General features: G+C 68.9%; 57 protein-coding genes (2 of these 57 only partly in view). 38 read left to right on the top strand and 19 right to left on the bottom strand.

The window, feature by feature from the left end; translation table 11 throughout:
• Positions 1-655: the 3' portion of a bifunctional 2-polyprenyl-6-hydroxyphenol methylase/3-demethylubiquinol 3-O-methyltransferase UbiG gene (locus NDR87_RS09615; protein WP_251910781.1), read on the top strand. The gene continues 8 nt to the left of window position 1, outside the view; 655 of the gene's 663 nt are visible here — the last part of the coding sequence; its start codon lies beyond the left edge, outside the window; it ends in the stop codon at positions 653-655.
• 7 nt (positions 656-662) lie between these two features.
• Here the strand turns inward: NDR87_RS09615 and NDR87_RS09610 are convergent, their stop codons facing one another.
• Entirely contained in the window at positions 663-1,448 is a 786-nt protein-coding gene (locus tag NDR87_RS09610) for an IclR family transcriptional regulator (RefSeq protein ID WP_251910780.1), read from the bottom strand.
• A 132-nt stretch (positions 1,449-1,580) separates the two neighbouring features.
• Positions 1,581-3,260 carry a nitroreductase family deazaflavin-dependent oxidoreductase gene (locus NDR87_RS09605; RefSeq protein WP_251910779.1) on the bottom strand — a complete coding sequence of 560 codons (1,680 nt, stop codon included), beginning with the start codon at positions 3,258-3,260 and terminating at the stop codon, positions 1,581-1,583.
• 124 nt (positions 3,261-3,384) lie between these two features.
• Here NDR87_RS09605 and NDR87_RS09600 point away from each other — a divergent pair, with 124 nt between their 5' ends.
• Together NDR87_RS09600 and NDR87_RS09595 are read left to right on the top strand one after the other, a co-directional pair.
• The gene (locus tag NDR87_RS09600; protein WP_251910778.1) at positions 3,385-3,951 is read left to right on the top strand and encodes a TetR/AcrR family transcriptional regulator; all 567 of its coding nucleotides are present in this window, start codon (positions 3,385-3,387) and stop codon (positions 3,949-3,951) included.
• A 97-nt stretch (positions 3,952-4,048) separates the two neighbouring features.
• Positions 4,049-4,852, top strand: a complete 804-nt coding sequence (locus NDR87_RS09595) for an NAD(P)H-binding protein (RefSeq protein WP_251910777.1) — start codon at positions 4,049-4,051, stop codon at positions 4,850-4,852.
• 5 nt (positions 4,853-4,857) lie between these two features.
• Here the strand turns inward: NDR87_RS09595 and NDR87_RS09590 are convergent, their stop codons facing one another.
• Positions 4,858-5,718, bottom strand: coding sequence for a ribokinase (locus NDR87_RS09590; protein WP_251910776.1), 861 nt, complete (start codon positions 5,716-5,718; stop codon positions 4,858-4,860).
• 47 nt (positions 5,719-5,765) lie between these two features.
• Here NDR87_RS09590 and NDR87_RS09585 point away from each other — a divergent pair, with 47 nt between their 5' ends.
• Positions 5,766-6,635, top strand: coding sequence for a hypothetical protein (locus NDR87_RS09585; RefSeq protein WP_251910775.1), 870 nt, complete (start codon positions 5,766-5,768; stop codon positions 6,633-6,635).
• 151 nt (positions 6,636-6,786) lie between these two features.
• Positions 6,787-7,581, top strand: a complete 795-nt coding sequence (locus NDR87_RS09580; protein ID WP_251910774.1) for an SAM-dependent methyltransferase — start codon at positions 6,787-6,789, stop codon at positions 7,579-7,581.
• On the opposite strand, the gene NDR87_RS09575 is transcribed toward NDR87_RS09580, so the two are convergent.
• Both NDR87_RS09575 and NDR87_RS09570 read right to left on the bottom strand, forming a co-directional pair.
• Positions 7,578-8,657 (bottom strand): alpha/beta fold hydrolase, encoded by a 1,080-nt coding sequence (locus NDR87_RS09575; protein WP_251910773.1) that lies wholly within the window; start codon positions 8,655-8,657, stop codon positions 7,578-7,580. The two genes, NDR87_RS09580 and NDR87_RS09575, sit on opposite strands and share 4 nt — an antisense overlap.
• 39 nt (positions 8,658-8,696) lie before the next feature.
• Positions 8,697-9,761 (bottom strand): hypothetical protein, encoded by a 1,065-nt coding sequence (locus NDR87_RS09570; RefSeq protein WP_251910772.1) that lies wholly within the window; start codon positions 9,759-9,761, stop codon positions 8,697-8,699.
• A gap of 394 nt (positions 9,762-10,155) precedes the next feature.
• Here NDR87_RS09570 and NDR87_RS09565 point away from each other — a divergent pair, with 394 nt between their 5' ends.
• The 9 genes from NDR87_RS09565 (at position 10,156) to NDR87_RS09525 (ending at position 18,141) form a co-directional block, all read left to right on the top strand.
• Positions 10,156-11,424, top strand: a complete 1,269-nt coding sequence (locus NDR87_RS09565; RefSeq protein WP_251910771.1) for a glutamate-5-semialdehyde dehydrogenase — start codon at positions 10,156-10,158, stop codon at positions 11,422-11,424.
• Positions 11,425-11,614: 190 nt separating this feature from the next.
• Positions 11,615-12,541, top strand: coding sequence for a MoxR family ATPase (locus tag NDR87_RS09560; protein ID WP_286013249.1), 927 nt, complete (start codon positions 11,615-11,617; stop codon positions 12,539-12,541).
• A 1-nt stretch (position 12,542) separates the two neighbouring features.
• A complete protein-coding gene (locus NDR87_RS09555; RefSeq protein ID WP_251910769.1) occupies positions 12,543-14,012 on the top strand; it encodes a VWA domain-containing protein in 1,470 nt (489 codons plus the stop codon).
• A gap of 9 nt (positions 14,013-14,021) precedes the next feature.
• Positions 14,022-14,354, top strand: coding sequence for an MmcQ/YjbR family DNA-binding protein (locus NDR87_RS09550; RefSeq protein ID WP_251910768.1), 333 nt, complete (start codon positions 14,022-14,024; stop codon positions 14,352-14,354).
• A gap of 32 nt (positions 14,355-14,386) precedes the next feature.
• Positions 14,387-15,028, top strand: coding sequence for a nicotinate-nucleotide adenylyltransferase (nadD, locus tag NDR87_RS09545; RefSeq protein WP_308212067.1), 642 nt, complete (start codon positions 14,387-14,389; stop codon positions 15,026-15,028).
• Positions 15,025-15,420, top strand: a complete 396-nt coding sequence (gene rsfS, locus NDR87_RS09540) for a ribosome silencing factor (protein WP_251910767.1) — start codon at positions 15,025-15,027, stop codon at positions 15,418-15,420. The genes nadD and rsfS overlap by 4 nt, the downstream gene beginning before the upstream one ends.
• Positions 15,417-16,076: a histidine phosphatase family protein gene (locus NDR87_RS09535; protein WP_251910766.1), complete on the top strand. Its 660-nt coding sequence runs from the start codon at positions 15,417-15,419 to the stop codon at positions 16,074-16,076. The genes rsfS and NDR87_RS09535 overlap by 4 nt, the downstream gene beginning before the upstream one ends.
• 454 nt (positions 16,077-16,530) lie before the next feature.
• On the top strand, positions 16,531-17,292 hold the full coding sequence (gene octT, locus NDR87_RS37690) for a diglucosylglycerate octanoyltransferase (protein WP_308212071.1): 762 nt from the start codon (positions 16,531-16,533) through the stop codon (positions 17,290-17,292).
• A 3-nt stretch (positions 17,293-17,295) separates the two neighbouring features.
• Entirely contained in the window at positions 17,296-18,141 is an 846-nt protein-coding gene (locus NDR87_RS09525) for a DegV family protein (RefSeq protein WP_251910764.1), read from the top strand.
• Between the two features lie 67 nt (positions 18,142-18,208).
• On the opposite strand, the gene NDR87_RS09520 is transcribed toward NDR87_RS09525, so the two are convergent.
• Together NDR87_RS09520 and NDR87_RS09515 are read right to left on the bottom strand one after the other, a co-directional pair.
• Complete coding sequence (locus NDR87_RS09520) at positions 18,209-18,334, bottom strand: hypothetical protein (RefSeq protein ID WP_251910763.1); 126 nt, start codon at positions 18,332-18,334, stop codon at positions 18,209-18,211.
• Between the two features lie 75 nt (positions 18,335-18,409).
• Positions 18,410-19,621, bottom strand: coding sequence for a pyridoxal phosphate-dependent aminotransferase (locus tag NDR87_RS09515; protein ID WP_251910762.1), 1,212 nt, complete (start codon positions 19,619-19,621; stop codon positions 18,410-18,412).
• 92 nt (positions 19,622-19,713) lie between these two features.
• On the opposite strand from NDR87_RS09515, the gene NDR87_RS09510 reads away from it, so the two are divergent.
• The 4 genes from NDR87_RS09510 (at position 19,714) to NDR87_RS09495 (ending at position 23,115) form a co-directional block, all read left to right on the top strand.
• Entirely contained in the window at positions 19,714-20,325 is a 612-nt protein-coding gene (locus NDR87_RS09510) for a helix-turn-helix domain-containing protein (RefSeq protein WP_251910761.1), read from the top strand.
• A gap of 94 nt (positions 20,326-20,419) precedes the next feature.
• Entirely contained in the window at positions 20,420-20,905 is a 486-nt protein-coding gene (locus tag NDR87_RS09505) for a hypothetical protein (RefSeq protein ID WP_251910760.1), read from the top strand.
• A gap of 48 nt (positions 20,906-20,953) precedes the next feature.
• On the top strand, positions 20,954-21,337 hold the full coding sequence (locus NDR87_RS09500; protein WP_251910759.1) for a helix-hairpin-helix domain-containing protein: 384 nt from the start codon (positions 20,954-20,956) through the stop codon (positions 21,335-21,337).
• Positions 21,338-21,408: 71 nt separating this feature from the next.
• Complete coding sequence (locus tag NDR87_RS09495; RefSeq protein WP_251910758.1) at positions 21,409-23,115, top strand: ComEC/Rec2 family competence protein; 1,707 nt, start codon at positions 21,409-21,411, stop codon at positions 23,113-23,115.
• Here NDR87_RS09495 and NDR87_RS09490 read toward each other — a convergent pair.
• Positions 23,061-23,501 carry an LLM class flavin-dependent oxidoreductase gene (locus NDR87_RS09490; RefSeq protein ID WP_251910757.1) on the bottom strand — a complete coding sequence of 147 codons (441 nt, stop codon included), beginning with the start codon at positions 23,499-23,501 and terminating at the stop codon, positions 23,061-23,063. The genes NDR87_RS09495 and NDR87_RS09490 overlap by 55 nt on opposite strands.
• Before the next feature lie 163 nt (positions 23,502-23,664).
• Here NDR87_RS09490 and NDR87_RS09485 point away from each other — a divergent pair, with 163 nt between their 5' ends.
• Positions 23,665-24,210: a TetR/AcrR family transcriptional regulator gene (locus tag NDR87_RS09485; protein ID WP_251910756.1), complete on the top strand. Its 546-nt coding sequence runs from the start codon at positions 23,665-23,667 to the stop codon at positions 24,208-24,210.
• A 5-nt stretch (positions 24,211-24,215) separates the two neighbouring features.
• Here NDR87_RS09485 and NDR87_RS09480 read toward each other — a convergent pair whose 3' ends face one another.
• Positions 24,216-25,562: a hypothetical protein gene (locus NDR87_RS09480; protein WP_251910755.1), complete on the bottom strand. Its 1,347-nt coding sequence runs from the start codon at positions 25,560-25,562 to the stop codon at positions 24,216-24,218.
• A gap of 265 nt (positions 25,563-25,827) precedes the next feature.
• On the opposite strand from NDR87_RS09480, the gene NDR87_RS09475 reads away from it, so the two are divergent.
• The gene (locus NDR87_RS09475; RefSeq protein ID WP_251910754.1) at positions 25,828-27,297 is read left to right on the top strand and encodes an ABC transporter substrate-binding protein; all 1,470 of its coding nucleotides are present in this window, start codon (positions 25,828-25,830) and stop codon (positions 27,295-27,297) included.
• Between the two features lie 8 nt (positions 27,298-27,305).
• Here the strand turns inward: NDR87_RS09475 and NDR87_RS09470 are convergent, their stop codons facing one another.
• The 4 genes from NDR87_RS09470 to NDR87_RS09455 form a co-directional block, all read right to left on the bottom strand.
• Positions 27,306-27,551 carry a hypothetical protein gene (locus NDR87_RS09470; protein ID WP_251910753.1) on the bottom strand — a complete coding sequence of 82 codons (246 nt, stop codon included), beginning with the start codon at positions 27,549-27,551 and terminating at the stop codon, positions 27,306-27,308.
• Complete coding sequence (locus tag NDR87_RS09465) at positions 27,552-28,220, bottom strand: TNT domain-containing protein (protein WP_251910752.1); 669 nt, start codon at positions 28,218-28,220, stop codon at positions 27,552-27,554.
• 522 nt (positions 28,221-28,742) lie between these two features.
• On the bottom strand, positions 28,743-29,735 hold the full coding sequence (locus NDR87_RS09460; RefSeq protein WP_251910751.1) for an NAD-dependent epimerase/dehydratase family protein: 993 nt from the start codon (positions 29,733-29,735) through the stop codon (positions 28,743-28,745).
• A 135-nt stretch (positions 29,736-29,870) separates the two neighbouring features.
• Positions 29,871-30,104 carry a hypothetical protein gene (locus NDR87_RS09455; RefSeq protein ID WP_251910750.1) on the bottom strand — a complete coding sequence of 78 codons (234 nt, stop codon included), beginning with the start codon at positions 30,102-30,104 and terminating at the stop codon, positions 29,871-29,873.
• A 385-nt stretch (positions 30,105-30,489) separates the two neighbouring features.
• Between NDR87_RS09455 and holA the strand changes: the two genes are divergently transcribed.
• Both holA and NDR87_RS09445 read left to right on the top strand, forming a co-directional pair.
• Complete coding sequence (gene holA / locus NDR87_RS09450; RefSeq protein WP_251910749.1) at positions 30,490-31,464, top strand: DNA polymerase III subunit delta; 975 nt, start codon at positions 30,490-30,492, stop codon at positions 31,462-31,464.
• A gap of 327 nt (positions 31,465-31,791) precedes the next feature.
• Positions 31,792-32,253 (top strand): AAA family ATPase, encoded by a 462-nt coding sequence (locus tag NDR87_RS09445; RefSeq protein ID WP_251910748.1) that lies wholly within the window; start codon positions 31,792-31,794, stop codon positions 32,251-32,253.
• Positions 32,254-32,482: 229 nt separating this feature from the next.
• Here NDR87_RS09445 and rpsT read toward each other — a convergent pair whose 3' ends face one another.
• The 3 genes from rpsT to NDR87_RS09430 form a co-directional block, all read right to left on the bottom strand.
• Positions 32,483-32,746, bottom strand: a complete 264-nt coding sequence (gene rpsT / locus NDR87_RS09440; RefSeq protein ID WP_251910747.1) for a 30S ribosomal protein S20 — start codon at positions 32,744-32,746, stop codon at positions 32,483-32,485.
• Positions 32,747-32,977: 231 nt separating this feature from the next.
• Positions 32,978-33,382: a DUF5360 family protein gene (locus NDR87_RS09435; RefSeq protein WP_251910746.1), complete on the bottom strand. Its 405-nt coding sequence runs from the start codon at positions 33,380-33,382 to the stop codon at positions 32,978-32,980.
• A 2-nt stretch (positions 33,383-33,384) separates the two neighbouring features.
• On the bottom strand, positions 33,385-33,924 hold the full coding sequence (locus NDR87_RS09430; protein WP_251910745.1) for a type II toxin-antitoxin system PemK/MazF family toxin: 540 nt from the start codon (positions 33,922-33,924) through the stop codon (positions 33,385-33,387).
• A gap of 214 nt (positions 33,925-34,138) precedes the next feature.
• Here NDR87_RS09430 and lepA point away from each other — a divergent pair, with 214 nt between their 5' ends.
• The 4 genes from lepA to NDR87_RS09410 all read left to right on the top strand — a co-directional run bounded on the left by lepA (position 34,139) and on the right by NDR87_RS09410 (position 40,617).
• Positions 34,139-35,977, top strand: a complete 1,839-nt coding sequence (gene lepA, locus NDR87_RS09425; protein WP_251910744.1) for a translation elongation factor 4 — start codon at positions 34,139-34,141, stop codon at positions 35,975-35,977.
• A 213-nt stretch (positions 35,978-36,190) separates the two neighbouring features.
• A complete protein-coding gene (locus NDR87_RS09420) occupies positions 36,191-38,488 on the top strand; it encodes a hypothetical protein (RefSeq protein ID WP_251910743.1) in 2,298 nt (765 codons plus the stop codon).
• Positions 38,485-40,278 (top strand): hypothetical protein, encoded by a 1,794-nt coding sequence (locus tag NDR87_RS09415; protein WP_251910742.1) that lies wholly within the window; start codon positions 38,485-38,487, stop codon positions 40,276-40,278. The genes NDR87_RS09420 and NDR87_RS09415 overlap by 4 nt, the downstream gene beginning before the upstream one ends.
• Before the next feature lie 66 nt (positions 40,279-40,344).
• Positions 40,345-40,617 (top strand): hypothetical protein, encoded by a 273-nt coding sequence (locus NDR87_RS09410; protein ID WP_251910741.1) that lies wholly within the window; start codon positions 40,345-40,347, stop codon positions 40,615-40,617.
• 3 nt (positions 40,618-40,620) lie between these two features.
• Here NDR87_RS09410 and NDR87_RS09405 read toward each other — a convergent pair whose 3' ends face one another.
• Entirely contained in the window at positions 40,621-42,660 is a 2,040-nt protein-coding gene (locus NDR87_RS09405) for a glycoside hydrolase family 15 protein (protein WP_251910740.1), read from the bottom strand.
• 96 nt (positions 42,661-42,756) lie between these two features.
• On the opposite strand from NDR87_RS09405, the gene NDR87_RS09400 reads away from it, so the two are divergent.
• The 11 genes from NDR87_RS09400 to NDR87_RS09355 all read left to right on the top strand — a co-directional run bounded on the left by NDR87_RS09400 (position 42,757) and on the right by NDR87_RS09355 (position 54,182).
• Entirely contained in the window at positions 42,757-42,993 is a 237-nt protein-coding gene (locus NDR87_RS09400; RefSeq protein WP_251910739.1) for a hypothetical protein, read from the top strand.
• A gap of 141 nt (positions 42,994-43,134) precedes the next feature.
• A complete protein-coding gene (locus NDR87_RS09395; RefSeq protein ID WP_251910738.1) occupies positions 43,135-43,398 on the top strand; it encodes a hypothetical protein in 264 nt (87 codons plus the stop codon).
• A gap of 111 nt (positions 43,399-43,509) precedes the next feature.
• Entirely contained in the window at positions 43,510-43,599 is a 90-nt protein-coding gene (locus NDR87_RS37860) for an Ms4533A family Cys-rich leader peptide (RefSeq protein ID WP_342773471.1), read from the top strand.
• A gap of 192 nt (positions 43,600-43,791) precedes the next feature.
• A complete protein-coding gene (locus NDR87_RS09390) occupies positions 43,792-44,838 on the top strand; it encodes a sulfate ABC transporter substrate-binding protein (RefSeq protein ID WP_251910737.1) in 1,047 nt (348 codons plus the stop codon).
• A gap of 67 nt (positions 44,839-44,905) precedes the next feature.
• The gene (cysT, locus tag NDR87_RS09385) at positions 44,906-45,700 is read left to right on the top strand and encodes a sulfate ABC transporter permease subunit CysT (protein ID WP_251910866.1); all 795 of its coding nucleotides are present in this window, start codon (positions 44,906-44,908) and stop codon (positions 45,698-45,700) included.
• A complete protein-coding gene (gene cysW, locus NDR87_RS09380) occupies positions 45,697-46,506 on the top strand; it encodes a sulfate ABC transporter permease subunit CysW (protein ID WP_251910736.1) in 810 nt (269 codons plus the stop codon). Before cysT ends, cysW begins: the two co-directional genes overlap by 4 nt.
• Positions 46,503-47,498, top strand: a complete 996-nt coding sequence (locus tag NDR87_RS09375; RefSeq protein WP_251910735.1) for a sulfate/molybdate ABC transporter ATP-binding protein — start codon at positions 46,503-46,505, stop codon at positions 47,496-47,498. Before cysW ends, NDR87_RS09375 begins: the two co-directional genes overlap by 4 nt.
• A 164-nt stretch (positions 47,499-47,662) precedes the next feature.
• Complete coding sequence (locus NDR87_RS09370; protein ID WP_251910734.1) at positions 47,663-48,796, top strand: Hsp70 family protein; 1,134 nt, start codon at positions 47,663-47,665, stop codon at positions 48,794-48,796.
• Between the two features lie 183 nt (positions 48,797-48,979).
• Complete coding sequence (locus NDR87_RS09365; protein WP_251910865.1) at positions 48,980-49,984, top strand: diiron oxygenase; 1,005 nt, start codon at positions 48,980-48,982, stop codon at positions 49,982-49,984.
• Between the two features lie 16 nt (positions 49,985-50,000).
• Positions 50,001-51,584, top strand: coding sequence for an FAD-dependent oxidoreductase (locus tag NDR87_RS09360; protein ID WP_251910733.1), 1,584 nt, complete (start codon positions 50,001-50,003; stop codon positions 51,582-51,584).
• A gap of 543 nt (positions 51,585-52,127) precedes the next feature.
• A complete protein-coding gene (locus NDR87_RS09355; RefSeq protein WP_251910732.1) occupies positions 52,128-54,182 on the top strand; it encodes a hypothetical protein in 2,055 nt (684 codons plus the stop codon).
• Positions 54,183-54,286: 104 nt separating this feature from the next.
• Here NDR87_RS09355 and NDR87_RS09350 read toward each other — a convergent pair whose 3' ends face one another.
• Together NDR87_RS09350 and NDR87_RS09345 are read right to left on the bottom strand one after the other, a co-directional pair.
• Positions 54,287-54,886, bottom strand: coding sequence for a pentapeptide repeat-containing protein (locus NDR87_RS09350; RefSeq protein ID WP_251910731.1), 600 nt, complete (start codon positions 54,884-54,886; stop codon positions 54,287-54,289).
• A gap of 6 nt (positions 54,887-54,892) precedes the next feature.
• Positions 54,893-55,972, bottom strand: a complete 1,080-nt coding sequence (locus NDR87_RS09345; protein ID WP_251941103.1) for a hypothetical protein — start codon at positions 55,970-55,972, stop codon at positions 54,893-54,895.
• Positions 55,973-56,339: 367 nt separating this feature from the next.
• Between NDR87_RS09345 and NDR87_RS09340 the strand changes: the two genes are divergently transcribed.
• Positions 56,340-56,444, top strand: the beginning of a protein-coding gene (locus NDR87_RS09340; RefSeq protein ID WP_251910729.1) for a RidA family protein. The gene runs 303 nt beyond the window's last position; only the first 105 of its 408 coding nucleotides appear in the window; its start codon is at positions 56,340-56,342; its stop codon lies off the right edge, out of view.

Genomic DNA, 56,444 nt, shown 5'->3' with positions numbered 1-56,444 from the left:
GACCGCAGAGTTCTGGAACACCGTGTACGACAACGACACCGCGCCGTGGGTGATCGGCGCGCCGCAACCCGCGATCATGGCCGTGGCGGACCAGGGTCTGATCCGGGGGCGGGTGCTGGATCCCGGGTGCGGGGCGGGGGAGCACACGATCGCGCTGACCAGGCTCGGCTACGACGTGCTGGGAGTGGATCTGGCGCCGAGCGCGATCGCCTATGCCCGGCGCAATGCCGAGGCGAAGGGCGTGCCCGGCGCGCGCTTCGAGGTGGCCGACGCGGTCCGCATCGGCGCCGATCCGGAGTACGCCGCGCGCTTCGGGCTGTTCGACACCGTCGTCGACAGCGCCCTGTTCCACATCTTCCTCGACGATCCCGGTACCCGCGCCGCCTACGTTCGCAGCCTGCACACGCTGCTGCGGCCGGGCGGGGTCCTGCATCTGCTGGCCCTGTCCGATGCCGAACCCGGCTTCGGACCGCGGATCAGCGACACCATGATCCGCGAATCCTTCACCGAGGGCTGGGATCTGGAGGAGCTGCGGCCGTCGCACTACACCGGCCGGATCACCGATACGGTGGCCGAGGATTCTCAGGGGCTCGACGTCGCCGCGGACGGTACGGTGCGGGTCAGCGCCTGGCTGGCGCGGATTCGCCGCCGGTAGCGCCGGGTCAGCGCCAGCGCGCGCGGCGCGGGAACAGCAGCCGCCCCGCCTCGTGCGACACCTCGAGCACCACGCGGGCCAGCCGGTCGAAGCTCATGCCGTCGGCCCGCCCGGACAGCGACAGTGCCGCCGGTGCCGTGCCGCGACCGCGCAACGGCGCCGCGACACAGGCGATTCCGGCGACCGCCTCCTCCCGGTCGATCGCCACGCCCTGGCGCAGGCGGATCTGGGCGAGCTCGCGCTGCAACGCCTCGGGTTCGCAGACGGTGCGCGGAGTCAGCCGCGCCAGCCGGGTGCGGAAGGCGGCCTCGGCGATATCCGGTTCCAGGACCGACAGCATGGCCTTGCCCAAAGCCGTTGCGTGCGCGGGCATCCGACCACCGAGGCGGGTGGGCAGGGCGGCGGCGAAGCGGCCGCCTGCCTTGTCCAGATAGACCACGTCGCGTCCGTCGAGCACCGCCAGATGGCCGACCATGCCGGTGCGCTGGGACAGTTCGTGCAGCAGCGGGCTCACCGCGTCGCGGATCTCGTTGTGGTCGGCGGTCAGCCCGCCCAGCTCCAGTGTGCGCATGCCCAGCCGGTAGCCGCCCGAGGTGTGCGCCAGCCAGCGCAGTCGGATCATCTGGTCGAGGATGCGATGCACGGTCGAGCGGGGCAACCCGGTGCGGTCGACCAGCTCCAGCAGCGTCAGGGTGGGAGTGGAGGCATCGAACGCGTCGAGGATCAGCGTCATCCGTTCGATCATCGACACCGGATTCGCGCGTTCCGCGGAACGCAGCACGGTGACGGTCATGGGTACCTCCGTAAGCTCATCGGCAGCCTAGAAGCCGGGCATCCAGGCATGAGCGTTTTCGATTTGTGTCACCAGTCACAGTGCTCGCCGCGCGGGCGCGGCGAATCGGTGGAATTACGTAGGTGTTACGGATCAGTTGTCGGTGAAGGTCACGCGCACGGAGATGGGCGTGGTCTGCAGGGCGGCGAAGCCCGCGGCGGTCAGCGGGGCCAGCCGCGGATGCGGTGCGAAGGCCTTGGCGCGCTCCACCACATCGTCGTCCGGGCGCAGCTCGGCCACGCCGATGCGCCACCGATCGCCTTGGCGCAGGCGCACCCGCGGGTTGGCGCGCACGTTGTTGCCCCAGCCCGAACGCAGGCCGTGCTGGCAGATGATCCACGCACCCGCCTCGTCGAACAGCACCGACACCGGCACCCGGCGGGGCTGTCCGGACTTGCGGCCGATGGTCTCCAGTTCGGTCGCGAAGCTCGACCGCACCCCGACCCGGTCCAGCGCGCGGAACGCCGGATTCACCAGGTAGCGGCCGACGGCGCGCTCGACGGCGAATTTGCGGGCCAGCCGGTCGGTGCGAGCCGGACCGCGCTGCGGGCGGAAGGCGTCCCAGCCGTTGCGCCGCAGCATCGATACCGCCGTGCGCCACGGTGAGCGCGCCGGGTCCGGGTCCAGACCCGCGCCGAGCCGATGCAGCTGATCGGTGTGCCACTGCAGATCCAGCGCGCCGTCGAAGGCCTTGACGGTGCGCACATCCGACAAGCGTTGCGGCAGACCCAGCGAGATGGCCGGGGGCCGTAGGGCGTCGGTGCGGCCGGTGAGCAGATCGCCCGCGGCGGCGGTGATCACGGCCGACGGGCGGCCCACGCCGACCACGTCGCAGGCGCCCGACTCCACCGCCTCGGCCATCACCGCGCGGGTGCGGAAACCGCCGGTCACCGCCAGCGGGACCGTACGCGCCAGGGCACGCACGGTTTGGGCGTACTCCAGGAAGTAGGCCTCACGTGCCCGGGTGCTCGCCGAGCGGCCCATCATGGCCGGGGATTCGTAACTGCCGCCGCTGATCTCGATGAGATCCAGCTGTTCGGCCGCGAGGCGTTCGACCACCGCGCGCGATTCCTCCTCGCTGAATCCGCCGCGCTGGAAATCGGCGGAATTCAACTTGATGCCGACCGCGAAGCCGGGGCTCACCGCCGCGCGGATCGCCCGCGCCACCTCGATCACGAACCGGGCCCGCCGCTGCGGATCGCCGCCCCAGGCGTCGGTGCGCCGGTTGGCCAGCGGAGACAGGAATTGCGAGACCAGATAGCCGTGCGCGCCGTGGATCTGCACGCCGTCGAAGCCCGCGGTCTCCACGATCCGGGCGGCGGTGGCGAAGCGGTCGATGATGTCGTGGATCTCCGCCTCGGTCAGCGCCCGCGGCGTGGGCATGCCCGGAATGCCGAGCGCGACCGCCGACGGCGCGACCGGGCGGCGGCGCGACGCGATCGGATTCGACTGCCGCCCGGGGTGATTGAGCTGCACCCAGACCGGCGTACCGCCGTCCTTGCCCGCCTTGGCCCAGCGGGTCAGCTCCTCCAGATGTCGCTCGTCCTCGATGGCGACATTGCCCGGCTCGCCGAGCTGGGTGCGGTCGATCATCACATTGCCGGTGACGATGAGGCCGAAACCGCCCGTGCCCCAGCGCCGGAACAGCCGGGTCAGGCGGTCGTCGGGGCCGTGCTCGCCGTCGCCGAGGCCCTCGCTGAGCGCGGACTTCATAATGCGGTTGGGCAGTACCTGTCCGCAGGGAAGGGGCAGGGGATCGGGCAAGGCGGCCAAGGCGGTACTCCCTTCCGTGCGGTCCACCCCGTGGTAGACCGAATGGTTTACTGAAGGGTAGTACACCGATCGGTATACATCAAGGGTAGGCTGGGCGGACGGACCGTGCAGGAAGGGGTCGCAGATGGGAGCCCGCGATCGGCTCATCGATAGCGCCGTGGAGTTGATGCGCCGCAACGGCGTGGCCGGGACGGGTATCGCGCAGCTGCTCGAGCACAGCGGCATTTCGCGGCGTTCGGTGTATCTGAACTTTCCCGGCGGGAAATCGGAGCTCGTGGCCGAGGCGACCCGGTTCGCCGGGCAGGCCTACAGCGCGCTGCTGCGGACGGTCACCGCGGGCGCGGACCTGGCGACCACCCTGGCCACCTTCCCGGGCATGTGGCGCGAGGTGCTGGTGTCGAGCGATTTCACCGCCGGCTGCCCGATCGTGGCCGCCGCCCTCGGGCGTTCGGAGGCGCCCGAGGCCGCCGACGCGGCCGGGGCGGCCTTCGCCGATTGGGAGCAGATCCTGGCCCAGCGGCTGGAGGCGGAGAAGGTGGATCCCGACACCGCGCTGTCGCTGGCGACCACGATCGTCGCCGCGGTCGAGGGGGCGGTGGTGATGTCGCTGGCGACGCGGTCGGCCGCGCCGCTGGAACGGGTCGGCGCGCAGATGTCGGCGCTGGTGGCCCAATACACCCGGGCGGGCTGAGACGCGTTTCGCGCCAATAGGTCAAGTACGTTCCGCCGCAATAATTGCCGAAAATTTCCACGTGCGTGTGAGCGATTTTCCGGGGTAGCTTGACCGCATGAAGATTCTGGTTACCGGCGCCACCGGAAATATCGGTCGCATGACCGTGGACCATCTGATCGCTTTGGGGGCGGACGATATTCGCGCCCTGTCCAATCGGCCGGAGCGGGCCGGACTGCCACCGCAGGTGGAGGTCGTGCGCGGGTATCTGGGCCGGCTCGAGTCGCTGCCCGCGGCCTTCGAGGGGGTGGACCGGATGTATCTGGCGCCCAAGCTGGAAACCGTGACCGAGGTGGTGGAACTGGCCCGGCGCGCCGGAATTCGCCATATCGTCGATCTGTCCGGCGACGACACCACCGACTGGCAGCCGATCGCGCAGGCCGTCGAGAAGTCGGGAGTGGCCTGGACCCACCTGTACGCGGGGGAGTTCATGGACAACTTCGAGATGTGGGCCGAACAGATCCGCCGCACCGGTGCGGTCCGCGAGCCGTATCCGGAGTCGGCGAATGCCGCTGTGGCGATGGACGATATCGCCCGGGTGGCCGCGACCGTGCTGACCCAGGACGGGCACGCGGGGGCGACCTACACCCTGACCGGTCCGCAAACCCTCACCCGGGCCGAACGCGTGCGGCAGCTGGGTGCCGTATTGGGGCGCGAGCTGTCGTTCGTGACGGTCTCGCACGAGGAGGCCGTAGCGCTGCTCGAACCGATGCTGGGCGATTTCGCCCGCGATTACGTCGACGGCCTGGCGCTGGGCGTCGACCATCCCCACCGGGCCAACACCACGATCGCCGACGTCACGGGCCGCCCGGCCACCACCTTCGCCGAGTGGGCGGCCGCCCACGCCGACCAATTCCGCTGAACCGGCTAGCCTTGCCGGGCCAGTAGGTGCTCGATCTCGGCCCGGTGCGGAATGGACGCGCTCGCACCGAGTTTCGTCGTCGCGAGCGCGCCCGCCGCGCCCGCCCAGGCCAGGGCGGTGCGCGGACCCTCGTGCCAGTGCGCGGCCAGGGCGCCGGTGAAGGTGTCGCCCGCGCCCGTCGTATCGACGACGTCGACGGTGACCCCGGGGCTGGCGAATTCGCCGTCGGGACCGCGGTAACGCGCACCCGCGCCGCCGCGGGTGGTCACCACATGCGCGACCGGTTCGAGTGCCGACCCGAGCTGCTCGGCCTCGCCCTCGTTCACCACGGCGATGTCGACGCAGGCCCACAGTTCCGGCGAAAGCCACTGTACGGGTGAGGGATTCAACAGCACGGTGGTGTCGTGCGCGCGGGCGTGACGGGCCGCCGCCAGCACCGTCTCGATCGGAATCTCCAGCTGACACAGCAGCACATCGGCCGCGGCGATGGCCGCGAGGTCGGCGTCGGTGAGCTCGGTCAGCCGGGCGTTGGCGCCGGGCACCACGATGATGCTGTTCTCGCCCGAGGTGTCCACGATGATGGTGGCGATGCCGCTGGGCCCATCGGTCGTTCGCAGCCGGGTCGTATCGACCCCGGCCGCGTCCAGCACCTCGCGCAGCCGCCCGGCGAACAGGTCGTTCCCGACCGCGCCGACGAACCCGACCTCGGCGCCCGCGCGTGCCGCGGCGATCGCCTGATTCGCGCCCTTGCCGCCCGGCACCATCTCGAACCCGCGGCCCAGAACGGTCTCGCCGGGCTCCGGTCGCCGCTCGGTCACCGTCACCTGGTCCATACTGATACTGCCCACCACCACGATCCGTGCCATACCTGCACCGTAGTTGTCGGTGCGAGCGACGCGCGGGAGAGGCCGCCATGCCGTTTCTGGTCATCGAGGGAACGTTCCGCGCCAAGGGCGCCCAACCGGATGGTGATTCGGTGCGATTCCGGCCGGACAATCCGGCCGAGTGGGACCTGGTCGGCGGGGAGCATCCGGTGCGGCGCAATGCCGCGGGCGTCGCCCAGCTCCGACTGGACGGTATCGACGCGCTGGAGACCCACTACACACCGCCGCACGGCACCCGCATGCACCAGCCGCTGCCGCTCGCCCGCGCCGCCGCCGACGAACTGCTGACCTGGCTCGGATTCACGGGCGTCCGGCGCGATGAGGACGAGACGGTCACGGCATGCGATCAGGACGAGGTGCCGGGATTCATCCTCACCCGCGGCGCGGATCTCTACGGTCGCTGCATCGCCTTCGTCGGCCGCGGCGCCGCGCCCGCCGCCTCGGGCAGCTCGGTGTTCGTCGATCCCGCCCTGGTGCGCACCACCCTCAATCACCATCAGCTCGGCCGGGGCCTGGCCTATCCGACCTACTACCGCAACCTCTTCCACGATTTGCGCGACGAATTCACCGCCGCGGTGTCGGCGGCGGCCGCGGCCGAGCTCGGAATCTGGGCCGCGGATGTGACCCTCTCCGGTGCCGCCATCACCAGCGCGACCTCGCTCACCGACGACGTGCTCGTGCTGCCGAAGCTGTTCCGGCGGCTGGCCGACTATCTGCGACTCGGCGGCGGTGATCTGTCCCTCGCGGGCTTTCGGGAGTTCCTCGCCGAGGCGAAGGACAGGTTTTTCATCCTGTCCCTCGGCCATTCCACCGTCGGTCTCGACGCCATCGTGGAGGTCGACGGGGACGTCGTCCGAATGACCCATCCCGCAACGGATCTGGTCTTCGACGAGAAGTGAGCGGACCCGGCCGGCGCGGGCGCCAGGACGGACAAAACGCACCGAAGGGATAGTTGAGGACAACGGCAATTCCGACGGAAAATCATGTGTCACCGATTCTTTCGTCGTTTCCGGCACCATCGCCGGGTGACGAGCAGGTAACGTATCCGTCGTGAGCAGGCCACCGATGGGGTTCGATCCACATAACCCGACGTCGGCGCGGGTGCTCAACTATCTGCAGGGCGGCAAGGACGGCTTCACCGCGGACAAGGATCTGGGCGAGCAGATCCTGTCGGTGGCCCCCGACACCATGGCGATGGTCTGGTTCAGTCGGCAGTTTCTGATCGGCGCGGTCCGGATGGCGGCCGAGGCGGGTATCCGGCAGTTCGTCGACCTCGGCGCGGGCATGCCGATGGAGCCGACCGTGCACGAAACGGCCAGGTCGATCCACCCGGATGCCCGGGTGGTCTATGTCGACTACGACCCGGTGGTGTTCGCGCACTGCAACGCCCTGTACGCCGGTACACCGGGTGTCGGTGCCCTACTGGGCGATGTGCGCCGCCCCGGGGAGATCCTGGACGAGTTGCGCGATCAATCCCTGATCGATCCCCGCGAGCCGGTCGCGATGCTGCTCATCGGCGTACTCCCCTTCGTCCACGACGAGGACGACCCCACGGCGGCCGCCGCCCGCATCCGCGATTGGATGGCCCCGGGCAGTTACTTCGCGGTCACCCACAGCTCCAGCACCAGCGACCCGAAATTCGTCGAGCAGGTGCTGGCGGCCACCAAGCTGACCGCGGCCGAGATCACCTTTCGCTCGCCCGAGCAGATAAGTGCCTTCTTCGATGGCTTCGACCTGCTCAAGCCCGGCCTCGTGCCGATTCAGCAGTGGCTTGCGCCCGATCTGCCCGAGACCGGGCTGGTCACCTACGGTGCCATCGGGCGCAAGCCGGGCGCTGTCGACTAGCCGCATCCGCCGGTCCTCGGGGGTTGCCCGCCGGTGCCGAAGAACTTGTCGCTCCAGTGCGCACTGGCCTTTTCTTCGATCTCGTGATTCCGCGAGAGCGCTATGCTGTGGCCCGCATTGGGCACCTGCACCACCTGCAGGCACGCCTCGGGGGAGTAGTAGGGCGCCTCGCGAGCCTCGATCGCCTTCGCCGAGGAGCAGTCGGCACCGCCGGTTCCGCAGAGCAGGAAGTCCTTCTCCGCCTGGATGATCAAGACCGGGACGCGGATGGATCGGGTCAGATCGCTGGTGGCATAGGTGAAGGCGCCCGCGAATTCCACGGCCGAGCTGGCGTCTTTGTTGGCTTCGTCCCACGCCACGATGCCGGGGTCCACCTCGTGATGGAAGAGCTGACCACGGCTTCCCTCGGCCGTGGTCCAATAGCCCGGGTCGAGGTTCTCCCCCTGGAATTTGGGGTCGAGACGAGCGGGGCGGAAATTGGACCCGGCCGTGAGAATTCCGGCGTTGACCGGCACCACATGCAGCATGCCGGTGATGATCAGTCCCTGCACATCGCGATACTCGGCGGCTTCCTGCCAGGCGACGATGGATCCCACGGAGTGTCCGGCCAGGACGACCGGGCCGAACCGGGTGTTCCCGACCGTCCCGGCCTTCAGGGCCTGGACGATCTGATGCACCACGAAGGCATCGTCGCGCACGGTGATTTCGGCGCTCTGCGGACGGGTGCTGCGGCCCTGGCCGATTCGATCGATAGCGAAGGTGGGCACACCCCGTGCCGCCATGTTGCGCGCATAGGAATAGGAGCCGTCGCCATAGGACGAGTTCCAGTAGGCGTGGTTGTAGTAGGCGCCGTGCAGCAGAAGTTGCACCGCATGCCCGTCCACCAGGTCAGCGGGTCGCGCGCACAATTCGCCCCAGATATGCTGGGACTTCGGCGCGTCGGGCCGTAGCGATACGGGGATCGCCGGGTAGGGACGGCAATCGACGTCCGTCGGCGGCGCCGCGGCGACCGGGGCCGCCGTGACGCTCGCGATCAACGAAAAGGCTGCAGCGGCCGTCAGCAGAGTCCCGCTCACGGTTTTTCTCATACGCTCGAGCACGGGTTGTGATCCTTCTCAATGAGCACTATCGGTAAGATTTTGCTGCGACTTCTCCTCGGCCAGGGTCCGAAGGGCCCGAACCGCGGCCTGAAACTTCTCCTCGGAGCCGTACCTCCCCATCCCGCATTCGGTCGAAATTCCGAATGGATGATCGAGCACCCGCGCCGCGGTCTCGGCTCGCCGGCGCGCCCCGGCCGCGCCGTCCTGATAATGAACCAGACCGAGGTACAGATCCGTTCCGGGATCGAATTCGACCTCGGCCAGCGGGCGATAGTGGTCGACTGAATGCCACTCCATCGGAACCGACATGTGCACGAAATCGATCGTGCGGTGTAGGTTTTCCCGCAGGCCGCGCCATATTTCGGCCAGGCCGGTGGTGTCGGGCGCACTCGGGTGCTGGATCGTTTCGGAGTTGCCGTAGCAGAGGTGGTACCCCAATTCGACATCCTCGGGTATCCAGTTGCCGAGCCGCGCCATAGACGTGAGCAGGTTCTCCTTGGTCTCCAACGGATTCGGAATCATGCCGTCCCAGCTGACGACCTCGACGGGAACATCCCACTGGATCGCGAGTTCGGAATGGGGCAGCAACGCGAGGATTTCCGAGATCGACTCCTGTAGCCGTGCCTCGTACGCGGGTAACACCCGGCCCTGAGAATCCGGGGCCACGAATACGGCGACCGGGGTGAGCGGGCTGGGGATCGGGAACATGAACTTCGTCCCGGGGAAGAACAGCCCATCCCGTTTCGCTCGGTGGAATTCGGCGAACGAAGCCTTGGCGGCGTCGGCGTAGTGGAACCGCTCGAAGCGCACGTCCGCCGCTGTCACCCCATGCCGCAGACGTGCGCAGGTCAGCGGGATCAGCTGTCCGGGAACGGGTTCCGCCGCCTCGAAGGCCGGATTGTCGGTGAAGTGCGGTCGCTGCGTGAAGATGAATCCGGCGCGCACCCCGGTTTCGTCCGGCACCCGGCGCACCAGCGCCTCGAATTCGCTGTGGATCCAGTGGAACGCCTCCCGCGTTCGACCGAACGGGAGGCTGCCACACAGGTGCACGCCCGGAAATCCGCGTTGATCAGCGGTCACGACAATCGACCTTCGACATCGAGACACGCACCTCCATCGACCCCCATCCCCCGGACCAAGCGGATGCTGTCAACGTCCGACTCCGTTGTTGTGCGTGACCTGAACCTCTCCGGGCTGATGAAGATGCGGCTCAAATGATCGAGTTCAACCTAGCAGATATATGTTTCGGCGTAGGTGCACTTTCACCGACTGACCGAAATGTGGAAGGGGCACACGGGATTTTCACATCGATCGGGCGAGATTCGTCCCGTGCGAACGGATTCGGGCATTCGTCGATGGGAGCGTCGCCGCGCGCCCGCGTCCGATGGATGCGGCCGAATGTCGAGCCCCGATCGCGTGCCCGAGCCGCGGGACACCGGTTACGGTCGGATACGCCGGTCAGTAGGCTGTATGTATGACTGCTCCCACTGCCGCCGAACTGGACGATGTCCGCACGGCGGTGCACGATGCGGCGCGCCGGGCCCGGGTGGCGTCGCGCACGCTCGCCCAATTGACCACCGCTGGGAAGAATGCCGCGCTGCACGCCGCGGCCGATGCGCTGCTCGGCGCGAAGGATCGGGTGCTCGCGGCCAATGCCGAGGACATCGAGATCGCGCGGGCGGCGGGGACGGCCGACTCGCTGCTGGATCGGTTGCGGCTGAGCGAGGCTCGCATCGACGGCATCGCGTCGGGACTGCGCCAGGTCGCGGGGCTGCCGGATCCGGTGGGCGTGGTGGTGCGCGGTTCGACGCTGCCCAACGGGCTCGAGATCCGGCAGGTGCGGGTGCCGCTGGGGGTGGTCGGCATGGTCTACGAGGCGCGGCCCAATGTCACCGTCGACGCCTTCGGACTGGCGCTGAAGTCCGGTAACGCGGCCCTGCTGCGCGGCTCGTCCTCGGCGGCGCGCTCGAACGCCGCACTGGTCGAGGTGCTGCGCGAAGCGCTTGCCGCACAGCAACTTCCGCAGGACGCGGTGCAGCTGTTGCCCAGCGCGGACCGCTCCAGCGTCACCCATCTGATCCAGGCGCGCGGCCTGGTCGACGTGGTGATCCCGCGCGGCGGCGCGGGCCTGATCAATGCCGTCGTCCGCGACGCGCAGGTCCCGACCATCGAGACCGGCACCGGCAACTGCCACGTTTATGTGCACGCCGACGCCGACCTGGATATGGCCGAGTCGATCCTGATCAATGCCAAAACCCGCCGCCCGAGCGTCTGCAACGCCGCCGAGACGGTGCTGATCGACAAGGCCGTGGCCGATATCGCGGTGCCGCGTCTGACCGCCGCGCTGGAGCGGGCGGGGGTCACCATCCACGGCGATCTGCCGGGCCTGGTCCCGGCCACCGACGAGGACTGGGCCGACGAATACCTCACCCTCGACATCGCCCTGAAGGTGGTCGACGACCTCGACGCCGCCGTCGAGCACATCAACCACTGGGGCACCGGCCACACCGAGGCCATCGTCACCGCCGACCTGAAGGCCGCACGCGAATTCACCGCCCGGGTCGACGCCGCCGCCGTCATGGTCAACGCCTCCACCGCCTTCACCGACGGCGAGCAGTTCGGCTTCGGCGCCGAGATCGGCATCTCCACCCAGAAACTGCACGCCCGCGGCCCCATGGGCCTGCCGGAACTGACCTCGACCAAGTGGATCGTCTGGGGCGACGGGCAAATACGCGCTGTGTGAAGGGCGAGCTCATCTGCTGGCAGATCACGAGCGAGTCGTACGGGTGCCGTTCGCGGCCGTCTCGTCGTTCCGCGGTCGAAGCGCATGCGCGAAGCGCGAGTCTCGACCGCGGAACGACGAGACATGGAGGCCGCGAACCCGCCGGAGCGGAGCGGAGGCCATCAAACAGAGCGTGTACCTTCGATCACAGATGTTTTACGGTGCATACCCTCATGCATCGGGCCCGAGGAGGACCGCAACTGTGCAGACCGCAGTGCACGAGCCGATCTTCGCGTCGGTCGACGATGTGATCGCGCGGCTGGCGACGACCGGCTATCTGTCGGACAAGGCGACCGCTACCTCGGTGTTCCTGGCCGATCGGCTCGGTAAGCCGCTGCTGATCGAGGGTCCGGCGGGTGTCGGCAAGACCGAGCTGGCCCGGGCCGTCGCCCAGGTCGCGGGGGCGGAGCTGGTGCGGCTGCAGTGCTACGAGGGGATCGATGAGGCGCGGGCGCTCTACGAGTGGAACCACGCCAAGCAGATCCTGCGCATTCAGGCCTCCAGCGAGAACGGCTGGGAGGAGACCAAGGCCGACGTCTTCAGCGAGGAGTTCCTGCTGTCGCGTCCGCTGCTGACCGCGATCCGGCGCACCGACCCGACCGTGCTGCTGATCGACGAGGCCGACAAGGCCGACGTCGAGATCGAGGGCCTGATGCTCGAGGTGCTCAGCGATTTCGCCGTGACCGTGCCCGAGCTCGGCACCATCACCGCGGCGCGGCGCCCCTTCACGGTGCTCACCTCCAACGCCACCCGCGAACTGTCCGAGGCCCTCAAGCGCCGCTGCCTGTATCTGCACATCGACTTCCCGGACGAGGAACTCGAACGGCGCATCCTGGCCAGCCGGGTACCCGAGCTGAAGCCCGCGGTCGCCGCGCAGCTGGTCCGGGTGGTGCACGTGCTGCGCGGTATGCAGCTCAAGAAGCTGCCCTCGGTGGCCGAATCCATCGACTGGGGCCGCACGCTGCTGGCGCTGGGTCTGAAGGATCTCGACGACAAGACCGTGCGCGCCACCCTCGGCGTGGTGCTCAAACATCAGAGCGATCACCAGCGCGCGCTGGCCGAGCTGAAGCTGGCCTGAGATGACCAGGCGCAGCCCAGCCCGCGCACTGGTCTCCGCGGCGCTGCGCGGGCGCGCGAACGAGGAGCCGGAACCGCTTGCGCCGCACGGTCTATCGGGTCACCTCGTCGGCTTCGTGGAAGCCCTGCGCGCCCGCGGGATCGCGGTCGGCCCGTCCGAAACCGTCGATGCCGGACAGGTTCTCACTGTCCTGGACCTCATGGATCGCGAGATGCTGCGCGAGGGCCTGGCCTGCGCCCTGCTGCGCCGCACCACCCAGCGCACCACCTTCGACGGCCTGTTCGACCTGTGGTTTCCGGCGGCGCTGGGCGAACGGGCCGGCGCACGGCAGGTGGAGATCCCGCGCCGGTCCGACGGCGAGATCGACATCATCGAACTGCGAAAGATGCTGGCGCAGTTGCTCGCCGCCGACCCCTCGGGCGAGCGGACGCGTGAACTGCAGGAGCTGGCGGCGCAGATGGTCGAACAGATGGGTCAGTACCAGTCCGCCAACGGCCCGTCGTTCTCGGCGTATCAGACCCTGAAGGACCTGCAGCCGGAGCTGCTGGTCAGCAAGATCCTCGCCGGATTGGCCGCGGGAGGAGACACGACGGACTTCGACACCGAGGTCGCCCGGCGCGCGGCCCGCCAGCGCATCCGCGACTTCCGCGGCACCGTCGAGGCCGAGACCCGCCGCCGCGTCGCCGAGCGCATCGGCCGCGACCGCGTCGCGACCTACGGCGTGCAGCGCCAGGCCGAGGACGCCGACTTCCTGCGCATCTCGGAGAACGAACTGGCCGAGCTGCGCCGCGGCAGTCAGCGCCTGGCCCGGGTGCTGGCCGCCCGGTTGGCCGCGCGCCGCCGCCGCGCCCGCCGCGGCGAGATCGATCTGCGCAAGACGCTGCGCAAGTCGATGTCGACCGGCGGCGTGCCGATCAAGTTGGCCGCGCGCAAGCCGCGGCCCACCCGGCCGGATCTGGTGCTGCTGTGCGACATCTCGGGTTCGGTGGCCGGATTCTCCAGCTTCACCATGATGCTGGTGAACTCGCTGCGCGAACAGTTCTCGCGGGTGCGGATCTTCGCCTTCGTGGACCAGGTCGACGAGGTCACCCACCTCTTCGATCAGGTGACCCCGCTGGACCAGGTGACCCGCCGCATCTTCACCGAGACGAAGGTGGTCGGTTTCGAGGGCCACTCCGATTACGGCGCCGCGCTGCGCGGATTCGCCGCGGACTTCCCCGAGACGGTGACGAGCCGATCCTCGCTGCTGATCCTCGGCGACGCCCGCACCAACTACCGCGATCCGGCCCTGGACACCCTGCGCGAACTGGCCGGCGTGGCCAAGCATGCGTACTGGCTCAATCCGGAGGCCGAGAAGATGTGGGGCACCGGCGATTCCGCCGCACGCCGCTACGCCGAGATCGTCGAGATGCACGAATGCCGCTCGGCCCGGCAACTGACCGCCGTCGTGAGCCGACTGCTCCCCGTCTAGCCTGCGCATATGGACCTGATGCCGTACTGCCTGTCCAAGCCCGGGGCGCACGAGGACGAGCCGTGGGAGAGCGATGTGGTCGCCAAGGTCGGCGACAAGATCTTCGCATTCGTGGGCGCGGACTCGGTCACCCTCAAATGTGGGCGCGACCGCGAGGAGGCCGACGAACTCGTGCGGGTCTACCCCGACGATGTGACGCCGTCGGCCTATATCGGCCGCTACGGCTGGAACACCATCCGGCTCGGCGGCGCGGTCCCGCTCGACGAGCTGCGCGAGCTGATCGATATGTCCTACGACGCGATCGTGGCGAAACTGCCGAAATCCCGGCGGCCCGCCGGCTGAGCGCCGGTAACCGGTCGTTAAGCTCGGCGTTTGTGCAACAGACAGGTCGGCGCAAACTGGGCGTGATGGGTGGCACCTTCGATCCCATCCATCACGGGCATCTGGTTGCCGCCAGCGAGGTCGCCAATCGGTTCGAGCTCGACGAGGTGATCTTCGTGCCGACCGGGCAGCCGTGGCAGAAGTCGCGCAAGAAGGTCAGCGCCGCCGAGGACCGATATCTGATGACGGTCATCGCGACCGCGTCCAATCCGCGGTTCTCGGTGAGCCGGGTCGACATCGACCGCGACAAGGAGACCTACACCGTCGATACCCTGCGCGACCTGCAGGAACTGTATCCGGACGCGGATCTGTACTTCATCACCGGAGCGGACGCGCTGGCCAGCATCCTGACATGGCAGGATTGGGCGGAGCTGTTCGAGCTGGCGAAATTCGTCGGCGTGAGCCGTCCCGGATACGAATTGAACATCGACCATCTCGCGGAGCATCTGCGCGACAGCCCGGCCGATGCCGTGACCGTCATCGAGATACCGGCCCTGGCGATCTCGTCGAGCGAATGTCGCCGACGCGCCGCCGAGGGTCGGCCGGTGTGGTATCTCGTTCCGGACGGGGTCGTGCAGTACATATCGAAGCGGCATCTGTATGTGCCGAATGGGAACGGGAAGGTAGCTGGATGACTGCATCCGCCGAAGCGGTCGACATCGCACAGGTGGCCGCGCTCGCGGCCGACGAGAAGCTGGCATCCGACGTGGTGGTGCTCGACGTCTCCGAGCAGTTGGTGATCACCGACTGCTTCGTGATCGCCTCGGCTCCGAACGAGCGGCAGGTCAACGCGATCGTCGACAACGTGGAGGAGAAGCTGCGGCTGACCGGGCACAAGCCGGTGCGGCGCGAGGGCACCCGCGAGGGTCGCTGGGTGCTGCTCGACTACGTCGAGGTCGTGGTCCACATCCAGCACAGTGATGAGCGCAATTTCTATGCGCTGGAACGGCTTTGGAAGGACTGCCCGGAGATTCCGGTGCCCGGACTGGGCGACCCGCGCACCGACCGCGCCGGAGACACCGAGTGAGCAGACACGCCGGTGTGCGCCGCTTGATCCTGCTGCGGCACGGGCAGACCGAATGGAACGCCAGTGATCGCATGCAGGGCCAGATGGACACCGACCTGTCCGAACTCGGCCGCCGTCAGGCCAAGGACGCTGCGCGGGAACTGGTCTCGCGCGAGGCCATCGCCATCGTCTCCTCGGATCTGCGCCGCGCCTACGACACCGCGGTGGCGCTGGCCGATCACACCTCGCTCGAGGTGGTGCGCGATCCGCGGCTGCGCGAGACCAGTCTGGGGGAGTGGGAGGGCCTGACCCATCTCGAGGTGGATGCGCGGTATCCGGGCGCGCGGCAGGCGTGGCGGTTGGATCCGACCTTCACCCCACCCGGCGGGGAGAGCAAGATCGAGGTCGGCACCCGGGCGCTGCCGGTGGTGCGCGAGTTGTTCGCCGAGCGCACCGACTGGCCCGGTCGTACCATCATCCTGGTCGCGCACGGCGGGTTGATCGCGGCTCTGACCGCGGCTCTGCTGGAACTACCGGAGAAGAACTGGCCGGTGCTGGGTGGTTTGGCCAACACCAGCTGGGTGCAGCTGAGCAGCCACGGTCCGAGCATCGAGCAGCCCGGCTGGCGGCTGGATGTGTGGAACGCGGCGGCGAAGGTAGCACCTGATGTCCTCTGACAAACCCTCCTCCCGGAACGAGGAACCCCGGCAGGTTTCCGACGAATTGCTGCGCAAGGCCTCGGAGGGGCCGGTGCGGCAGCTGCCGGACGCGCTGTTCGGCGGGCCCGCGGACGATCGTGGCGGGGCGGTATCGGACGAACTGTTGCGCAAGGCCTCCGAGGGGCCGGTGCGGCAGCTGCCCGACGTGCTGTCCGGCGAGTCCGCGTCGGAACCGGCTGCGCCGCGGCCGGAAACGGGTGGGGGAGACGATGCGAGCGGTGACGGGGGGTCGACGGGACCGCCGGGGAGCGAGCCGGACTTCTCGCACATCGACGCGACCGTCGGTCGGGACACCGCGGGCAGCGACGAAACTCCGAGCACGGCCGAGGCGGAGCCGACACGTGCCGAGGGATCTGCTCACGACGACGGGGCATCCGTGGTGGTTCCCGCCGCCGCGGCTCCGGACGCGCAGGTGGATCCGGCGACGAGCGGTCCGGATTCGCGGCCGGTGCTGCTGGTCATCGCGGATTCGCTGGCCTACTTCGGGCCCAAGGGCGGGCTGCCCGCCGACGATCCGCGCATCTGGCCGAACCTCGTCGCGGCCGAATTGGATTGGGATGTGGAGCTGGTGGCGCGGATCGGATGGACCTGCCGCGACGCCTACTGGGCGCTGATCGGCGATCCGCGCGTATGGGCGGCGGTGCCCCGCGCGGGCGCGGTGGTATTCGCGACTGGCGGCATGGATTCGCTGCCGTCACCGCTGCCCACCGCGCTGCGGGAGTTGATCCGCTACCTCCGGCCACCGGCGGTGCGCCGCCGGGTGCGGGCAAGTTATGGGTGGTTGCAGCCGCGGCTGTCGAAACTGGGCCGTCCCGTCGCGCTGCCGCCGCGGGTGAGCGTCGACTATCTGGAGCAGTCCCGAAACGCCCTGGCACAGTTGCGTCCCGAGCTGCCGGTGGTCGCGGTGCTGCCGTCTGTGCACGACTGCGCGGCCTACGGCCGGGTGCACTCCGGCCGCGAACCGGCGGTGCGGGCGCTGCGCGCGTGGTCGGCGACGACCGGCGTACCGCTGGTGGATCTGGGTGATGCCGTGCGCGACAACATCTTTTCCGGCGAGGCCAATCCCGACGGCATCCACTGGGGCTGGGAGGGGCACACCGCGGTGGCGCGGGCCATGGTCAAGGTGCTCTCGGAGGTACGCGCCGGGGGCGATGCCACAACCGTGGTGCGGTAGCGCATGGCCGTTGTGGTCGTGACCGACTCCGCGGCGAGCCTGCCGCCCGAACCGGTCGCCGAGCTGGGCATCGAGGTGGTGCCCCTGCACGTGCTGGTGGACGATCGCGCGCTGCGCGAGGGCGTCGACACCGGCGATATCGACTACACCTCGTCGGCGGTGACGACCTCGGCGCCCTCTCCGGGCGAACTGCGCGCGGCCTACGAGCGGGCGCTGGAGCGCAGCAATGGCGACGGCGTGGTGGCCGTGCACATCTCCCGCCAGCTCTCGGCCACCTGGGCGGCCGGTCGGCAGGCGATCCGCGATATGGACGCGGGCGAGCGGGTGCGCCTGGTGGATTCGCTCAGCGCCGGACTCGGAACCGGCCTGCCCGCCCTGGCCGCCGCCCGCCGGGCCGCGACCGGTGCCGCCCTCGACATCGTCTACGACACCGCCGTCGCGGCCGCCGGTCGCGGGCGCGCCTTCATCGTCGTCAACCGCACCGAACAGTTGCGCCGTGGCGGCCGCCTGAGCACCGCCGCCGCCTTCTTCGGTACCGAACTGGTCACCAAGCCCATCCTGCAGATCATCGACGGCCGTTTGGAATTGCGCGAGAAGGCACGCACCCGCTCCAAGGCGTTCACCAAACTGATCGCCGCCGCCGTCGACGCCGCGGGCGAGGACGGCGCCGCGGTCGCCGTCCAACACCTGGGCGCCGCCGAGGCCGCCGAAACCCTCACCGCCCAGCTCACCGAGCTCATCCCGGGCATCCACGAGCTGATCACCACGGAATTCGGCCCCGCCCTCGCCGTGCATCTGGGCCCGGGCGCGGTGGGGGTGCTGGTGGTGCCGGGCGGGTGCGGGCGTTAGCCCATTCGGGTTTCGTCGATCGCCGGTCTGGACCGCCCTTCGAAGAATCGGCACCTGCCGACCGCGATCAGCCGCCGGCCGCGAGCCGGAGTATTCGCGCGCACAGCTCGGGGAAGCTCCAGCCGACGGCGCTCGCCGCCAGCGGCAGCAGGCTCGCGGCGGTCAGGCCGGGCAGCGAATCGACCTCCAGCACACGCGGTCCCCGCCGCGTCGAGCATCAGGTCGACCCGGCCGCTCGCGCCGCCGCCGAACACGGTGATGCGCATGCTCACTGCTTGTAGGTCGCGAGGAAGCGGCCGATGCGCTCGATGATGGCCTCGAGGTCGTCGGCATGCGGGAGGGTCAGAATGCGGAAGTGGTCGGGGCGCGGCCAATTGAAGCCGGTGCCCTGCACGATGTGCAGCTTCTCCTGCAGCAGCAGATCCAGGACGAACTGTTCGTCGTCGTGGATCGGATACATGTCCAGATCGATCCGGGGGAAGGCATAGAGGGCGCCCTTGGGCTTCACGCAGGACACGCCGGGAATGGCGTTGAGCGCTTCCCAGGCGCGTTCGCTCTGTTCGCGCAGCCTGCCGCCGGGCAGGACGAGGTCGTTGATGCTCTGATGCCCGCCGAGTGCGGCCTGAATCGCCTGCTGCGCGGGCACATTCGCGCACAGCCGCAGTCCGGCCAGCATGGTCAGGCCCTCCAGATAGTTCTCCGCGTGCTGGGTCGGGCCCGAGACCACCAGCCAGCCGGACCGAAAGCCCGCGCAGCGGTAGGACTTCGACAGACCGGAGAAGGTCAAACAGAGCAGGTCGGGGGCCAGCGCGGCGGTCGCGGTATGGGTGGAGCCGTCGTAGCGGACCTTGTCGTAGATCTCGTCGGAGAACACCACGAGGTGGTGGCGGCGCGCGATTTCGAGGATCTGGCGCAGCACCTCCGGCGGATACACCGCGCCGGTGGGGTTGTTCGGGTTGATGATGACGATCGCGCGGGTGCGGTCGGTGATCTTCGCCTCGATATCGGCCAGGTCCGGATACCAGTCCGACGCCTCGTCGCACAGATAATGCACGGGACGGCCGCCGTTGAGCGTGGTCGAGGCGGTCCACAGCGGGAAATCCGGTGCGGGGACGAGGACTTCGTCGCCGTTCTCCAGCAGCGCCGTCATCGCCATCATGATCAGTTCGGAGACGCCGTTGCCCAGGAACACCTCCTCGACGTCGACGTCGGACAGGCCCAGCGTCTGGTAGTACTGCACCACCGCGCGCCGCGCCGACAACAGGCCCTTCGAGGTGCAGTAGCCGCTCGAATTCGGCAGATTGCGGACGATGTCCTGCAGGATCTCCGCGGGCGCCTCGAAACCGAACAGTGCCGGGCTGCCGGTGTTGAGCTTGACCACGTGATGACCCTCGGCCTCCAGCCGTGCCGCGTGCTCGGCCACCGGCCCGCGAATCTCGTATGACACTCCCGCCAGCTTGCTCGACTGCTTGACCTGCATGAACGTCCCTTCTCGGTGAGCCTGCCGGACACTCTACTTGGAATCTCCAAGTATGCACTTGGAATTTCCAAGCATCACGCTACAGTGGGGGCGTGCCACGCCGAAGCTACGACCACTACTGCGCCGCCAGCCGCGCCCTCGACATCGTCGGCGACCGCTGGAGCCTGCTGGTGGTGCGCGAATTGTGTTCGGGTCCACGCCGTTACAGCGATCTGTTCGCCGATCTGCCCGGCATCAGCACCGATATGCTCGCCGCCCGGCTCCGGGATCTCGAACGCGACGGCATCCTGACCCGCCAGCGCCTCGGCCCGCGCGCCTCGACCACGGTCTACGAGCTCACCGCGGCCGGAATGGCCTTGCGGCCCGTCCTCGAGGCGCTGTCGACCTGGGGGACAAGGGTGCTCGGGGAGCGCCGTGCGACCGATGCCGTGCGCGCGCACTGGTTCGCGCTGCCGCTCGGGCGGGCGATTGCGGAGCAGCTCGGCCGGGGTACCGCGACCGTGCGCATCGGGGACACCGTATTCCACGTGGTCGTCGAGGACGAGATCACCCATCACGACGGTCCCGCGGCCGATCCCGATATCGAATTGCATCTCGACCTCGACACCGCCACCGCCGTGGCCGCCGGGGCATCCGCCCTGGTCGACGCCGTCCCGGATGTCCAGTGGCCGAATCGGATCGGGGCCGATCCGCTCGCCCGCTGAGCGAGTTGTCCACAGCGAAGGTTTTATCCACAGACTTTCTGAAAGCCCAGGTCGAGAGCGGGGGAGGGGTGCGGGCCGGGCCTAGCGTGTCGGCATGGCGCGAGATGACGAGCGGGTGCGAGAGCGGCTGGGAGCGCTGGACGGCGGCCGGGCGGCTCACGGCGGGCGATGGGATCTCGAGGAATCGGTCGGTCGGGACGACGATCGCTACGACGAGGGGCCTCGAACGCCCCAGTGGCTGAGCGAACCGGCCGACGGCGGATCTGTCTGGCATGAGCGATTCGTGCCCCAGCGATTGCGCGGGACCCGCTGGGATCCGGGGCGGCGCGGGCTGATCGTGATCGCCGCCGTGGGGCTGGTGGCGGTGGTGCTGGCCGCGGCCGCGGCGCAACGGGAGAGACCGGCGATGCACGCGGTTCCGCCGCTGCCCACCGTGGGATCGGTCGTGGCCTCGGCCGGGCCGCTGCCGAGCGAGACGGTGGCGGCGCCCAGCGCGACCCCACCCGGCGCGAAACCCGTTGAGCGCACGCCGGTGGAACGTCCCGGCGAGCTGGTGGTCAGCGTTGTCGGCCTGGTCTAGCACCCCGGCCTGCTGCATCTGCCACCCGGCTCCCGCGTCGCCGACGCGGTGGGCCTCGCGATCGCCAAGGACGGCGCGGATATCGCCGGACTCAACCTCGCGCAGCGCCTGGGCGACGGCGATCAGATCGTCGTCGGCGCCCACGGCCCCGTGTCGGGTCCGCCGCAACTCGGCAGCGCGGTCATCCCCGCGGGCCAGCCGTCGACGCCCGGGGCCCGATCGGCCACCTCCGCCCCGCACGCCAAGATAAACCTCAACACCGCAACCGAATCCGACCTCGACACGCTCCCCGGCATCGGCCCCACCATGGCCCGCGCCATCATCGCTTGGCGCGCCGAACACGGCCGCTTCACCGACCTCGATCAACTGTCCGACGTCCCGGGCATCGGCCCGACGCGAGCGGCCCGCCTGCAACCGCTGGTGACGCTGTGAACGGGTCGGTGCGAGCACAGGGACGACACCTCCGGGCGGCGAAGGGCCGAGATTCGCTTGTGCTACCGCAGGTGTGTGGCACGGGTGAGCGGTGCCACGGTCGATACGTCAGCGGGGCGTCGTCGGCGGAGGAGGGTCGAGATCCGATCGCTCAGCCGCAGGCGTGGGATCTGCGCCTGGTGCCGGCGGCCGTGCTGTGCTGGGGCGCAACGATTGCCGCGATCGTCGGCGGCTGGCGGATCGGGTTGGCCGTGGCCGGTCTGCTCGTCGCCGCGGGGATCGGCTTGGGGTGCTGGGTGATTCGCCGGGGATGGTCGAGTCATGGCAGGTCGGAGCGGCTGGGATTCTCGCGAGCGATCGCCATGGCGCTTCTGGCGGCATTGTTGGCCGGTGCCGGGTTCGCGGTCGCCGCGGCGTGGCGGCAATATCTAGTCGATACTCATCCGCTGCGAACTCTCGCCGAGGGCTCCTCCACGACCTTCCTCGCGGTGCCCACCGATGACCCGAAACCCCTGCGGGCCAAGTCGTTCGGCGGGCGGCAGTGGCTGCTGCGGGCGGAACTGCGCGAATACCGGCGCGGCGCGGCGACGTTGCGGGCGGGCGGGGCGGTCCTGGTGATCGTGCCGGAGGAGGGCTGGTCGACGCTGCTGCCCGGACAGACCGTACGCTTCCGGGCCCGCGTGGATCGGCCGTGGCGGCAGGATCTCACGGTCGCGGTGTTGCGGGCGCAGGGCCCGCCGCTGGCAGTCGGCGACGCGCCGTGGTGGCAGCGGGCGGCCGGATCGCTGCGCGCAGATCTCGCGGAAGCCGCCGACCGCGCATTGCCGCCGGACGCGGCCGGACTGCTGCCCGGCATGGTCGTCGGCGACGTCTCGAGGCTGCCCGACCACGTGCGGGAGGACTTCGTCGAGATCGACCTGGCACACCTGGTCGCCGTCTCGGGCACCAATGTCTCGATAGTGCTTGCCGCCGTGCTGATCTCGACCCGAGCCTGCACCGTCGACCTTCGTGTCGGGGCGGCGCTGGCCGCGCTCGCCCTGTTGGCATTCGTGATCATCGCGCGGCCCTCGCCGAGCGTCCTGCGGGCGGCCGTCATGGGTGCGGTCGCGATCGGTGCCCTGGTCACCGGCCGTCGAAAACAGGCGCTGTCCGCCCTGTGCGCCGCGGTGATCGGATTGCTCGCCTACTCACCGCGCCTGGCACTCGATCCGGGCTTCGCCCTGTCGGTCTCGGCCACGGCCGGACTAGTCCTGCTGGCCCCCGACTGGTCGCGGCGACTGCGGGCGCGCGGCTGGCCCCGCCCACTGGCGGAGGCGTCGGCCGTGGCCAGCGCCGCCTTCCTGCTCACCGCCCCGATGATCGTCGGCCTCACCGGTCATCTCGCCCCGGTCGCGATCCTCGCCAACATCCTCGTGGAACCGGTGATCGCTCCCATCACCATCGTCGGAGCCGTCGCCGCCGTCGTCTCCTGCCTCTGGATGCCCGCCGCGGTCCTGCTCCTGCACCTGACCGGCCCACCCCTGGCCTGGCTGTTGACGGTCGCCGAACGCGGTGCCGCGCTGAATGTTTCGCTCTCGCTGCCCACCGGCCTCACCGGCGGCCTGCTCGTCGCCGCGATCATCTCGGCACTCCTCGCTGTCGACCGCGCCGTGCGCCGCCCCGAACGGCACGACGACGCGGCCGAATCGTCACCAACGAACCCGACCGAAGGAGATATCGGATGTCATCGACCGTGCAGAAGTTCGACCACCGGCGCGAACTGTTCGAGGAAGAGGTGATTCACCGTGACGTAGGAGTGGCCGAATTCGTCTCGGCGGCGCTGTATGTCATCGGCCATCTGCTGCGGCGTGCCGCGCAGCACGAACAGCGAGTCGGCCGCCGTCAGCGCGTGCAGGTCGTCGCCGACGAGCGGAACCACCTGCCGCGGAATGAGATCACCGACGACGATCACGTTGAGGTGGTACTCGACCCCCGCCGAACGATCCCCGGCCGCCTCGGCGATCTCGGTGATCATCCGCGCGATGTCCGCATGAGCGGCCAGCGGGTTGTGGGCAAGGGTGACGATATCGGCGAGGCGACCAGCCAGCCGCCGAGATCGCGGCCCGCCCGCGGCGATCATCACCGGCGCCGGGGTTGCCGTCTCCACCGCCCGCAGCTCTCGCACGGTCTGCTCTACCAGATCCAGCCGCTGCGCGGGTGTGGTTGGCGGCCTGCCGATCGTCGACCGCCGAACGATTCATCCAGTGATTTCCGGTACCGATCCCGAGCTCGAACCGGTGATCGGTCAGTATCGAAGCACTGTCAGTCGATGGCGTGGAGAGGCGAGCGTGGCCGAGCGGGTGGACAGGCGGAGCGAGATCGTGTGGATGGCATTCGATCAGTTGGCGCGCAGGGGATTCGAGGGTTTGCGACTGCGGCAGATCGCGGGGGATGTCGGGATCGATCACTCGACGTTGCATCATCATTTCCCCGGCAAGCAGGACATTGTCGCCGAGATCGCCCGGTATGCCATCGGACGGTTCGGGGTGGCGCCGCCCGAGGGCGCCGGGGCCGCGGAGTGCCTGCGGGGCTATCTCAATCATCTGCGGGAGTTGCTGGCGAGCTCACCCGAGGTGTTCGTGGTCACCGCCGAACTCGATCTGCGTGCTCGGCGGGATCCGGCGGTGCGGGAGATCATGGCCCGACACGAGGAAAACCGGCGGGACCGGCTGCGCGAGGTGCTGGCCGCCGGTGTGGCCGAGGGTGCCTGGTCGGCACGGGTCGATCCGGTCGACGCGGCGGAGTTGGTCATCGCGACGGTCAAAGGTCTGCAGCTGGCACCGGATACCGCGGCGGCGGCCCTCGCTCAGCTGGAGGCGCTGTTGGCGCGGTGATGGCCTCAGAGCGTGAGTTTGATGATGTCGATACCTCGTTTGTTGTCGGCTACGTAGACCAGGCCCCGGTGCCAGTAGGGCGCCCAGGCGCGGGTGCCGGTGGGGCGGTAGTAGGCGACCTGCTTGGGATTGGTGGGGTCGGAGATGTCGAGGAAGCGGGTGCCCTGGCCGTAGAAGGATTGGACGAGGATCTTGTCGCGCACCTCGAAGTAGTGGGCGGAGCAGTCGCCGGAGGCGGGGTCGCTGCCCTCCTGGCCTGCGACGCTCCAGGTGCCGATCGTCCTCAGCCGGAACGGTTTCTGCGGGGTGGAGCGCCAGCCCTCACCGCCGTAGGAGCCCTCCAGGGAGGCGATCACCAGAACGCCGTCGCCCGCGCAGCCGTCGACGAAGCTTTCCTCGGTGGTGTAGATGAGGTTGCCGTGGCCCCAGCGGTCGGTGCCGCCGTCGTGGGAGCGGGTGCCGATCGGGCGGAAGCTGTTGTGCATGAATTTCGAGGGCGCGGCCGTTTCCTGAATCCCGCCGCCCGCGTGGGGAACCGGCTCGGTCGGCGAGGCCATCCGCATCTTGCCGGTGACCGGGTCGGTGTGCATGCCCGCGGTCCAGTACCCGCGCACGCCGCCCCGGCCGGAGACCCAGGCGACGCCGGTCTGATCCACCTGGACGTCGTGGACGTAGTCGGTCTTGCCGTCATTGCGAGCCAGTTCGATCGGTTCCGGAAAAACCTTGGGGCTGCGCGGATTCCTGATGTCGGTGACCCAGATCGGGCGGCCGCCCCATTCGGCGGGCATGCTGTTCGCCTTGGCCGGTCCGCCGGTCCACAGGTACTGGCAGTCGTTGATGCAGGTGGTGGTGTGACCGGCGGGGACCTTGACGTAGCTCATCACCGTCGGCTTCTCGGGTCTGGCCAGATCCACCACGTAGATGCCGGATTCGCCGGTGCCGGTGTTGCCGCCGAACGCACGCGGGTCGCGGGCGAGGAACACGCGCTTGCGCACCGGGTCCACCTCGGTGTCCTCGGTTTCCCACATGCCGGGCATATTGAGCTGGCCGATCAGCTTGGGCGCTGCCGGATTCGCGGTGAGATCGTAGGTCTTGAGTCCGAAGGAGCCGGAGACGACCAGGACGTCCCGAGGACCGTACTGCAGGAACTGCAGTGCGATCGCGCCTTGGGCGTCGGGGAGATTGCCGACCGCCTTGACGTTCTTCTCGGCGGCGGGTGCGTCCGAAATCTGTTGCGCCGAAGCGGAATTCGGCCCGTCCTCCTCGCATGCCGCGGCGGGTAGCGCGGTCGCGGTGAGGGTCGCCGTGGCGGTGATCAACAGCAGTGACGAGCGGAGCAACCAGCGGCGCACAACAACCTCCCGGCGGGGATGTGATCGCCTCTCGGCCAGGGATTCCTGGCGGAAAGCGCTGTCTCACTGTAGGACGCGGAGCTGGGCTGGTGCGATACCCGTATTCGCATACCCCTACTCCGCGAACGGGTTTCGGCCGAATATGTGAGGGACACGGTGCAGACCACTCCGATCGGCGTGGCGAGGAGTGAATGATATTGACATGCACGGTGTTACAGGTAGGCACGCCTCATTCCGCTCACCCGTGCCGCGACGGCGCCTCGCGATGCCGCTCGCCGTGCTCGTGACGCTCCTACTCGCCCTCACCGGCTGCACCGCGGCGCCGGAACCGGCTCGGCCGGGCGTGCTCAGGGTCGGTATCGGCGAACCGGCGGGCCTGCTCCCCGCCGATATCCGCGACCAGGCGGGCCGGACGCTGGTCGGTGCGCTGTGGACGCCGCTGGTCGACTACGACGCGGCGACCGGAAAGATCACCCCGCGCGCCGCGGAATCGATCTCCAGCACGGATCAGACGATCTGGGAGGTCAAGCTGCGCCCCGGGGGCCGCTTCCACGACGGCACGCCGGTCACCGCGAAATCCTATGTCGACACCTGGCGCACGGTGGCCGCCGAGCGCTGGACCGGCTCCGGTGCGCTCACAACGGTGCTGCGGCCCAGGGAATTCGATGCCCCGGACGATCTGACCCTGCGGATCGTCCTCGATCGGCCGTTCGGTCAGGTGCCCGCGGTGCTGGCCGCGCCCGCGCTGCTGCCGCTGCCCGCGTCGGTGCTGGCATCCCGCGATTGGGCCGGATTCGCCGCCAATCCGATCGGCAATGGCCCGTTCCGGATGGTGGAGCCGTGGCGGCCCGGTTCGGGTGGTCGGCTCCTGCGGGTCGAGGAGGCGCCGGGGAAGGCGCGCGAGATCGAGTTCCGCGTCGGCGATGCCCAGTCCCAATTCGATCGGGTGCGGGCGGGCTCACTCGATCTGGCCACCGAGGTGCCCGGTGCGCGACACGATGCCATGCACCGCGACTTCGCCGATCGGCACGCGATGTGGCCGCTGCCGGAGGCCGCATACCTCGCCTTCCCGTCCGGCGAACGGTTCCAGGACGCGGCGGTGCGGCACGGTTTCGCCATGGCGGTCGATCGCGCGGCCTTGGCGGCGGGCCCGCTCGCCAATCAGGTGGACCCGGCCCGCACGATCCTGCCGCCCGGCATCGCCCCGGGAGAACGCTCCGGCACCTGCCGCCCCTGCACTCACGATCTGCCCGCGGCGCAGTCCCTGCTGAATCAGGCCGCCTTCGCCAGCCATCACCAGCACCACTACCTCCCGGTGTACTTCGGTGCGCGGGAAGAGCATTGGGCGCTGCCGCTCATCGACCAGATCCGCACCGCCCTGGCCCTCGACATCGTCGCGCGGCCGCGCGGCGACGAATCGGCGGCTCCCGCCGACGGCCCCTACACGCTGACCCGCTCGCTGACCACGCCGAGCCCGCACGAACCGCTCACCCTGCTCGCGGGCGCCACCGGCTACACCGACGAGGGCTTCACCCAACTGCTCGCACTGGCCGACGCCGCGCGCAGCCCGGAGGAATCCGCCCAGCTGTACCGCCTGGCCGAGAACCAGCTGCTCCGCGATCTCCCGATCGCCCCGCTGTGGTCGGCCCACGGTCACGCCGTCTGGGCCGAGCGGGTGCGCGATGTGAGCGCGGCACCCCTGCGCGGCGTCGACCTCGCCTCGATCTCGGTCTGAGTCTCGAACTACGGCGGGGCTTGGCCGGTGAGGGTTCGGAAGAGCCAGGCCGCGGCGGCGGTCTCGGTGGGGAAGTGCTCCCGGACCTCGTAGCGGCCGCGTTCATAGGTGCCCACCTCCCAGCCGGTGGGCGAGGGGCGGAGGAACCAGAAGTCGGTGGGGAGGGGCTCGTGGGTGTGAATTCCGGTGATCTGGAAGGATTCCGGAGGAACTCCGGACGCGAGCAGTGCGGTAGTCAGTTGCCGTCGGTCCATTCAGGGCCTTTCTTCGACCAGGTAGCCGTTCCGCAGGAGCCAGGTGACGCTCAGGGCCGCGCCCGCCTCGGGGAGGTAGGCGGGCATGAGGACGAATTGTGTCCCGCCGCCGGGCTGTTCGAACCAGGGAGCGATCGGTCCGGCGTCGACATCGAACTGCCTCAGTACACAGTAGAGGTGATAGTTGCTCTGCGAAGCGCCCTGGGGCGTGTTCAGGTTCTGGGGCGGCAGTGCCCGCGCCGCGAATCGGTCGCCGACCGGGGCGAGGAATCGGCCGCCGGGGTAGCCGAATCGGTCGATCCGCTGCCCGGGCCGCAGCGCGATCGCGTGACGCCACGGACGCCCGGCGATGACGACGAACCCGTCCGCCGGCGGGTAGATCCAACCGGATTCGTTGCGGTACTTGGCGACGAACTCGTCGGCGGTCAATCGGCCGAATCGCTGATATCCGAACAGCAATGCTCCAACCGGGGGGCGGCGCGGCAGCGGGTCGGGGCCGAGATACGGCCGCTGCTCGTCGTAGAAGTCGGTGGTCGGCGGCGCGGCGTCCGGCGTGCCCGGGCGACAGAGGGACTGGTCGGTGCCGGGCTGGGCCTGCGCCGAAAGTGGCGACCCGATCAGCAGTAGCAGTGCGGCGAAGAGCGCGGTGAGCAGAGATCGGTAACGCACGATACCCCCATCATCTCGAAAGTACTTGCGGCACAAGGGATAAATCGCCCTGAACAGAGGGTATCGGCCCGGCGCGGGCCGGGGAGGGGGATCGACCGGGCGCATGGTCGGCCTGCGCGGTCAGCGGCGGGACGGAGCCGATGGCCAAGAAGTGCGCGGTCTCGAATCCCCTGGCCGCCAACGCGATCTGCGCGATGGCCACAGATGGGTCGTGTGGAAGCGGTAGCCGGCCGCCTCACTCGGTCAGGATGTCAACGGGAGGGCCTTTGCCGGAGCCGCTCGACACACCCCGGCAGGTGCTGCCGTGGTGCGCGGCCCCGGGGCTCCCCCCGCACGACGCGCCGCTGCCGTTGTTGGCGTTGCCGCTGCTCGCGCTGCCGCTGCTGTCGTTGCCGGTGTCGGTGTGCCGCTGCCGCTGCCGCTGTCGTTGTCGCCGTTGCTGCTGCTCTCGCTGTCGCTGCTGCTGTCGCCGGTGGCGAGGCCGCCACGAGGCTGCGGAGCCAGCGAGACGGTGCCGCCTGGTCAGCCGCCGAGGTGGCGCAGGAGATCGCGTTCGTCGTCCGGTGTCAGTCCGGCGAGCCGCGGTCGATCCAGTCCTCGTGCGCGTTCGTCCGCGAGCGTGGCACCGACGGTGTCGGCCGAGTCCCGGATCCGCAGCCCGGCCGCGCGGGCGGGGGCCGGGTCGTGGGCGACCATCCCGTAATGGTCGGCGGGCAGCCACAGCGGTAGCGATTTGGGACCGGACCACGGAGTGATGTCCGCCTCGGTCAGCGTCCGCGGCGGAATCGGCACCAGCTCGAGGTCGGGTGGGCCGACGAGTTCGGCGCACTCGCGCAGCAGTGATTCGAGCTCGGTGACGGGGCCGATGGCGTCGTAGGTGCCGACCAGGGCGGTCTCGGCGGCGGAGACGATCCATGCGGCCAGGTCGCGGACATCGATGTGCTGGATCGGCTGCTGCGGGGCGTCGGGTACGACGGTGGGGCCGCCGCGCGCGAAGCGGGCGGGCCAGTAGCCGAAGCGGTCGGTGCGATCGTCGGGGCCGGAGATGAGTCCCGGGCGTACCACGAACGCGCGCTCGGCCAGGCGCTCCCGCACGGCGAGCTCGCTCGCCACCTTGATGCCGCCGTAGTGCTCGGCCGCGAATTCGAGGGTCCGGTCCCGAATGGGTTCGCACAGTGGGGCATCGATGGTCTGTCCCGGTGTGGCCGTATCGGCATAGGCGCTGATGCTGGACACGAAGGTCCAATGCCGGGCGTCGTCGGCCAGCGCGTCGAGCGCGTCCAGCACCCAGCCCAGCGCGGCTCGTGCGACATCGATCACCGCATCGAACCGCTCCCCGGCGAGCGGCGCGAGCGCGCCGGGACGGTCCCGGTCCACCACGACCAGCCGCGCGCCGACCGGTACCGATCCGGTCCGGCCGCGCGCCGCGCAGATCACCTCGTGTCCGCGCGCCACCGCCTCCCGGGCCGTCCACCGAGACAGAAACGAGGTACCGCCGAGAATGAGGAACCGCATGGGCACATGGTGTCGATCGGCGGCACTCGGGCGGGGCGAGTTCGCCCTCGGCGAAAGCGATTTCGGTCCCGACGGACAGTTCGGCGACAGCGGACCGGTCCCCGCGCGAGCGCGAGAACCGGCCGTGCCGGTCGGTCAGGGTTTGGGCTTGGTCTCGCTGCTGAGCGAGGACAGCAGCTTGGTCAGGGCGGTGACCGCCTGCGCCGAACCCGTGCCGTTCGGATCGGGCTCACCGACGTCGACGATCTGCTGCGCGTCCACACTGCTCTCCGGCACCAGCGCGACGTCGGCGGAGGCCAGGCCCGCGCCCGCCATCAGGACGCCACCCGCGGCGGCCGCCGCGAATACGAACGTACCGAGCTTCTTCATTCGAATCCTCTTCCATAGCAATTCATCGGGTCGGCGGAATACTTCGATTCCGTCGGAGATCGTTCTATCAGCTGGCGTGAGGCGCGAAATGCCCCCTTTTTCTGTGTCGAAAGAGGCTGGTAGCTGAGGGATAACGCGCTATTGTTTTCGAACGCCAGGGTCCATCCGGCGTTCGGATCGAGACCAGTCAACAATCGACAACGTGGGCGGCGCAACGTATTTCGAAAGCCCCGAATGCCCGGGGCGTCCCCGATGTAATGGGCAATCGACCAGTAATGCTGAGACAAACATCATGCTCGAAAAGTGTTAACGAAATGTCGCCCGCGTCGATCGAACAATATTGCCCGAACGAAGGCTGTCGGTCCCGCCACGTAGGATCGACGCCGTGACCGAACGTCTCGCACCCGTCCACCTGGTGCTCGGTGAGGAGGAACTGCTCATCGAGCGCGCGGTCGCATCGATTGTCGGCCGGGCTCGCTCGGGCGCGCCCGATCCGGACGCGCTGCCGGTCGATCGCCTGCGCGCCGGTGACGCGAGCACCGCCGAACTGGCCGAGCTGCTCAGCCCGTCGCTGTTCGCCGAGGATCGCGTGATCGTGCTCGAATCGGCCGCCGAGGCCGGTAAGGACGCCGTCGCGGTCATCACCGACGCCGCCAGCGACCCGCCCGAGGGTGTGGTGCTGGTGATCCTGCATTCCGGTGGCGGCCGCGCCAAGGCGCTGGCGCCGACGCTGCAGAAGGCCGGTGCGGTCGTGTACGACTGCGCCAAACTCACCAAGGCGGCCGAGCGGGTGGAGTTCGTGCGCAACGAGTTTCGCACGGCCGGGCTGCGGGTCTCCGGCGAGGTCGTGCAGACCGTGCTCGAGGCCGTCGGCTCGGATCTGCGCGAATTGGCCGCGGCCTGTTCGCAATTGGCCGCCGACACCGGCGGCCGGGTCGATGTGGCCGCCGTGCGGCGCTACTACTCCGGCAAGGCCGAGGTCACCGGCTTCGACGTGGCCGAGCTGGCGGTCTCCGGCGATCGCCCCGGCGCGATGGAGGCGCTGCGCTGGGCCACCGACCGCGGGGTGCCCGCGGTCCTGCTCGCCGACGCGCTGGCCGATTCGGTCCATACCATCGCCCGCGTCGGCTCGGCCGGTCGCGGCGACCCGTTCAAACTCGCCTCCCAGCTCGGCATGCCGCCATGGAAGGTGAAGAAGGCCCAGGGCCAGGCCCGCGGCTGGACGGCCGCCACCATCGGCACCGCCCTGCAGGTGGTCGCCGCCCTCAACGCCGACGTCAAAGGCGGTGCGGCAGACGCGGATTACGCCCTGGAGCACGCCCTGTCCCAAATCCTCGACCTACACGGCGCCCAGCGCTGACCACCACCCGGCCCATAGCCGCAGCCCAGAAACCCGCATTCGGCGATGACCGGCCGGAGCGTGCGCAGACGCGGGCCGCGCAGTCGCGGACTGAAGCCCGCCCCGGTGGTGACCGGCGGGAGGGCGTGCGGACGCGGACCGCGCAGTCGCGGGCTGAGGTCCGCGCCCGGTGATGACCCGCCGGAGGGCGTGCAGTCGCGGGCCTGAGGTCCGCACCCGACGATGACCCACCGAAGGGCGTGCAGTCGTGGGCTCGAGTTCGCGCCCGGTGATGACCGGCCGCAGGACGGGCACGAGGTGAGCCGGTGCGGCCTACGCTGGCTCAGTGTGAAACGGGTACTGGTGACGGGCATGTCGGGGACGGGAAAGTCGGCGCTGTTGGCCGAGCTCGGCGAGCGGGGGTATCGCGGCGTCGACACGGACTACGGCGACTATCACGAGTTCGTCGACGGCGAACGGGTGTGGCGGACGGATCGGATCGAGGCGCTGCTGTCGCAGGAGGATGCGCCCCACGGCCTGTTGTTCGTGCAGGGTACGACCAGTAATCAGGTGCTGTTCTACGACCGCTTCGACCACATCGTGCTCCTCAGCGCCCCCGCCGAGCTGCTGGTCGAGCGGCTGACCACCCGGACCACCAACTCCTACGGCAAGAATCCGGCGGAACTGGCCGAGACGCTCGAATACCTCGAGACGGTGGAACCACTGTTACGGGAGATCGCCACGCTCGAGGTGGTCACCACCATTCCGGTCGCGCAGGTGGCCGATGCCGTTCTGGCGCATGTGCGTTGACAATTTGCTGGGCTGCCCCTGAATCTGGGGGACCTGCCAATTCGGGCCTGCGATCTCGAGCGTCGGGAAAGCCGGACCGGAAATGCTTTCGATCGCGTTTCGGTAATCGGTTGCGGCGGTCTCGGAGGCATGCGCGACCGGCGCGGCCCGCATCGGTCCGGATACGACAAAAGCCGCCGTGGTCATCCTCTGCCACGGCGGCGTCGTTATGCGTAGGGGTGGAGTCGGGTCAGCCGAGCTTGTTGAAGGCCAGGGCGAGGGCCGACTTCTTGTTGGCGGCCTGGTTGGCGTGGATGACGCCCTTCGAGGCGGCCTTGTCCAGGTCGCGACCCGCGGCCCGCATCAGCTCGGCGGCCTTGTCCTTCTCGCCGGACGCGGCGGCCTCGCGGAACTTGCGGATCGAGGTGCGCAGCGCGGACTTGACCGACTGGTTGCGCTGACGCGCCGCCTCGTTGGTGCGGATCCGCTTCATCTGGGACTTGATGTTGGCCACGCGTGTTTCCTCTGATTCCTGTCGTCAGTTGGTGTTCATGCCTTGGAAGTCTTATCGGGCGCACCACTCGGGGAGTAGCGCCGCGCCGACGGTCGAGACTACCAGGCACCCCGGTCGGGGGTGAAATCGCCCCGGTCGGGCGCATGCTGATGCAAGGATCCTACCTGCGTCTCACGGTGCCGCGTCACCGGGCCCGCCGCCCTCGGGGTGGGCGTCGAGCTCACCTGCGGCCTAGGTCGCGGGGGCGAGCGGCCGTGATTCGCGGGTGAGGGCGAACAGCGCCGGAATCGGGAACAGCAGCAGGAACAGGTTGGGGACCCACCACGTGAGGCTGAAGTCGCAGCGCAGCGCCCAGAACATGATCGCCTGCAGACCCGCCGCGCTGGTCAGCGTCAGCGAGACGGTCATGAGTGTCCGCGCGCCGGGGATTCGGCACAGGCTGGCCAGGCCGGTCGCGCTGGCGAGGAGGTCGAGCGCGACGAAGGAGAAGTTCCAGCTGCTCAGGATCGGGTTGGTGTAGTCCTTGTAGGCCAGCTCGGGTGGTATCACGTGGGCAAAGGCGACCGCCCAGTACAGCAGGAAGCCGATATCGGTGACGAGCATCGCCACCTTGGTGGGTCCGAGTATGCGAGACACGGTCAGTACCAGTGGTATTCGGCGCACAGGCGATGGGCGACCAGGTCGAAGGTCTTGCGCGGCAGGATCGCGCCCTCGCGGCGGATGCCCGCCTCCGGCACATCGAGGACGCGGTCGAGCCGGACCCAGCTGGGGCGGCCCTCGTAATCCCATGGTCCCGTACCGATTCCGATCCAGTCGGGGTCGTGAGCGCGGACGGGGTTGGAGGAGAGCATCAGGCCCAGCAGGGTTCTGCGGTCGCGGCCGACGACCAGCACCGGGCGGTCCTTGCCGTTGGCGGGGTCCTCCTCGTAGGGCACCCAGGTCCACACGATCTCCCCGGGATCGGCGCGGCCGTCCAGATGCGGGCAGTACACGACCTGCCGGGCCCGCTGACGGGTGGGCACGGGCACCGAGGCCGTGGGGCGTACCGGGACGTTGGCCCGGCGCCGTCCCAGGGCGCGCTCCACCAGCCGGGGTGCCTGCTGCCGGACGATCCTGGGCCCCTGCTCCTTGGCAATGGCCCCCAACTGCTTGCCCAGAGAGCTCCACGTGCTGGCCATGAATCGGAGCATAACGGCGGAGGGGGACGTTCTCACGGTCGTGCAATTCGTTTGGGGGAGCGCGGGATTTGCTGTCCGGTTTCGCCGCACTTCGCGGGGCGACGTGATCTCGGTCACGACGGCCGGCCAGCAGGTCGGCGGACCGGTGGACGAGGGTGTCCGAAGTTCATGGGACGATGGACGACAGTCCATCGAGCACCTGTGAGGGAGTGGAGTGCCCAGCTTCGCGGATACGACGTTCACCGATCCGTCCCGGATCCGGAACTTCTGCATCATCGCGCACATCGACCACGGCAAGTCGACCCTGGCCGATCGGATGTTGCAACTCACCGGGGTGGTCGAGGAGCGGCAGATGCGCGCGCAGTACCTGGACCGGATGGATATCGAGCGCGAGCGCGGTATCACCATCAAGGCCCAGAACGTGCGGCTGCCGTGGAGCGTGGACGGCACCGACTACGTGCTGCATCTGATCGACACCCCGGGCCACGTGGACTTCACCTACGAGGTGTCGCGCGCGCTCGAGGCGTGCGAGGGCGCGGTCCTGCTGGTCGACGCCGCGCAGGGGATCGAGGCGCAGACGCTGGCCAACCTCTATCTGGCGCTGGACAAGGATCTGACGATCATCCCGGTGCTGAACAAGATCGACCTGCCCGCCGCCGACCCGGACCGTTACGCCGCCGAACTCGCCCACATCGTGGGCTGTGAGCCCGAGGATGTGCTGCGGGTGTCGGGCAAGACCGGCGTCGGCGTGCCCGAACTGCTGAACGCGGTGATCGAGCAGGTCCCGCCGCCGCAGGGCGAGGCCGACGCGCCCGCCCGCGCGATGATCTTCGACTCGGTCTACGACACCTATCGCGGCGTGGTCACCTACGTGCGCGTGGTGGACGGCAAGCTCACCCCGCGCCAGAAGATCAAGATGATGTCCACCGGCGCGACGCACGAACTGCTGGAAATCGGCATCGTCTCTCCCGAGCCCAAGCCCACCCAGGGCCTGGGCGTCGGCGAGGTCGGCTACCTCATCACCGGTGTGAAGGATGTACGCCAGTCCAAGGTCGGCGACACCGTCACCACCGCCCGCGACGGCGCGACCGAGCCGCTGACCGGCTACCGCGAGCCGCATCCGATGGTGTACTCGGGCCTGTATCCGGTGGACGGCTCGGACTATCCGGATCTGCGTGACGCGCTGGACAAGCTCCAGCTCAACGACGCCGCGCTGACCTATGAGCCGGAGACCTCGGTCGCACTCGGCTTCGGCTTCCGCTGTGGCTTCCTGGGCCTGCTGCACATGGAGATCACCCGCGAGCGCCTGCAGCGCGAATTCGATCTGGACCTGATCTCCACCGCGCCCAACGTGGTCTACCGGGTGGTGATGGAGGACGGCACCGAGCATGTCGTCACCAACCCGTCGTACTGGCCGGAAGGCAAGGTGCGCAAGGTCTTCGAGCCGATCGTCAAGTGCACGATCATCTCGCCCAGCGAGTTCATCGGCTCGATCATGGAGCTGTGCCAGTCCCGGCGCGGCGAGCTCGGCGGCATGGACTATCTGTCGGAGACCCGCGTCGAGCTGCGCTACACGCTGCCGATGGCCGAGATCATCTTCGACTTCTTCGACTCGCTGAAGTCGCGCACCCGCGGCTATGCCAGCCTCGACTACGAGGAGGCCGGTGAGCAGGAGGCCGATCTGGTCAAGGTCGACATCCTGCTGCAGGGCGAGGCCGTGGACGCGTTCTCGGCGATCGTGCACAAGGACGCCGCGCAGGCCTACGGCCGCCGGATGACCGAGAAGCTGCGCGAGCTGATCCCGCGCCAGCAGTTCGAGGTCCCCATCCAGGCCGCCATCGGCTCGAAGGTCATTGCGCGCGAGAACATTCGCGCCATCCGCAAGGACGTGCTCGCCAAGTGCTACGGCGGCGACATCTCCCGCAAGCGCAAGCTGCTGGAGAAGCAGAAGGAAGGCAAGAAGCGGATGAAGACCATCGGCAGGGTCGAGGTCCCGCAGGAGGCCTTCGTGGCCGCGCTGTCCACCGAGGACAAGGCCAAGGAGAAAAAGTAGGCAACTTGCGCAGATGACCGGTCCGGTATGCCCGTCGATCTCGGGTCTTCCGTAACGTCTGGTGCGCTGTAAGGGTTGTACAGCGTGGAGTGTCCCGGACAACTCCTCACCTGGATGATGTGACAGGCGGGTTTTCCGGAACATATTGTGTTAGTCGATCTCTTCCGTAAGACCCGCTCGGTTCCCGCCGAGCGACCTGAGAGCGGAGCTTGTATGACGCGTGACCTGCCCTTCGACGAGGACGATTCGGGCGCGGGCGATCACGCGGGAGATACCGCGTATCGCATCGCGACCGGCGTCGCGCGGGTGGCCCGGGCAGGCGCATATGTGACCGGTGGCGCCCTGATCGCGGCCAACGGCAGCCCGGCCCCGGCCAACGAATCGCACAACAGCCGGATCACCGGCTGGGCGAACAACGACCCGCAGCCCGACGTGCCGAGTCCGGTGGTGTCCTATCCGGACCCGACGCCCGGTTCGGTTCCGCCGCCGATGGTGAGCAAGCACGCTCCCGCGCCGGTCACCGCCCCGATGCCCGCGCCGCAGCACGATCCGGCCCCGGTCGGCGGCTTCGGCCTGCCCGAACTCGACGGCACGATGGCCGAGGGTGCGCCCGCTCTGGGGCTCCCGGCCACCGGAACCGACGGCGGATCGGGCCTGGGCCTGCCGACGCTGGACAGCTCGACCGGATCCGACGCGCCGCCGTTCGGCCTGCCCGGCAGCGAGCACGGCACCTCCGGCTTCGACCTGCCCAGTCTGCCCACCCAGCCCGCGCACGGCCCGGGTGGCTTCGAATTACCGAGTCTGGCAGGCCATCCGGCCGGATTACCCCTCAACCACGGTCTGGGCCTGCCCGGCACCGAGGGGCTGCATCTGCCCGGTATGAACGGTCTGGGCCCGGGCGGCCTCGGCCTGGCCGATACGACCGCCGCGCCCGCGCAGCCGGAACACGGCTTCGATGGGGTCGGCGGCGGCAATCCCGGGATGTTCCTGGGCACCGAGCTGAAGGTCGACGCGCACGTCGGACTCGACGGCATCTGGTTCACCACCGAGGCGAAGGTCGACTTCGCGATCGGCAACGTGGGTGAGCAACTCGACGACTACACGCAGTGGCTGGGTTCGGGCGTGCATCGCATTCCCACCGGCGACGGATCGCAGGGCGTGCCGGATCTCGTTGCGGGACTGGGTCGCAGCGCGCCCGGCGGTCATGCCGCCGGACCGGCGGCGCATCCGGGCGGACCCGAGGCGGCGGGCGTCGCGTCGGCGCACACGCCGCACGGACCGGTCGCCCATGGTTCGGCCGCCCACGGTCAGCCGGGCACCGCGCCCGCGGGTGCGCCCGCACCGCAGGCCGTGGCGGGTACGCCCGCACCGGCGGGTCCGGGATTGCCCACCGGCCCGGCCATCGCTTCCGCCCCGGTCGTCGCGGCGGCCCCGGCCGCCCCGGTGGCGGTCTCGGCTCCGGTCGCGAACGTCGCTGTGGCCCAGCCGTTCACGCCGCCGGTGGCCGCGCCCGCGGCGGTGCAGCCGGTGGCCGCCACCCCGCTGCAGACCGGTGGGCATGCGGAGACGACCACGCATCCGGTCGCGATCGCGCTGCCGACCCACACCGGTCCGGCGGTGCCCGCACCGCTGATCGGTGGCGGTCATGCCGACGGCACGACCAAGACCACCACCACACCCGGCTCGCATCCGGGCAAGACGACCGTCGATCAACCCACGGTCACCACGCCCCCGATGGCCAAGCCGTCCGCCGATATCGACAAGCCCAGCACGATGCCGCACATCAGCGTGCCGCCGACGACTTCGGTTGTCCGGCCCGGTGATTCGACCACGACGCAGCCCGGCGACACGACCACGCACATCGGCGGTTCCACCCCCGCGCGTCCGGGTGACACCACCTCGACCCGGCCGGGCGACACCTCCACGCGGCCGGGCGACGACACCACCACGACCCCGAACACCGGACATGCCGGTTCGGGCGCCACGACGACGCCCGGCACGGGCGGCTCGACCACGCCGAGCGGAACCCACGATCCGGACGGCCCCGGCACGGGCACCACCCCGACCGGCCCGGGTAACTCGACCGGCCACACGGCGCAGCCGACCGGTACGCACGGCACCACCCCGACCGGCCACGACCCGACGCCCGGCACGCCGGGACAGGGCGGCATGGCGCCGAGCACGCCGGTCACCGTCAGCCCGAACGCCGGTGATGTCGGCATCGGCGGTGGCACCGGGGCGGGCGCCCACCCCATGCCGGTCGAGCCGCCGCACACGGTCGTGACGCCGCCGACGGCGGGCGGCGGTGTGGTTCCGACACAACAGGTTCCGGTGAAGCCGGTCGCGCATGTGGTGGACGCCTACGACACCACGCCGTGGACGCAGGATCACGGCAGCCTGACCGTCGCCGCGGGCGGCACGCTGTCGAGCCACCTGCTGCCCGATGCGACCCTCGCCGAATTGCACCACCCGGCAATCCATCCCGTCGCCGATATGCACATCACGCTGTGACGGGGTCGGCCGCCCTGGACTCCGGCACCGCCAAACATCCGGACGCGATGGCGCCTCTGCTCGGGCTGCTCGACGAGCTGCTCGCGCAGACGCGCGCGGCCGGACGCGCGGATCTGACCGCCCGCCTGTCGATGTCGCGTGCCCGCGTCGCCGATCCGCGGGTGCGCCTGGTGGTCGTCGGCGAACCCAAGAACGGCATGAGCACCCTGGTCAACGGGCTGGTCGGCGCGGCGGTCAGCGCCACCGACAGCCCGATCAGCGTGCCGGTGATCGCCGAGTACGGCCCCGAGTCGACGGCCACGCTGGTCCGCTCGACGGTCGGCGGCCGCACCGAGCGTCAGCGCGTGGACCCGTTGCATCCGGGCCCGGCGCTGACCGCCGAGGGCGTCATCCGGGCCGAATTCACCGAACCCAGCCCGCTGCTGGCCGAGGGCTTCGTGGTGATGGACGCGCCGGGCGCCCCGGCCGACACCCCGACCACCTGGTCGCTGATCGCGGCCGCGGACGCGGTGCTCTACGTGTCCGACGCCGGTTCGGAATACGGTCCGGAGCAGATCGCCCTGCTGCAGCGCATCCAGCAGGTGTGCCCGACCGTGATCTGCGTGCTCAACAAGATCGATCGGTTCCCGCACTGGGCGCAGGTGCAGCAGCGCAATCGCGGCCTGCTCGACAATGCCGGGCTTGGTTTCGCGGTCGCGCCGATCTCGGCGGAGATGTATCTGCGATCCGGCAGCGATCGGCGGCGCGGCCTGGAATCCGGTGTGCCACAGCTGATCGACCATCTGCGCGACTATCTGCTCGGCCGGGCCGACGCGGTGGCGCGCGAGGCGGCGGTGCGCGATATCCGCATGATCACCGACCATCTCGCGCTGGCGCTGCGCAGCGAGGCCGAGACGCTGCGCGATCCGCGTCGCTACGGGGAGATCACCGACCGGCTGCGCATCCTGCGCGCCGAGGCCGACGATCTGCGCCAGCGCTCGGCCAACTGGCAGGTCACCCTCGCCGACGGCTGCGCCGAACTGATGGCCGATATCGAACACGATCTGCGCCACCGGCTGCGCAGCCTGATCCGCGACGCGGAAACCGAGATCGCGCAGAAGGATCCGGCCCGCGGCTGGACTGAATTCGGCGCGGATCTGGACGCGCGCATCTGCGAGGCGGTCGAGGAGAACTTCGTCATCGCCCACTACCGCTCGGTGGAACTGGCCGAGCAGGTGGCCGACAAGTTCGGCACCGACCGGGATGTGCCGCTGCCGAATCTGCGGCTGGAGAATCCGGGCGAGGTGCTCGAGCCGGTCGCCTCGCTGGAACCGCTGGGCAAGACGAAAGTCGGTGTGGTGCAACCGATCGTGAACGTCATGCGGGGCGGCTACGGCGGTCTGCTGATGATCGGCGTGCTGCTGTCCAGCGTGGCCGGACTGCCGCCGGTGAACCCCTACTCGATCACGGCCGCCGTGCTGCTGGGCGTGTACGCGCTGTGGGAGGACCGCTCGCTGCGCCGGGAGAAGCGCCAGGCCGAGGCGAAGGTGGCGGTCGCGCGCCTGATGGACGATGTGATCTTCCAGGTGGGCAAGGAATCCCGCAATCGCCTGCGCGCGGTGCAGCGCACACTGCGCGATCACTTCACCAACCTGGCCAACCAGACGCTGCGCTCGGTCGACGAATCGCTGCGCGCCACCGAGGAGGCCGCCGCGGTGCACTCCCCGGAGGGGCGCAACCGCCGCCTCACCGATATCGAGACGGCGCTGGTGGAATTGCGCGATCTTCGCGAGCGAGCCGATGCGATCTAGCCTGCCGACCGTGGACCGGTGGGGTAAGTTACGCCAAACCGTAGTTCTTCTTGCGGAGGAAGCATTTTGCGCACGAAACTCCTGACCGGTCTGCCGATCGGCCTGTTACTGACCTCGGCCGCCATCGCGATCGCCCCTGCGGCCCAGGCCGATTCCGATTCCGAGACCGGGAACGCCCCCTACTGGACCTGCACCGCCCAGACCTACGACGGTCACGAGCTGCCCGCGGTCGACGTCCCCGCCAAGCGTGGTGTCGAACAGGCCCGGATGCGCGCCCGTCCGGAGTGGCGCGGCCAGGCCCGGTTCGACACCATCGCCTGCGTACCGAAGGGCCGCTAGCCCTCAGGCCCGGTGGGCCGGGTGGAAATCGCCCGAGGAGATGGACTGTTCGGCCCGGATCACGTGGGTGAGGGCGTTGATCAGGGCCAGATGGGTGAAGGCCTGCGGGAAGTTGCCGAGGTGGCGGCCGGTACGGGGATCGAGTTCCTCGGCGTAGAGCTCGAGCGGGCTGGCATAGCCGAGCAGGCGTTCGCACAGCCGCCGGGCCCGCGCCACCTCGCCGATCTCCACCAGGGCGGAGACCAGCCAGAACGAGCAGATCGTGAAAGTTCCCTCGGCGCCGGACAATCCGTCGTCGGTGGTCTCGGTGCGGTAGCGCAGCACCAGCCCCTGATCGGTGAGATCGTCCGCGATGGCCAGCACCGTGGCGCGCACCCGCGGATCGGCCGAGGGCAGGAACCGGACGAGCGGGATCAGCAGCAGTGACGCGTCGAGGCTGTCGCCGCCGTAGGTCTGGGTGAACACGCCGTCGGCGTTGACGCCGTTCTCGAGGATGTCGGCGTGGATCTCCTCGGCGATCTCGGCCCACTTCTTGGCGAAATCCAGTTCGCCGTGCATCTCGGCCAGTTTCGCGCCGCGGTCCAGCGCGACCCAGCAGAAGATCTTCGACGAGGTGAAGTGCTGGGGATCGCCGCGCACCTCCCAGATGCCGCGATCGGGTTCGCGCCAGTGCTCGATGGCGCCCTGCACTGCCCGTTCCAGCATGGGCCACAACGTTTCCGGCACCTGCTGGCGCGACTTCACATGTAGGTACACCGAATCCAGCAGCACGCCCCACACGTCGTGCTGGCGCTGATTGTAGGCGCCGTTGCCGATGCGGACCGGCCGCGCGCCGTCGTAGCCGTACAGATGCGGCAGTTCGTATTCGGTGATCTCGCGCTCGCCGCCGACGGCGTAGAGCACCTGCAGCGGCAGCGGATCGCCGTCGCCGTCGGTGGCCACATCGTGCAGGAAGGCGAAGAAGTCGTCGGCCTCGCGATTCATGCCGAGGGTGTAGAGCCCCCACAGCGCGAAGCTGGAGTCGCGCACCCAGGAGTAGCGGTAGTCCCAGTTGCGTTCCCCGCCGGGGGTTTCCGGTAGCGAGGTGGTGGCGGCCGCGAGCAGCGCCCCGGTCGGCGCGTAGGTCAGCCCCTTCAGGGTGAGGGCGCTGCGCTGCAGATAGCCGCGCCACGGATGGTCGGGAAACTTGCCCAGGGTGATCCACTCCCGCCAGCATTCGGTGGTCTGCCACATCTTGTGCGCGGCCTCCTCGTAACTGCCCGGCGGCGGCAGCGGGGACCACGACAGCGCCACGAACGCCTCGTCACCCTCGTTCATCCGGCTGCGGGCCCGTGCCTCCCGGCCCTCGAGGCCCAGCCGCAGATCGGTGGTGAGGACGAGGCTGGTGCACGGCAGGTCGGGGGCGTCGCAGGTGGCTGTGGCCTGTTCGTAGACGGCTCCGGTATACTCCCAGCGCGCGGGGGAGCGGTGATAGTCGAAGGCGGGCTCGCAGCTGACCTCGACCTCGACCACCCCGCTCACGCACTTGATCGTGCGCAGCAGGATGTGCTCGGCGTCCCAGTCCATCGGGGTGCGGCGATAGGTGCGGCTGCGCTTGTCGGTGTTGTGCCATGGGCCCAGCACCAGCGCGTCGCGCACGATCAGCCAGCCGGTATCGGTCTGCCAGGTGGTCTCGAGGATCATGCCGCCGGGCAGATACCGGCGTGCGGCGGGAACGTTCACCCCGTACGGGCCCACCCGGAAATGGCCCGCGCTGCGATCGAGCATCGCGCCGAAGACGCTGGGGGAGTCCGGTCGCGGCACGCACATCCACTCGACCGACCCGTTGCGGGCGATCAGGCAGTTGACCTCGCAATCGGACAGGAAGGCGTAGTCATCGATGGGCGGGTAGACCGACTTGTGCGTCGTTCCGAGCCGCGCGGGGACGAACCCGCCCGCGAGGTCGATATCCGGGATGTCGGCCAGCGCGTCGCGGCGGACGGGAATGACCTCCGGCTCGAGGTCGTCGGGTTCGTCGGTGAGCGGTTCATCGAAGGACGCCATGAAAACCATCATCGGTGCGGCCGCGGTGCGCGTCCACAACCGCCCGAATGCGACCGGCCCCCTTCCGCGGGTGCGGCAGCCACTAGGCTGGGATGCGTGCAACGCATTGCTGGCTGGTGGGACGGCTTCGAACTCTGGGTGGCCGGTCTGCCGTTCGTTCCGCAGTTCGCCGTGGTGCTGGTGGGGATGGTCCCGGTGAGCTTCGCCATCGCCTACCTGCTCGACCGGGGGTTGCGGGTGGTGCTGCGGCTGCTCGGCCGCGATCGGGTCGCGGTGGGCGAATCACAGCCGCCGACGCCCGCACCTCGACCGATGCGGAAGGAAGCCGCCTGATGCCGCGCTCGCGCGTCCAAATTGCGCTGATTGCACTGCTGGTCCTGATTGTGGTGGCCTGGTTGCTCACCCGTTGAGCGAATTCGCTGGCAGATTGCCAAAAATGATTGGCCCGAACCGGGTTCGGGTACTGTGCACCCCATGCCAACCGATGAGGATTTCGCGGAGCTCGAGCAGCTGCTGGAGCCCGATGAGCTGGACGAGAGTCCCCGCCTGATCGCCACCCACTACGCCTCGCCGGAGGAGGCGATCGAGATGGTGCGGGCAGCGCAGCTGCTCGGCCTGGGCGTGCGCCTGCACAACCGCCTGCGGGTGGAGGAGGACGGCGAGGACGGGGAGGAGACCGCGGCCGAGGAGTGGGTGCTCGACCTGCTGGAGAGTCCGCCGGAGGTGGAGGAGGACTAGGCTCCCGACCCGCGTCGTTCGAACCCGAGAGGCCCCGAATTCCCAACGGGGCCTCTTCGTTTCCGTTTGGGTGATTCGCGAGGTTTCCGCGCGCTCTGCTACAGTCTGCCCGTGTCGTCGAGTGTTGTGCCGCAGGTCCGCCATGAATTGGCGTTGATCGCAGTGCGCTGCCTCGTGGTCGCCGATATCTACTGTCGCTGACGGCTGACCGGGTCGGCTGCGCGTAAATTCTCCACCGGCGCGCGTCTTTCGCAGACCGAACCCGTTCCGGCGGCATTCGCCGTAGCCGCGCCAACCGCCGTGCTCCGCGCGGCGGGTCTTCCGGCAACACCACGTTCCGCCACAATCTTGTTGGTATCCCACCGTGGCGGGCAGCAGGAAAGGGTTCACCCGATGTCTCGCAGCTCCTGGTTCCTCTCGCGTCGACGTACCGCCGCCGTCGCACTCACCGCGCTGGCGGCCGTGGCCCTGACCGCCTGCGGCGGCGGGGCCAGCGACAGCACCGGCGGTGGTGGTGCCGACGGCAGCGGCGGCACCCTCAACCTCTACGCCTACGCCGTGCCCAAGCCCGGCTTCGACCGGGTGATTCCGGAGTTCAACAAGACCGACAAGGGCAAGGGCGTGCAGATCCAGCAGTCCTACGGCGCCTCGGGCGATCAGTCCCGCAAGGTCAAGGACGGCGCCCAGGCCGATGTGGTGAACTTCTCCGTCGAGCCCGACATCACCCGCCTGGTCGACGCCGGGCTGGTGGAAGCGAGCTGGAATGCCGACGCCAACAAGGGAATTCCGTTCGGTTCGGTGGTCGCGATCGTGGTCCGCAAGGGCAATCCCAAGGGCATCAAGGACTGGGACGATCTGCTGAAGCCGGGCATCGAGGTGGTGACCCCGAACCCGTTCAGCTCCGGTTCGGCCAAGTGGAATCTGCTGGCCCCCTACGCCGCCAAGAGCGAGGGTGGTCGGAATCCGCAGGCCGGACTGGACTACCTGAGCCGGTTGATCTCCACCGAGCACGTCAAGGTGCAGCCCAAGTCCGGCCGCGAGGCGACCGAGACGTTCCTGCAGGGCACCGGCGACGTGCTGCTCAGCTACGAGAACGAGGCCATCTTCTCCGAGCGCAACGGCGATCCGATCGAGCACTTCGTCCCGCCGAGCACCTTCAAGATCGAGAATCCGGTCGCGGTGCTGAAGAACAGCAAGAGCCTGGACAAGGCCGTGGCGTTCAAGGACTTCCTGTTCACCCCGGCGGGCCAGAAGGCGTGGGCCGAGGCCGGTTTCCGGCCGGTCGACCCGAAGGTGGCCGCCGAATTCGCCGCCGACTTCCCGGCGCCGCGGCAGCTGTGGACGATCGCGGATCTGGGCGGCTGGAAGACGGTGGACAAGGACCTGTTCGCGCAGGGCACCGGCAGCATCGCGCAGATCTACGACAAGGCCACCAAGTAGCACACGGGATACTCCGACTGTGACCGACAGTAGTCTCCAGCGCCGACCGAGCCGGTCCTGGCTGCGCATGACCGGCTCGACCGGCCCGCTCGGTGTCGCCATCGCGGTGCTGTGGCTCAGCGTGATCGTGCTGCTGCCACTGGCCGCGCTGACCGTGCACTCCTTCGACGACGGCTGGTCCGGATTCTGGAGCGCGGTCACCGCCCCCGCGGCGGTGGACACGCTGCGGGTGACGGTATTCGTCTCGGTGATCGTGGCGCTGATCAATGTCGTGATGGGCACCCTGGTCGCCTGGGTGCTGGTCCGCGACGAGTTTCCGGGCAAGGGCATCGTGAACGCGCTGATCGATCTGCCGTTCGCGCTGCCCACCATCGTGGCCAGCATCGTCTTGCTGTCGCTGTACGGGCCACAGAGCCCGATCGGCGTGCACCTCAACGCGACCCAGCCCGGCCTGGTGGTCGCGCTCGCGTTCGTCACGCTGCCGTTCGTGGTGCGCTCGGTGCAGCCGGTGCTGATCGAGGCGGACAAGGAGGTGGAGCAGGCCGCGGCCTCGCTGGGCGCGGACAACTGGACCACCTTCCGGCGGATCATCCTGCCGACGCTGGCCCCGGCGATCATCTCCGGCGGTGGGCTGGCCTTCGCGCGCGCCATCGGCGAATACGGGTCGGTGGTGTTGATCGGCGGCAACATTCCGCGCGAGACCCAGATGGCCTCGCAGTACATCCAGCAGCAGATCGAGGTCGACCGCCCGGTGAACGCGGCGGCGGTTTCGGTGGCGCTGCTGGCGATCTCGTTCGCCACCCTGCTGATTCTGCGGATCTTCGCCGACCGCACCGCACGCAAGGAGCAGTCGTCGCGATGAAACTGTCCGCCCCGACCCGGATTTCGCTGCGCGTGATCGCGCTGGGCTATCTGTTCGTGCTGCTGGTCGCGCCGCTGGTGATCATTCTGTGGCGCAGCTTCGAACGCGGTGTCGGCGCGTTCATCGACTCCATCACCACTCCGGCCGCGATCGCCGCATTCGATCTGTCGCTGCTGATCGTGGCGATCGTGGTGCCGTTGAATGTGGTGTTCGGCGTGCTCACCGCGATCGCGCTGGTGCGCGGGGACTTCCCGGGTCGCACCCTGGTGCAGGGCATCGTGGATCTGCCGTTCGCGGTGTCGCCGGTGGTGGTCGGTGTGTCGCTGATCATGCTCTGGGGTGCGAACGGCTGGTTCGGCGGTATCGAAAACCTCGGCTTCCGAGTGATTTTCGGGTTGCCGGGCATGGTCATCGCCACCATCTTCGTGACGCTGCCGTTCGTGGTCAGCGAGGTGATTCCGGTGCTGCACGAGATCGGCGACGATCAGGAGCAGGCCGCGGCCACCCTCGGCGCGACCCGCTGGCAGACGTTCTGGCGAATCACCCTGCCCGCCATCAGGTGGGGCCTGACCTACGGCATCGTGCTGACCGTGGCCCGCGCGCTCGGCGAATTCGGCGCGGTGATCATGGTGTCCTCCGCGCTGCCCGGCATCTCGCAGACGCTGACGCTGCTGGTACACGGCCGATACATCAATGACCACAACACCTTTGGCGCCTACTGTGCGGCGACCCTGCTGATGGGTCTCGCGCTCGTCACCCTGATTCTGATGACCCTTCTCGAGCGTAAGCGGGGCACTGCCAAATGATCACCGTGACCAACGCGAACAAGCGCTACGGCTCCTTCGCCGCCCTCGACGACGTGAGTCTCGACATACCCTCCGGCGAATTGACCGCGCTGCTCGGACCCTCCGGATCCGGGAAATCGACACTGCTGCGGTCGATCGCCGGATTGGAATCGCTGGATTCGGGGGTGGTCGTCATCGCCGAGCGCGATGTGACCCGCGTGCCGCCGCAGAAGCGCGACATCGGTTTCGTATTCCAGCATTACGCCGCGTTCAAGCATATGACCGTGCGCGACAATGTGGCCTTCGGCCTGCGGATCCGCAAGCGGCCCAAGCGCGAGATCGCCAGGCGGGTCGACGAATTGCTCGGCATCGTGGGGCTCGACGGTTTCCAGCATCGCTATCCGGCGCAGCTGTCGGGTGGGCAGCGCCAGCGCATGGCCCTGGCCCGCGCGCTGGCGGTGGATCCGCAGGTGCTGCTGCTGGACGAGCCGTTCGGCGCGCTGGACGCCAAGGTCCGCCACGATCTGCGTAAATGGCTGCGGCGGCTGCACGAGGAGGTGCACGTCACCACCGTGCTGGTCACTCACGACCAGGAGGAGGCGCTCGACGTCGCCGACCGGATCGCGGTCATGAACGCCGGTCGCATCGAACAGGTCGGCTCCCCCGAGGATGTCTACGACCGCCCCGCCAACGAATTCGTGATGTCGTTCCTCGGCGCGGTCGCCAAACTCAACGGCCATCTGGTCCGCCCGCACGACATCCGCATCGGCCGCGACCCCAGCATGGCCCTGGCCGCCCACGAGGGCACCGCCGAATCCGCGGGTGTCACCCGCGCCACCGTCGAACGCGTGGTGCACCTGGGCTTCGAGGTCCGCCTCGAACTCCGCAACGCCGCCACCGGTGACCCGTTCACCGCGCAAGTAACTCGCGGCGACGCCGAGGCACTGCATCTGCGCGACGGCGAGACGGTCTACGCCCGGGCCACCCGGATTCCCGAGCTGCCCGCCCACTGAGCGCTTTTCGTTCGTGCCGACCGGCGGCAACCACTAGATCACCCCACAGGCGCTCGGCGGACAATGCCGTGTCCTCTGCTTGGCAAGCACCCAGCACAGTGATTGCCTTGAGACGGGTCGGATCACGGTTCGATAAACACGGCTCGTCGATCGAGGTGGGTGCGATGACGGTTGGGCTCGGAGTGAGTATCGGCACGGTCAACACGGTCTGCGCCGTTGCGACCAGGGACGAGGGCAGGCACGGGCCGCATCGCCGGGCCGCCGGGCCGCCGAATACCTGGCGCACGACGCTCACCTTCGACAGCACCGGCACCGCCCGGGTCGGCCGCATACCTCGGCACGGCCGGGCCATCGCGGAATTCGCCGATCTGACCCAACGCGGCGCCCCGACGGCCCGGGTCGGGCATCGGGCGCTGTCGGCGTCGGATCTGGTGGCCACGGTCGCCGACAGTGTGATCCGGCAGACGATCGGCGCGAAACCAGAAGCGGGCGTGGGTATTACCATCACCCACCCGGTCGCCTATCCGCCCGAGGTCGTCGCCGATCTGCGCCACGCCCTGGACGCGGTCGGCCTGGAACAGGCCCGGCTGGTCGCCGAGCCGATCGCCGCCACCGCCTGGCTCGAGGCCCAGTACGGTCCGCTCATGCCCGGTCTGGCCCTGGTCTACGACCTGGGCGGCTCCGGGCTCACCGTGACGCTGGTGCGGGTCGGGGCGGGCTGCCCGGTGAATCCGATCGTCGGAGAGCCGTTGCGCTCCAAGGTCTTCGGTGGCCGCGCCTTCGGCGCCCTGATGGCCCGGCGCGCACACTGGAGCGCCGACGATACGCCCACCCTGGTCGGCGTGCTGTCCGACGCCAAGATCACCGAGCTGCGCACCGCGCACATTCGCAAGTCCCTGGGGCTGGTCTACGAATGTCTGCGCATCGCCGATGTCACGATGGCCGACGTGGATCGCGTCCTGGTGGTCGGTGGCGCGGCCCGCCCGCCCGAGGTGGCCGGAGTGCTCGGCGACACCCTGGCCCGGCCCGTCTTCGTCGCGCCGGACCCCGAGCGCACCGTCGCCGACGGGGCGGCCATCCTGGCCTGCCGGTCGGCGGCGAAGCCGGTCGCGGTCGCCCATCGCCGCGTCGTCCGGGTGGGCGGCAGCGGGCTGCGGCGGCGTTTGACCCGCGCGGCCGTGACCACCGCGGTCGCCGCCGCGGGCGCGCTGTTCGCCGCCACCGCGGTCGCCAACGAGGGGTCCAGCTCCGTGATCATCGACGCCAGCGGGGTCTGCATCGTCGCGCCCTCGCACTGACCGTTGTTACTTGGAACACACCCATAGCCGCACTACTCGCGGGTACTCCCTGCTCGGGTGTACATCTGTGCACCGAGGGTGAATGCATACCCCTATCTCCCCGCTCGGCTAGTTGACGTGACTTCACGTTGGTGTAACTATGGGACACAGTTAACAGTGCGAGATGGAGAGGCTGTGACGACGATGTCCGTTGCCGCTACGCCCGACGTCGACCCCGTGGTCGCCCAGGCACAGGAATACGCCCAGAAGCTGATGCTGCTGTCGGAGGGCTCGGTCAACAAGCACTTCGATCCGTTCGAGGACATCGACTGGGACAACCCGGACTTCGCCGCGGACGCCGGTGAGGAGCGCTGGGTCCTGCCCGCCTCCGGCGACGCCCTCGGCCGCCACCCCTGGTATCAGGCGCTGCCGCTGGACGAGAAGATCGCCATCGGTAAGTACCGCCAGGCCAATGTCGCGAAGGTCGGCCTGCAGTTCGAATCCATCCTGATCAGCGGCATGGTGGTGCACAACTTCGGCCTGCCCAACGGCTCCCCGGAGTTCCGCTGCTGCTCCCACGAGATGATCGAGGAGCACAACCACACCCTGATGTTCCAGGAGATGGTCAACCGGATCGGCGAGGACGTGCCCGGCATGGGCCCGCTGGTCAGCAAGTTCAAATACCTCGGCGCGCCGGTGGCCGCGCTGTTCCCGAACCTGTTCTTCATGGCCGTGCTCGCCGGTGAGGAGCCGATCGACCACATCCAGAAGGCGATCCTGCGCTCCGGCGAGGAGGTGCACCCGATCATGCGCGGCGTGATGTCCATCCACGTCGCCGAGGAGGCGCGCCACATCTCCTTCGCGCACGAGTTCCTCAAGAACCATGTGCCCCAGACGAATCCGGCCAACAAGTTCGTGCTCTCGATCGCCATGCCGATCGTCATGTTCATCCTGGGCCGCTCGATCTACACGCCGCCGCGGTCGTTCTGGAAGAAGTTCGACATCCCGGACTACGTCCGCAAGGAGCTGTTCTACGGCACCAAGGAAGCCAAGCAGGAGTTCAGCGACTTCTTCGGCGACGTGCGCACGCTGGCCAAGGAGATCGGGCTGATGAACCCGATCGCCAAGGGCGTGTGGAAGGCGCTGCGGATCGACGGCCACACCACCCGGTACCGGTCGGAGCCGCTGCGCGCCGTGCGGGCCGGGTGAGCGGCGGCGGTCAACGATGCCCTACGTCGTCACCCAATCCTGCTGCAGCGACGCCTCGTGCGTGTACGCCTGTCCGGTCAACTGCATTCATCCCACGCCGGATGAGCCGGACTTCCGCACGGCGGAGATGCTCTATGTCGACCCGGCCGCCTGCGTGGACTGCGGTGCCTGCGCCACGGCCTGCCCCGTGGACGCGATCACCTCGTCGAAGAAGCTGACCCCGGAGCAGAAGCCGTTCATCGAGATCAACGCCGACTTCTACCGCCAGTCCCGGCCGCGGCCCACGCTGGCCAAACCCATTCCCGCACCGGCGGTTTCGGCCGATCGCGGGCCGCTGCGCGTGGCGATCGTCGGGTCGGGCCCGTCGGCCATGTACGCCGCCGACGAACTGCTGACCCAGCGCGATGTCACCGTGACGGTTTTCGACCGGCTGCCGGTGCCCTACGGCCTGGCTCGCCACGGCGTCGCGCCCGACCACACCCGCACTCGGCAGGTGAGCCGGTTGTTCGACGTGATCTCGGCCCAGCCCGGATTCGGGTCGTATCTGAATGTGGCCGTGGGCGAGCATATTTCGCATGCCGATCTGCTGCGGCACTTTCATGCCGTGATCTACGCCGTCGGCGCCTCGGCCGATCGCAAGCTGTCGATCCCGGGGGAGGGTCTGCCCGGCAGCGTCTCGGCCACCGAATTCGTGGCCTGGTACAACGGGCATCCCGATCAGGCCGAGCGCGAATTCGATCTGTCGCATCGGCGCGCGGTGATCGTCGGCAACGGCAATGTCGCCCTCGATGTCGCGCGCATCCTGACCGCCGATCCGGAGCTGCTCACCGAGACCGAGGTCTCGCCGCGGGCGCTGGAGGCGTTGCGGCACAGCAAGATCGAGGAGGTGGTGATCGTCGGCCGTCGCGGTCCCGCCGAATCCGCCTTCACCGTGCCGGAATTCGTGGGCCTGCTGGCCGCCGACGTCGACATCGTGGTCGAGGGTGAGGTGCCGGAGCCGACACCCGGTATGCCGCAGAAGGTGGAACACAAGCTGCGGTTGCTGCGGGGGCTGGCCGAGCGGCCGGTGGGCTCGCGCAAGCGGATCGTCTTCCGCTATCTGTCCTCGCCGCTCGCGCTGGCGGGTATCGATCGGGTCACCGGCATCGAATTGGTGCGCAACGAGCTCGTCACCGGGACCGACGGCACGGTGCGCGCGGTGCCCACCGACGAGATCGAAACCCTGGACGCCGGTTTGGTCCTCGCGTCCGTGGGCTATCGCGGTGTGGCACTGCCGGATCTGCCGTTCGACGACAAGCGCGGGGTGATCCCGAATGTCGACGGCCGGGTCGTGCGGTCCGCCGAGGGTGCGGTGGTGCCCGGCACCTATGTCACCGGCTGGATCAAGCGCGGTCCCACCGGATTCATCGGGACCAACAAGTCGTGCGCGCAGGAGACCGTGCGGCAGCTGGTGGACGACTTCAATGCCGGTCGGCTCGCCGAACCCGCCCGCGACGCGGCCGATTTCGACCGGCTGATCACCGAGCGCCGCCCCGTCGCCGTGCGCGGGGGTGCCGCTGGCCGGCCGTGGTGGAAGCGGAGGCTGCTGTCCCGGGCGTGAGTTCCGATGCTCTCGTGGGCGGGCGGTCGCACCGAGCCTGGTGCGACCGCCCGCCCTGTCGTTTGGCGGTAACGCGATCGTGCGGGGTCACGACTTCCTCTGTACGAGACCGTTTTCCGGAGACCGAGTGGTCCCTCGGCGGTGGATGATATGCCGGATTTGCCGCTGACTAAGGGGATAGCTACCGCCCAGCCATTAGCAAACGGTCGGTCGAATTCAAGCGCTGGGAGATCAACTCCAACCCTGCGCAGCGCACCGGTCGGTATTCATCGTGAATTACTGCACGGTAGCTGGTTTCACTCGGTATTGGACGATTGAGTAGTAATTTTCCGCCCTAGAGTCGGCTTGTATGCCGGACTATCAGCGGATTTGCGATGCGGACCAGTGGGTATGAAACCTTTTCTCCGCATTCGGCATTCGTGATCGACAAGCGCCAGCTAACCTGAGTTCGCTGTTTGGTAAACGACCGCGACCACATGGTTCGTCTCCGTGAGGCCGTGGTCACGGTGCGTTGACGGGATGGCAATGACTGTTGGCTTCGGCATGAGCATCGGCACAGTGAACTCCGTGTGGGCGGCAACCTCCGGGGAACGTGACCGCCCGGCCGTGCGGGTTCGGCGCACGGCGGTCACCTTCGACAGCGCGGGCGGCCCGCGGATCGGCGGTATCCCACGATTCGCGCCGGTGGTCACCGACTTCGCCGATCTCACCCGGGATTCGGAGCCGGTGCTGCTGGGCGGGCGGATCTGGACCCCGCCCGATCTGGTGGCGGCGGTCGTCGGCTGCCTGATCGCCGCGAACGAACCGGCCGCGGGTCCGATCGCCACCTATCCGGCCTGCTACACCGAGCGCCAGGTGGCTGCGCTGCGGCACGCGCTGGACTGGACCGGCGCGGTCGACGTCATGCAGATGCCCGAACCGGTGGCGGCCGTGGAGTGGCTCGATGCCGAGCACGGGGTGTCGGAGAACGGCCTCACGCTGGTCTACGACCTCGGCGGCAACAGCCTCGACGTCGCCGTCGTGCGCACCGAGGCCGATCGCGACGAGCGGGGCGTGCTGGGACGTCCGGTGCGTTCGCACGACTATGGCGGTCGGCCGCTGGGCACGATCCTGGCCCGGTACGCGCGGGCGCTGTCGCCGGGTGTGCCGTCGCCGGTGTCGAAGGTGGTGCCTGCCATCGACACCAAGCGGTTACGGGTGTGGCATGTGCGCAATTCGCTTCGGATCGTGTGCAACTGCGTGCACGCGGCCGGGCTGACCCTGCGCGATATCGATCGGGTGCTGCTGATCGGCGGCGCGGTGCGACCGGCCGAGGTGGCGCAGGTGCTGGCCGAGCTCGGACCGCCGGTGGTCATGGCGCCCGATCCGGCGCACACCGTTGCCACGGGTGCCGCCCTCGCCTCGGCCCGATTGGCCGACCGCGGAACGAATTTCGGGCGATACGCCCGGGGAGCCGCCGTGGCGTCCAGTGCCGCCGTGGTGTCGGCCATGGCGATGTCCGCCGCCACCATGCTCGGTGGCGGACCGATCGGAACCGACGGACCGGCCCTGGAGTTCGCGCCCGCGCTGGCCGGTCCCGCACACGGCGTGCGCCAGCATATTCGTGATGTGGAGCTGTTGGAGGAGTTCGCCGATGGCGCTCCTCTGTCGCGCGGGGCCGACGGGTTGCTGACCTCGTTCACCACCGGCCGTACGTATCGCACGGTCGCGCAGGCGGTCTCACCGCGAGTGACGCCCGAGCAGGCGATCCGGGCGCAGGGGAGCGGGTCGCGCTGTGATCCGGCCGGGTGGCGGTCGACCTATGCCGATCCCGCTCAGTTCACCAACCCGCTGCCGTTCGCGCCACCGCGGCAGGCCGGGGTGGCGACGGGGCAGCCGGTCCGCGGCCAGCTTCCCTCGGTCAGCATGCCGGGACCCATCGCGCCCGGAGCGGTTGCGGGAGAGTCCTTTACGCCGGTCGTCGGTCCCGTTTCGGGGGCTGTTGTGCCCGCGCCTATCGATACCGGCGTGCCGAGTCCCGGACCTGTTGGCGCTCCCGTGCCGTCGGCTCCGCCGCCTGCGGCCTCGGTGGGTGCGCCGCCGCCCGCGCCCGTGGTCGGTACGCCTTCGGGTACGACCGGTTCGGTTCCGTCGGTTCCGGATCGTCCGGCCGTCGATCCGGTCGCGACCTCGCCGGGTGGGGCCGGGGCGTCGCCCGCAGCCGGTGGCATGGCTCCCGGCAGTGAAACGACCTCGGGTACAACGGGTTCGGGTGGGACGGTCGATAGCGGCGGTTCGACGCCGGGCGGTTCCGCATCGACCGGTGGCTCCTCCACCGCGGACGGTGCCTCGTCCGCGGGCAGTTCCACGTCGTCCGGCGGTTCCACTTCGGGTGCCACATCCACCGGCGGCAGCGCCGTCGGAGGCGGCGGCTCCGGAAGTCTCTCGGGCGGTACGTCTTCCGGTGGATCATCGCTCGGCGGCGGTCTGTCCACCGGCGGCCCCTCGGGCGGCTTCTCCGGCGGCGGTCTGTCCGGCGGCGGACTGTCCGGCGGCGGCACGTCCGGCGGCGGATCGGGTGGGTCCGGCGGTGGGGCCGGCGGCGGCGGGGATCTCTGATTTCAGTACGCGCCATCGCGGCCCGATGAGGGGGCCGCTGCGTCGATCTCCATGGTGCGGCGTGGTGACCGCGATGATGGGGCCACCACGCCCCCCCGGAGTCCTCAGCGGATGCGCACCGACAGGCAGACGCGATTGTCACGGTCGAGCAGCTCCCATTCGGGCGGGAGCTGAACGTCCCGCTGCGGGTTCACCTGCGTGTTGTAGAAGGCCAGCGTCGGCGGCACCGCGCCGAGGCGCATGTCCAGATGCCCCGCGAAGCGAACCCGGGACAAATCGAGGGAGCCCGCGAAGGTGACCTCCCGAAAGTCCGCGTCGCTGTCGAAGTTCACCTCCTTGAAGGAGGCCCTCTCCAGAAACCGGGTGCGCGAGAAGTCGGCCAAGGCGGCGAAGCCGGTGCCGTCGAACCGAACCTCGTCGTGAAAGACGGTGCCCCGGCACCGAAGCCGGCCGTCGTCGACCTGCATCGCCGTGCACCGCACCGGTCCGGTCACGACACAGTCGTCGAAATGTGCCCCGTCGAGAAGCCTCGCGTTCCGCAGGGCCAGCGAGCCGATCTTGCGCCCCGACAGATCGAAGCGCACCAGGCAGGCGCCCGTCAGGTCGAGGTCGTAGCTCGCGGTGGGGGAGTCCCGGTTCGGCAGTAACTGCGCGAGGAGTCGTTGCGCGATGAGCCTAACCTGCAGCTCCCGCTCGACGTCCATTCGGCCCTAGTGCGCGAGGCCGGTGGTTCCGTGTGTGGACGGGTTCTGGTGTGCATTTTCCTCGGCCAAGGCTTTCAGGGCCTCGACGGCGGCCTGGAACTTTTCTGCCGAGCCGTAGCGTCCCATTCCGCATTCGGTTGATACTCCGAATGGATGGTGGAGTATCTGTGCGGCGGCTTCGGCTCGTCGCCGTGCTCCGGTCAGGCCGTCCTGGTGATGGACCACGCCGAGGTAGAGGTCTGTGGTGGGGTCGAATTCGAGGCCGGTGAATGCGCGGTAGTGATCTGTGGATTCCCATTCCAGGGGTATCGACATGTGTACGAAATCGATCCTTCGGCGCAGGTTCGTCGTCAGGCCGTTCCAGATTTCGGCCAGGCCGGTGGCGTTGGGCGAGCTCGGGTGCTTGAACGTCTCCGAGTTGCCGTAGCAGAGGTGATAGCCCAGCTCGACGTCGTCGGGGATCCAATTTCCCAGCGCCAGCATGGACTCGAGCAGCTTTTCCTTGGTGTGCAGCGGGTTGGGCATCAATCCGTCCCAGCTGACGACCTCGACGGGCACGTCCCACTGGATCGCGAGCTCGGAATGCGGCAGCGCGTCGAGAATCTCGTGCAGTGACGCTCGAGTCTGTGCCTCGTACGCGGGCAATACCTGTGCCAGCGATTCGGGGGCGACGAATATTGCGACCGGGGTCAGTGGGCTGGGGATCGGGAACAAGAATTTCGCTTCGGCGGAAAATACGCCGTCCTGCTTGGCCTTTCGGAACAGGGCGAAGGACGCTTTGGCGGCATCCGCGTAGTGGAACCGTTCGAAGTGGACGTCGGCTGCCGTCGACCCCGGTCGCAGGCGTACGCAGGTCAGGGGAATCAGCTGTCCCGGGACGGGACCGGCGGGTTCGAACGCCGGATTGTCGGTGAAATGAGGGCGTTGGGTGAGAATGAATCCCGCACGTACACCGGTCTCGTCCGGGACTCGGTGCACCCACGGCCCGAACTCGCTACGGATCCAGTCGAACGCCTCCCGGGTCCCCTCGAAGGGGAGGCTGCCGCACAGATGTACGCCAGGGAAACCGCGCTGCTCACCGGTCACGACGATCGATCCTCGGGTCCGCGAACCGAACCTTCCGATGTCCAATCCGCGGACTGCGTCTCGGACTTCCGAAGCTGAGCATCTTCACATTCGCGGCCCTTCTGGGGGAGCTGTCCTGGTCGATCGGAACCGTTTCGGCGTCGAGTCCCGCATCGGGCCGTTCGCCCACGCCGCGCGTTGCGGGGCATGACCATGCGGTCCCTGTGATCGAGGCCACGGTAGCAGAGATGCGATTTCATGTAGCGGTTCTGGCACCGACCGTCCGGAAAGTTCTCGTCGAGCCCGTACAGGGGGCGATACCGGCCCGAAATGCGGTCCGAGGGCGCACCGACGAACGCGGCACGCGTGCCGCGGGTAGCGTGTTGAGGTGCCCGAGAACATCACGCTGATTCGCTCCACTGTGCTGTCAGACGCCGCCGAATACGCCTACGCCGCAACAGCTCCCGCCGGAGCTCGATTGATCTTCCTGGCC

The organism is Nocardia sp. CDC159 (genome assembly GCF_023740735.1).
Taxonomy (GTDB): Bacteria; Actinomycetota; Actinomycetes; order Mycobacteriales; family Mycobacteriaceae; genus Nocardia; species Nocardia pulmonis.
The sequence above is the reverse complement of the archived record's forward strand: the minus strand, read 5'-3'. Positions and strand labels throughout refer to the sequence as shown.

Bases quoted from the DNA above. Each gene is read 5' to 3' on its own strand.
- cysT (WP_251910866.1), top strand. From the start codon at position 44,906: ATGACCGGCTCGACCGGCCCGCTCGGTGTCGCCATCGCGGTGCTGTGG.
- NDR87_RS09560 (WP_286013249.1), top strand. From the start codon at position 11,615: ATGTTTTACGGTGCATACCCTCATGCATCGGGCCCGAGGAGGACCGCA.
- NDR87_RS09405 (WP_251910740.1), bottom strand. From the start codon at position 42,660: ATGGCGTCCTTCGATGAACCGCTCACCGACGAACCCGACGACCTCGAG.
- NDR87_RS09420 (WP_251910743.1), top strand. From the start codon at position 36,191: ATGACGCGTGACCTGCCCTTCGACGAGGACGATTCGGGCGCGGGCGAT.
- NDR87_RS09525 (WP_251910764.1), top strand. From the start codon at position 17,296: ATGGCCGTTGTGGTCGTGACCGACTCCGCGGCGAGCCTGCCGCCCGAA.
- rsfS (WP_251910767.1), top strand. From the start codon at position 15,025: ATGACTGCATCCGCCGAAGCGGTCGACATCGCACAGGTGGCCGCGCTC.
- cysW (WP_251910736.1), top strand. From the start codon at position 45,697: ATGAAACTGTCCGCCCCGACCCGGATTTCGCTGCGCGTGATCGCGCTG.
- NDR87_RS09455 (WP_251910750.1), bottom strand. From the start codon at position 30,104: ATGAAGAAGCTCGGTACGTTCGTATTCGCGGCGGCCGCCGCGGGTGGC.
- NDR87_RS09475 (WP_251910754.1), top strand. From the start codon at position 25,828: ATGCCGCTCGCCGTGCTCGTGACGCTCCTACTCGCCCTCACCGGCTGC.
- NDR87_RS09350 (WP_251910731.1), bottom strand. From the start codon at position 54,886: ATGGACGTCGAGCGGGAGCTGCAGGTTAGGCTCATCGCGCAACGACTC.
- NDR87_RS09555 (WP_251910769.1), top strand. From the start codon at position 12,543: ATGACCAGGCGCAGCCCAGCCCGCGCACTGGTCTCCGCGGCGCTGCGC.
- NDR87_RS09515 (WP_251910762.1), bottom strand. From the start codon at position 19,621: ATGCAGGTCAAGCAGTCGAGCAAGCTGGCGGGAGTGTCATACGAGATT.
- NDR87_RS09610 (WP_251910780.1), bottom strand. From the start codon at position 1,448: ATGACCGTCACCGTGCTGCGTTCCGCGGAACGCGCGAATCCGGTGTCG.
- NDR87_RS09355 (WP_251910732.1), top strand. From the start codon at position 52,128: ATGAGCATCGGCACAGTGAACTCCGTGTGGGCGGCAACCTCCGGGGAA.
- NDR87_RS09390 (WP_251910737.1), top strand. From the start codon at position 43,792: ATGTCTCGCAGCTCCTGGTTCCTCTCGCGTCGACGTACCGCCGCCGTC.
- NDR87_RS09365 (WP_251910865.1), top strand. From the start codon at position 48,980: ATGTCCGTTGCCGCTACGCCCGACGTCGACCCCGTGGTCGCCCAGGCA.
- NDR87_RS09460 (WP_251910751.1), bottom strand. From the start codon at position 29,735: ATGCGGTTCCTCATTCTCGGCGGTACCTCGTTTCTGTCTCGGTGGACG.
- NDR87_RS09505 (WP_251910760.1), top strand. From the start codon at position 20,420: ATGGCGCGAGATGACGAGCGGGTGCGAGAGCGGCTGGGAGCGCTGGAC.
- NDR87_RS09430 (WP_251910745.1), bottom strand. From the start codon at position 33,924: ATGGCCAGCACGTGGAGCTCTCTGGGCAAGCAGTTGGGGGCCATTGCC.
- NDR87_RS09360 (WP_251910733.1), top strand. From the start codon at position 50,001: ATGCCCTACGTCGTCACCCAATCCTGCTGCAGCGACGCCTCGTGCGTG.
- NDR87_RS09395 (WP_251910738.1), top strand. From the start codon at position 43,135: ATGCCAACCGATGAGGATTTCGCGGAGCTCGAGCAGCTGCTGGAGCCC.
- NDR87_RS09585 (WP_251910775.1), top strand. From the start codon at position 5,766: ATGCCGTTTCTGGTCATCGAGGGAACGTTCCGCGCCAAGGGCGCCCAA.
- NDR87_RS09595 (WP_251910777.1), top strand. From the start codon at position 4,049: ATGAAGATTCTGGTTACCGGCGCCACCGGAAATATCGGTCGCATGACC.
- NDR87_RS09590 (WP_251910776.1), bottom strand. From the start codon at position 5,718: ATGGCACGGATCGTGGTGGTGGGCAGTATCAGTATGGACCAGGTGACG.
- NDR87_RS09565 (WP_251910771.1), top strand. From the start codon at position 10,156: ATGACTGCTCCCACTGCCGCCGAACTGGACGATGTCCGCACGGCGGTG.
- NDR87_RS09370 (WP_251910734.1), top strand. From the start codon at position 47,663: ATGACGGTTGGGCTCGGAGTGAGTATCGGCACGGTCAACACGGTCTGC.
- NDR87_RS09550 (WP_251910768.1), top strand. From the start codon at position 14,022: ATGGACCTGATGCCGTACTGCCTGTCCAAGCCCGGGGCGCACGAGGAC.
- NDR87_RS09375 (WP_251910735.1), top strand. From the start codon at position 46,503: ATGATCACCGTGACCAACGCGAACAAGCGCTACGGCTCCTTCGCCGCC.
- NDR87_RS09600 (WP_251910778.1), top strand. From the start codon at position 3,385: ATGGGAGCCCGCGATCGGCTCATCGATAGCGCCGTGGAGTTGATGCGC.
- NDR87_RS09470 (WP_251910753.1), bottom strand. From the start codon at position 27,551: ATGGACCGACGGCAACTGACTACCGCACTGCTCGCGTCCGGAGTTCCT.